Source organism: Wenzhouxiangella sp. AB-CW3 (genome assembly GCF_014725735.1).
In the GTDB taxonomy this organism is placed as follows: Bacteria; Pseudomonadota; Gammaproteobacteria; order Xanthomonadales; family Wenzhouxiangellaceae; genus Wenzhouxiangella.
This window is the reverse complement of record NZ_CP061368.1, coordinates 1,296,123-1,353,793: the sequence shown is the minus strand read 5'-3', so window position 1 is coordinate 1,353,793 and position 57,671 is coordinate 1,296,123. Positions and strand designations below refer to the sequence as shown.

The 57,671-nt window shown below is 61.6% G+C and carries 51 protein-coding genes (2 of these 51 cut by a window edge); 23 read left to right on the top strand and 28 right to left on the bottom strand.

Features of this window, described 5'->3' with window-relative positions; all coding sequences use genetic code 11:
• Together IC757_RS05865 and IC757_RS05860 are read right to left on the bottom strand one after the other, a co-directional pair.
• Window positions 1-1,420, bottom strand: the start of a protein-coding gene (locus tag IC757_RS05865) for a hypothetical protein (RefSeq protein ID WP_190976435.1). It extends 1,799 nt beyond the left edge of the window; the window shows 1,420 of its 3,219 coding nt (coding positions 1-1,420); it begins with the start codon at window positions 1,418-1,420; its stop codon lies off the left edge, out of view.
• A 29-nt stretch (window positions 1,421-1,449) separates the two neighbouring features.
• Entirely contained in the window at window positions 1,450-2,997 is a 1,548-nt protein-coding gene (locus IC757_RS05860; protein ID WP_190976434.1) for a tail fiber domain-containing protein, read from the bottom strand.
• Between the two features lie 355 nt (window positions 2,998-3,352).
• Between IC757_RS05860 and IC757_RS05855 the strand changes: the two genes are divergently transcribed.
• On the top strand, window positions 3,353-5,698 hold the full coding sequence (locus IC757_RS05855; RefSeq protein WP_190976433.1) for a winged helix-turn-helix domain-containing protein: 2,346 nt from the start codon (window positions 3,353-3,355) through the stop codon (window positions 5,696-5,698).
• A gap of 91 nt (window positions 5,699-5,789) precedes the next feature.
• Here IC757_RS05855 and IC757_RS05850 read toward each other — a convergent pair whose 3' ends face one another.
• From IC757_RS05850 to sucC, 4 genes are all read right to left on the bottom strand, one after another.
• Entirely contained in the window at window positions 5,790-7,433 is a 1,644-nt protein-coding gene (locus tag IC757_RS05850) for an NAD+ synthase (protein WP_190976432.1), read from the bottom strand.
• Window positions 7,434-7,509: 76 nt separating this feature from the next.
• Window positions 7,510-7,887 carry a four helix bundle protein gene (locus tag IC757_RS05845; RefSeq protein WP_190976431.1) on the bottom strand — a complete coding sequence of 126 codons (378 nt, stop codon included), beginning with the start codon at window positions 7,885-7,887 and terminating at the stop codon, window positions 7,510-7,512.
• 27 nt (window positions 7,888-7,914) lie between these two features.
• Window positions 7,915-8,787 (bottom strand): succinate--CoA ligase subunit alpha, encoded by an 873-nt coding sequence (gene sucD / locus IC757_RS05840; RefSeq protein WP_190976430.1) that lies wholly within the window; start codon window positions 8,785-8,787, stop codon window positions 7,915-7,917.
• Between the two features lie 11 nt (window positions 8,788-8,798).
• Window positions 8,799-9,962: an ADP-forming succinate--CoA ligase subunit beta gene (sucC, locus tag IC757_RS05835; protein ID WP_190976429.1), complete on the bottom strand. Its 1,164-nt coding sequence runs from the start codon at window positions 9,960-9,962 to the stop codon at window positions 8,799-8,801.
• A gap of 212 nt (window positions 9,963-10,174) precedes the next feature.
• Here sucC and IC757_RS05830 point away from each other — a divergent pair, with 212 nt between their 5' ends.
• From IC757_RS05830 to IC757_RS05815, 4 genes are read left to right on the top strand one after another with little or no spacing between them, the layout of a single operon-like run.
• Entirely contained in the window at window positions 10,175-11,827 is a 1,653-nt protein-coding gene (locus tag IC757_RS05830) for a two-component system sensor histidine kinase NtrB (RefSeq protein ID WP_190976428.1), read from the top strand.
• 56 nt (window positions 11,828-11,883) lie between these two features.
• Window positions 11,884-13,299, top strand: coding sequence for a sigma-54-dependent transcriptional regulator (locus IC757_RS05825; RefSeq protein WP_190976427.1), 1,416 nt, complete (start codon window positions 11,884-11,886; stop codon window positions 13,297-13,299).
• A gap of 41 nt (window positions 13,300-13,340) precedes the next feature.
• On the top strand, window positions 13,341-14,660 hold the full coding sequence (locus IC757_RS05820) for a hypothetical protein (RefSeq protein ID WP_223846270.1): 1,320 nt from the start codon (window positions 13,341-13,343) through the stop codon (window positions 14,658-14,660).
• Between the two features lie 5 nt (window positions 14,661-14,665).
• Window positions 14,666-16,039: an aromatic amino acid lyase gene (locus tag IC757_RS05815; protein ID WP_190976425.1), complete on the top strand. Its 1,374-nt coding sequence runs from the start codon at window positions 14,666-14,668 to the stop codon at window positions 16,037-16,039.
• Between the two features lie 22 nt (window positions 16,040-16,061).
• Here the strand turns inward: IC757_RS05815 and IC757_RS05810 are convergent, their stop codons facing one another.
• The 5 genes from IC757_RS05810 to IC757_RS05790 form a co-directional block, all read right to left on the bottom strand.
• Complete coding sequence (locus IC757_RS05810; RefSeq protein ID WP_190976424.1) at window positions 16,062-17,246, bottom strand: heme biosynthesis protein HemY; 1,185 nt, start codon at window positions 17,244-17,246, stop codon at window positions 16,062-16,064.
• Window positions 17,243-18,400: a uroporphyrinogen-III C-methyltransferase gene (locus IC757_RS05805; RefSeq protein ID WP_190976423.1), complete on the bottom strand. Its 1,158-nt coding sequence runs from the start codon at window positions 18,398-18,400 to the stop codon at window positions 17,243-17,245. Before IC757_RS05805 ends, IC757_RS05810 begins: the two co-directional genes overlap by 4 nt.
• Window positions 18,401-18,445: 45 nt before the next feature.
• Entirely contained in the window at window positions 18,446-19,210 is a 765-nt protein-coding gene (locus tag IC757_RS05800) for a uroporphyrinogen-III synthase (protein ID WP_190976422.1), read from the bottom strand.
• Between the two features lie 290 nt (window positions 19,211-19,500).
• Complete coding sequence (gene hemC / locus IC757_RS05795; RefSeq protein ID WP_190976421.1) at window positions 19,501-20,412, bottom strand: hydroxymethylbilane synthase; 912 nt, start codon at window positions 20,410-20,412, stop codon at window positions 19,501-19,503.
• A gap of 59 nt (window positions 20,413-20,471) precedes the next feature.
• Window positions 20,472-21,152: an alpha/beta hydrolase gene (locus IC757_RS05790; protein ID WP_190976420.1), complete on the bottom strand. Its 681-nt coding sequence runs from the start codon at window positions 21,150-21,152 to the stop codon at window positions 20,472-20,474.
• Here IC757_RS05790 and lptM point away from each other — a divergent pair.
• The 5 genes from lptM to xerC are packed head-to-tail and all read left to right on the top strand — an operon-like array spanning window position 21,151 to window position 24,356.
• On the top strand, window positions 21,151-21,297 hold the full coding sequence (lptM, locus tag IC757_RS05785) for an LPS translocon maturation chaperone LptM (protein ID WP_190976419.1): 147 nt from the start codon (window positions 21,151-21,153) through the stop codon (window positions 21,295-21,297). The genes IC757_RS05790 and lptM overlap by 2 nt on opposite strands.
• A complete protein-coding gene (locus IC757_RS05780) occupies window positions 21,281-21,943 on the top strand; it encodes a class I SAM-dependent methyltransferase (RefSeq protein ID WP_190976418.1) in 663 nt (220 codons plus the stop codon). Before lptM ends, IC757_RS05780 begins: the two co-directional genes overlap by 17 nt.
• Complete coding sequence (gene dapF / locus IC757_RS05775; protein WP_190976417.1) at window positions 21,940-22,785, top strand: diaminopimelate epimerase; 846 nt, start codon at window positions 21,940-21,942, stop codon at window positions 22,783-22,785. The genes IC757_RS05780 and dapF overlap by 4 nt, the downstream gene beginning before the upstream one ends.
• Window positions 22,773-23,453 carry a DUF484 family protein gene (locus tag IC757_RS05770; protein WP_190976416.1) on the top strand — a complete coding sequence of 227 codons (681 nt, stop codon included), beginning with the start codon at window positions 22,773-22,775 and terminating at the stop codon, window positions 23,451-23,453. The genes dapF and IC757_RS05770 overlap by 13 nt, the downstream gene beginning before the upstream one ends.
• Window positions 23,454-23,459: 6 nt before the next feature.
• Window positions 23,460-24,356, top strand: coding sequence for a tyrosine recombinase XerC (gene xerC, locus IC757_RS05765; protein ID WP_190976415.1), 897 nt, complete (start codon window positions 23,460-23,462; stop codon window positions 24,354-24,356).
• Window positions 24,357-24,621: 265 nt separating this feature from the next.
• Here the strand turns inward: xerC and IC757_RS05760 are convergent, their stop codons facing one another.
• Window positions 24,622-25,785, bottom strand: a complete 1,164-nt coding sequence (locus tag IC757_RS05760; RefSeq protein WP_190976414.1) for an IS4 family transposase — start codon at window positions 25,783-25,785, stop codon at window positions 24,622-24,624.
• 218 nt (window positions 25,786-26,003) lie between these two features.
• Between IC757_RS05760 and IC757_RS05755 the strand changes: the two genes are divergently transcribed.
• The gene (locus IC757_RS05755; protein WP_190976413.1) at window positions 26,004-26,867 is read left to right on the top strand and encodes an undecaprenyl-diphosphate phosphatase; all 864 of its coding nucleotides are present in this window, start codon (window positions 26,004-26,006) and stop codon (window positions 26,865-26,867) included.
• Window positions 26,868-26,891: 24 nt separating this feature from the next.
• Here the strand turns inward: IC757_RS05755 and IC757_RS05750 are convergent, their stop codons facing one another.
• The 3 genes from IC757_RS05750 to IC757_RS05740 form a co-directional block, all read right to left on the bottom strand.
• Complete coding sequence (locus IC757_RS05750; protein WP_190976412.1) at window positions 26,892-28,163, bottom strand: hypothetical protein; 1,272 nt, start codon at window positions 28,161-28,163, stop codon at window positions 26,892-26,894.
• 98 nt (window positions 28,164-28,261) lie between these two features.
• Window positions 28,262-30,838, bottom strand: a complete 2,577-nt coding sequence (locus IC757_RS05745) for a protein kinase domain-containing protein (RefSeq protein ID WP_190976411.1) — start codon at window positions 30,836-30,838, stop codon at window positions 28,262-28,264.
• 5 nt (window positions 30,839-30,843) lie between these two features.
• The gene (locus IC757_RS05740) at window positions 30,844-31,587 is read right to left on the bottom strand and encodes a hypothetical protein (protein WP_190976410.1); all 744 of its coding nucleotides are present in this window, start codon (window positions 31,585-31,587) and stop codon (window positions 30,844-30,846) included.
• Between the two features lie 155 nt (window positions 31,588-31,742).
• Between IC757_RS05740 and hslV the strand changes: the two genes are divergently transcribed.
• From hslV to IC757_RS05720, 4 genes are all read left to right on the top strand, one after another.
• Window positions 31,743-32,300 (top strand): ATP-dependent protease subunit HslV, encoded by a 558-nt coding sequence (gene hslV, locus IC757_RS05735; RefSeq protein ID WP_190976409.1) that lies wholly within the window; start codon window positions 31,743-31,745, stop codon window positions 32,298-32,300.
• 11 nt (window positions 32,301-32,311) lie between these two features.
• On the top strand, window positions 32,312-33,652 hold the full coding sequence (hslU, locus tag IC757_RS05730; protein WP_190976408.1) for an ATP-dependent protease ATPase subunit HslU: 1,341 nt from the start codon (window positions 32,312-32,314) through the stop codon (window positions 33,650-33,652).
• 84 nt (window positions 33,653-33,736) lie between these two features.
• A complete protein-coding gene (locus IC757_RS05725) occupies window positions 33,737-34,507 on the top strand; it encodes an SDR family NAD(P)-dependent oxidoreductase (protein ID WP_190976407.1) in 771 nt (256 codons plus the stop codon).
• A 256-nt stretch (window positions 34,508-34,763) separates the two neighbouring features.
• Entirely contained in the window at window positions 34,764-35,603 is an 840-nt protein-coding gene (locus IC757_RS05720) for a mechanosensitive ion channel family protein (RefSeq protein WP_190976406.1), read from the top strand.
• A gap of 181 nt (window positions 35,604-35,784) precedes the next feature.
• Here IC757_RS05720 and IC757_RS05715 read toward each other — a convergent pair whose 3' ends face one another.
• Window positions 35,785-36,591: an NYN domain-containing protein gene (locus IC757_RS05715; RefSeq protein ID WP_190976405.1), complete on the bottom strand. Its 807-nt coding sequence runs from the start codon at window positions 36,589-36,591 to the stop codon at window positions 35,785-35,787.
• Window positions 36,592-36,711: 120 nt separating this feature from the next.
• Between IC757_RS05715 and IC757_RS05710 the strand changes: the two genes are divergently transcribed.
• The 3 genes from IC757_RS05710 to IC757_RS05700 all read left to right on the top strand — a co-directional run bounded on the left by IC757_RS05710 (window position 36,712) and on the right by IC757_RS05700 (window position 39,256).
• Window positions 36,712-37,236: an alpha/beta fold hydrolase gene (locus IC757_RS05710; protein WP_190976404.1), complete on the top strand. Its 525-nt coding sequence runs from the start codon at window positions 36,712-36,714 to the stop codon at window positions 37,234-37,236.
• Between the two features lie 141 nt (window positions 37,237-37,377).
• Entirely contained in the window at window positions 37,378-38,118 is a 741-nt protein-coding gene (locus IC757_RS05705) for a putative porin (protein ID WP_190976403.1), read from the top strand.
• A 22-nt stretch (window positions 38,119-38,140) separates the two neighbouring features.
• Window positions 38,141-39,256 carry a YbaY family lipoprotein gene (locus tag IC757_RS05700; protein ID WP_190976402.1) on the top strand — a complete coding sequence of 372 codons (1,116 nt, stop codon included), beginning with the start codon at window positions 38,141-38,143 and terminating at the stop codon, window positions 39,254-39,256.
• Between the two features lie 104 nt (window positions 39,257-39,360).
• Here the strand turns inward: IC757_RS05700 and ychF are convergent, their stop codons facing one another.
• From ychF to IC757_RS05680, 4 genes are all read right to left on the bottom strand, one after another.
• Window positions 39,361-40,452 (bottom strand): redox-regulated ATPase YchF, encoded by a 1,092-nt coding sequence (ychF, locus tag IC757_RS05695; protein WP_190976401.1) that lies wholly within the window; start codon window positions 40,450-40,452, stop codon window positions 39,361-39,363.
• 157 nt (window positions 40,453-40,609) lie between these two features.
• Window positions 40,610-41,227 (bottom strand): aminoacyl-tRNA hydrolase, encoded by a 618-nt coding sequence (gene pth, locus IC757_RS05690; RefSeq protein ID WP_190976400.1) that lies wholly within the window; start codon window positions 41,225-41,227, stop codon window positions 40,610-40,612.
• Between the two features lie 8 nt (window positions 41,228-41,235).
• Window positions 41,236-41,982 carry a 50S ribosomal protein L25/general stress protein Ctc gene (locus IC757_RS05685; RefSeq protein ID WP_190976399.1) on the bottom strand — a complete coding sequence of 249 codons (747 nt, stop codon included), beginning with the start codon at window positions 41,980-41,982 and terminating at the stop codon, window positions 41,236-41,238.
• A 112-nt stretch (window positions 41,983-42,094) separates the two neighbouring features.
• Window positions 42,095-43,219 (bottom strand): PLP-dependent cysteine synthase family protein, encoded by a 1,125-nt coding sequence (locus tag IC757_RS05680; RefSeq protein ID WP_190976398.1) that lies wholly within the window; start codon window positions 43,217-43,219, stop codon window positions 42,095-42,097.
• Between the two features lie 97 nt (window positions 43,220-43,316).
• Here IC757_RS05680 and IC757_RS05675 point away from each other — a divergent pair, with 97 nt between their 5' ends.
• The gene (locus tag IC757_RS05675) at window positions 43,317-44,003 is read left to right on the top strand and encodes a Bax inhibitor-1/YccA family protein (protein ID WP_190976397.1); all 687 of its coding nucleotides are present in this window, start codon (window positions 43,317-43,319) and stop codon (window positions 44,001-44,003) included.
• Between the two features lie 41 nt (window positions 44,004-44,044).
• Here the strand turns inward: IC757_RS05675 and lspA are convergent, their stop codons facing one another.
• From lspA to IC757_RS05660, 3 genes are read right to left on the bottom strand one after another with little or no spacing between them, the layout of a single operon-like run.
• The gene (lspA, locus tag IC757_RS05670) at window positions 44,045-44,530 is read right to left on the bottom strand and encodes a signal peptidase II (protein ID WP_411913470.1); all 486 of its coding nucleotides are present in this window, start codon (window positions 44,528-44,530) and stop codon (window positions 44,045-44,047) included.
• Window positions 44,531-44,535: 5 nt separating this feature from the next.
• Complete coding sequence (gene ileS / locus IC757_RS05665) at window positions 44,536-47,340, bottom strand: isoleucine--tRNA ligase (RefSeq protein WP_190976396.1); 2,805 nt, start codon at window positions 47,338-47,340, stop codon at window positions 44,536-44,538.
• A gap of 59 nt (window positions 47,341-47,399) precedes the next feature.
• Complete coding sequence (locus IC757_RS05660) at window positions 47,400-48,326, bottom strand: bifunctional riboflavin kinase/FAD synthetase (RefSeq protein WP_190976395.1); 927 nt, start codon at window positions 48,324-48,326, stop codon at window positions 47,400-47,402.
• A gap of 206 nt (window positions 48,327-48,532) precedes the next feature.
• Here IC757_RS05660 and IC757_RS05655 point away from each other — a divergent pair, with 206 nt between their 5' ends.
• Genes IC757_RS05655 through IC757_RS05645 form a run of 3 tightly spaced genes read left to right on the top strand, consistent with a single transcriptional unit; the run spans window position 48,533 to window position 51,383 of the window.
• Window positions 48,533-50,203: a carbon starvation protein A gene (locus IC757_RS05655; RefSeq protein WP_190976394.1), complete on the top strand. Its 1,671-nt coding sequence runs from the start codon at window positions 48,533-48,535 to the stop codon at window positions 50,201-50,203.
• Window positions 50,200-50,457 carry a cory-CC-star protein gene (locus IC757_RS05650; protein WP_190976393.1) on the top strand — a complete coding sequence of 86 codons (258 nt, stop codon included), beginning with the start codon at window positions 50,200-50,202 and terminating at the stop codon, window positions 50,455-50,457. Before IC757_RS05655 ends, IC757_RS05650 begins: the two co-directional genes overlap by 4 nt.
• Window positions 50,448-51,383: an ArsA family ATPase gene (locus IC757_RS05645; protein WP_190976392.1), complete on the top strand. Its 936-nt coding sequence runs from the start codon at window positions 50,448-50,450 to the stop codon at window positions 51,381-51,383. Before IC757_RS05650 ends, IC757_RS05645 begins: the two co-directional genes overlap by 10 nt.
• Window positions 51,384-51,467: 84 nt before the next feature.
• Here the strand turns inward: IC757_RS05645 and murJ are convergent, their stop codons facing one another.
• The gene (gene murJ / locus IC757_RS05640) at window positions 51,468-53,066 is read right to left on the bottom strand and encodes a murein biosynthesis integral membrane protein MurJ (protein ID WP_190976391.1); all 1,599 of its coding nucleotides are present in this window, start codon (window positions 53,064-53,066) and stop codon (window positions 51,468-51,470) included.
• A gap of 364 nt (window positions 53,067-53,430) precedes the next feature.
• On the opposite strand from murJ, the gene rpsT reads away from it, so the two are divergent.
• On the top strand, window positions 53,431-53,694 hold the full coding sequence (gene rpsT / locus IC757_RS05635) for a 30S ribosomal protein S20 (protein ID WP_190976390.1): 264 nt from the start codon (window positions 53,431-53,433) through the stop codon (window positions 53,692-53,694).
• Window positions 53,695-53,759: 65 nt separating this feature from the next.
• Here rpsT and cgtA read toward each other — a convergent pair whose 3' ends face one another.
• From cgtA to IC757_RS05615, 4 genes are all read right to left on the bottom strand, one after another.
• Complete coding sequence (cgtA, locus tag IC757_RS05630; RefSeq protein WP_190976389.1) at window positions 53,760-54,797, bottom strand: Obg family GTPase CgtA; 1,038 nt, start codon at window positions 54,795-54,797, stop codon at window positions 53,760-53,762.
• A gap of 250 nt (window positions 54,798-55,047) precedes the next feature.
• On the bottom strand, window positions 55,048-55,308 hold the full coding sequence (gene rpmA, locus IC757_RS05625) for a 50S ribosomal protein L27 (protein WP_190976388.1): 261 nt from the start codon (window positions 55,306-55,308) through the stop codon (window positions 55,048-55,050).
• Window positions 55,309-55,312: 4 nt separating this feature from the next.
• Complete coding sequence (gene rplU / locus IC757_RS05620; protein WP_190976387.1) at window positions 55,313-55,624, bottom strand: 50S ribosomal protein L21; 312 nt, start codon at window positions 55,622-55,624, stop codon at window positions 55,313-55,315.
• 268 nt (window positions 55,625-55,892) lie between these two features.
• Window positions 55,893-57,671: the 3' portion of a DUF6351 family protein gene (locus tag IC757_RS05615; protein ID WP_190976386.1), read on the bottom strand. 561 nt of this gene lie beyond the right edge of the window; the window shows 1,779 of its 2,340 coding nt (coding positions 562-2,340); the start codon falls outside the window, past its right edge — the gene reads right to left on this strand; it ends in the stop codon at window positions 55,893-55,895.

The window sequence follows — 57,671 nt, the reverse complement described above, 5'->3', positions numbered from 1 at the left end:
GCGTGCTGTCGGCCGCAAGTTCGATCCCGATCGCGGCATGGCCAACCACGTTGCCCCAGGCTTCCTGCGAACCGCCGATGTTGTTGCCATTGCCTTGCCCGGCATCGCGAATGGCACTGAACATGACGGGCAAGGCATCACCGTCGGCATTGACGCCGACAAAGTTGGAACGCACGAAATTGTTGACCGTGTTGACGCCCAGCCCGATGCCCGTCAGCGCGAAGCCCACCGTATTGTGGAGGATCTCATTGCCTTCACCATCCAGCACGAAGATACCGGTTTGGTCGGTCCCCAGATCGTCGCCATCCGGATTGGTGCCGACGAAGTTGTACTCGACCGTGTTGAAGTTGGCCGACTCGGGAAACTGGCCGTCTCGACCGATGGCCACCTGCCCGGCAATACGATTGGCGCAGCCTTGCTGGCCAATGGTGTGGCCATTGCCCACAACCTCTATGGCCGGCTCAGGTCCCGGGGACAGCAGGCCATCACCCGCCGCATTGGTGCCGATGAAGGAGCAGCGAATGAGAGTCTGGCTGGCCGACTGCAGAATCAGCACATCACCACCACCATTCGCGGCAATCACGCTGCGTCCCTGCGGGTGGCCAATCTCGTTGCCCTGACCTCCTAGAATCGATACCCCCACCGCACCGTTGGGCGTGGGCTGATCACCGATCGGACTGACACCAATGTGATTACGACCCAGGCGATTATTGTCGCCGGCAATCTCTATCCCACTGGCTGTATTGCCGGAGATCACGTTGCGCCAGGGGCCGATCGGTGGAGCGAACTGGCTGGTGCCACCAATCTGGTTATTGTTGCCATTGAGTATCCGAATTCCCCAGTTGTTGGGTGCAGGCACATTCGATCCGAGAAACTGGCCGATCTGCGACTGACCCACCAGTACGTTGTCGGCATTGGTCATCTGAATCCCCGCGCCACTGGAAAAGCGGATGATATTCAGTGAAATGATTTCGGAGAACGAGCCATCGGCCGTGATTCGCAGACCATGCGCGCTTTCAGTCAGCGAGTTGCCGTCGAGAATGACCCGCGGAAACCCATCCTGCGGATCGTAGTTGGGATGGCTGGTGCCATCGATGCGGATCGGCGTTTCGATATCCGGCAATGCGGTCGCCGGGGTGAATACTGTATTGCCCCCGCTGGTCGGAATGTGGCTGGCAAAGCTGATGATCGCCAGGGATCCGGAATCGACCAGGTTGGCAGTCTGAATTGCGGCCCGCAGCGTGCACTCGGGCTCGAAGCCGGCGCCGGGCGCCGGCACCACGTTGCCAGTATCGCAGTCACCTGCCGCAGCCGAAGGCGACCGCGGTGCGTCAGTGTTGGAGTTGACCACGTAGTTGGCATGCACCACAGCGGAAGTCAACAGAAGTGAAAATCCCAGAACGAATCTGATCCTGGCCATTACGTTACTCCCAGCTAATGCTTGTCTCTTCAAGGTGATTGAACCGAGGCGATCTCGCCGCCCAACAGCAGCGCTTCCAGCACGGCAAGGCGCTCGGACATCGCATCCCGCTCGGCCTGCAGCGCAAAAATCTGCTGCTGTGTGGACTCGGCGGCCGCCAGGCGCTCGCTCAGCTCGTGGACGCGCTCATCCCGTGCCGCAACTTCAGCCCTGAAGCCTTCCTCAGCCTGCCGGACGGCAAGGCGCTGTTCTTCCCGAAGCTCGCGCAGCGCCTGGGCGACGATGGCGGTGAATCCCTGCTCGGAGATCTCCAGATAGCCTTGGTTGTTCTCGTAAACCCATTGCGAGAACAGCATTTCGACTTCCTGGGCCATAAAGCCGATGTATTCTCCGGGATGACCCAGCCCCTGCTCGATGGCATCGCGCAGATAGGTGTAGCGGTAGGAATTGAGGCTGGTGAGTCGATCCAGCATGCCGGTTTCCAGCAGCTCGACCTCATCCTTCAGACGCTCGTCAGAAAAAGTGGACCAAAGCCCGCCACCCGGTTTGCGCGCCCTTCCATGGACGTGCAGTTCAATTTCACGTGGATAGGTCCACGGCATGCCTTGAAGGATGAGTGGGTCCAGCCACCCACCGAGTGCGACCTGGTCTACCCGATCATCCTCATCGCCAAACGATCGAAACGTCGCCATTGGCGCCTGGCGATCGGGATGGAACAACAGCAGGGTGCTACGGGCATAAACACCTTCGGCGGGGTTATTCCAGGCGATGAAGTGTGGCGCAACAACTTCGTCATCGAACCAATCCGGAAACCAGTAGTAGCCATCAAGCTCCGGATCCGTTGTAACGGTGAGCGAAGTGGCTGAAAGCCCTCCACCAAAGTCTCCATCTCCATGCACCCGCAAACCCCGTTCCGGCACCCCGGAACTGTTGTAGTTGGCGCCAACGCCCACCCCGGAATTCCCGTAGACGCGAAACGCAGTGCGACCCCCAGTCTGCACACGCAATGCGTTCTGGCCACTGGGGGCGCGTACATGCAGGCTGTCGGAGATGGACTCGGTGCCAATACCGACCCGATTGCCGAAATAGGATCGACCACCGGTAAAGTATCCCGACCACGCGCTCTCATCGCTGCTGACGCGTATGCCGTAGCCATCCGGTGAACGCGAAGTGGCGAACAAGCCAACTGCCGGTCCGGACTGCGCCTGCGCATCTGCATGGAGACCATAACCGCCTTGGGCGCTCAGGTTGACGAACCGGCCTGCGGCACTGGTGATATCCCCCTGCGCCCTGCCATAGATTGCAAAGGTTTCGCGACCACCGACTGCCTCGGATAGCAAGCCGGTCGACTTCTCCAGATGGGATTGGTTGCGGACAAAGACCGCTGCGTTCTCGTCCAGTGCGCCGTCTTCATGCATGACCACATGCAGCGGCGCCAGCATCTGTTCCGTGCCAATACCCACCGAACCCAGATCGAAGTAGATTCCCGCATCACCTTCCTTCCAGAGTTCCGACGCCTGAGCCTGGCACCACGTCAGTGCCAGAGCCGCCAAGAACATCCACTTGAAACCCTTCATCTTCCTTACCTCACTGTCCAAGGTTGATCAAACGAGCCACACAGCCCGTGAAATGCAACGCCATTGCAGCAGCAGAAGGGTCGGTTCGCATGATGAAGCGATGATGATTCGATGATTTCGACAACCGGCCATAACGGTCAGTCCGGAAAGCCATAGCCCGACTGCAAACAGCAGCATGCTGCGTGGGTTCGTCACCGAATCGTCACGCAATCATCAAGCCGCACCCAGTGTTGGTGCGGACACTGCAGCATGGCGCCAAATGACGCTGTTCGATCAGGGTCCCCGCTGGCAGACTGATGGCCAAATGGTATAAATTGAGCGGGCAAACCAACTGCCTGAACTGCCCGACCCCATTGTGAACGACAGCAAACAGATATTCGGCGCCTTTGAGCTGAACTGGAACACGCGAGAATTGTTCCGCGAGGGAGCACCCGTGGCGGTTGAACCAAAGGCGCTGGAGTTGATTCATTACCTGCTGTTGCACCGTGACCGGGCAGTCGGCAAGGACGAGCTGGCCGAAGCGCTATGGCCCAATCGTGTCATATCCGACACGGTCATCAGCCAGACCGTTCGCAAGGCCCGCGCTGCCGTGGAGGATGACGGCGAGCGCCAGGAAGTGATCGCCACCGTGCGCGGCTTCGGCTACCGGTTCGTGGCGGCCGTCACGACTGAAGATCGCAACGATGGGGTTGCCGAGGCCATGCCCGCTGCTGCTGCGAGTCACGCTCGACGATCCCCGGCCGCAGGCTGGCTGGCCCTGGCCGGCCTACTACTGACCGGAGCGATTCTGCTATGGCTGTGGCCCGCACCCACCGTGGCGCCGGAGTCTCTCACCGTGGCCATTGCACCGACTGTTCAACAGATCGAGACGGAAGACGCACCGGACTGGCTCGAACTCGGCCTGCCACGCCTGATGGGATACGCACTGGCGGGCGTTCCCGGACTGATGGTGCTGGGCGATGCCATCCAGGGCGCCGCTGAAGAAGGGGCGGAGATCGACTGGATTCGTGATGCCTTGCGAGCCGACGAGATCATTCAACCGATAGCGGCTTTCAGCGACGGACACTGGTATCTGGGCGCGGAAATCCTGACTCGCGAGGGAGAGCTGAAGGACCTACTGGAGTTCAGTCACGAGCAGCTCGCCGTTGCGCTCAGCGAGCTGACCCATCAACTCAATGTGCGCTACCGCCCCGTCACCGCCCGAACTGGCAGCCACATCCTCTCTCCCGACCCCTGGGTCAACGAAAGCCTGGCGCGCACCATCCAGGCATTGGAAACCGGCGCACCATCACTGGCCAGGGATACGGCCGGACTCATACTTTCATACCAGCCCGATCACCTCTGGGCGCACTATTTCGTGGCCGTGGCGCGGCGCCAGGCCGGCGAGAATCACGAAGCACGGGAGGCGCTTGAAGTCCTGCTCGCCGATCCCGCCCTGGACCAGGCAGACGGGCTGGCCATCGAAGTCCACAATTCGCTGGGAGTGGTTCTGCATCAGCTCGGCGAGGCCGAACAGGCGCTGATTCATTTCGAGACCGCGGCCGAACTGGCCGAGCAGGCCAATCACCTGCGCCATCATGCACAGGCGCTGGTTTCCCAGGGGGTCATGCTCAGCGCGTTGGACGAAAACCAGCTGGCCAGGGATCGAAACGAGACCGCCATGCGGCTGTTCACCCGTATTGGCTATCAACCCGGCCGCGCCCTGGTCGCCAACTCGCTGGGCGCGCGCGCCTGGCGTGCCGGCGATGTGGAACTTTCTGCAAACTGGCATCGCGAGGCGCTGGAGATTCGCCGCCAGTACGGTCGCCGCAGCGAGATTGCTCAGAGCCTGCTCAACCTGTCAACGACCACATCGGCGCGCATGCAATTCGATGAAACCCGGCGCCTGATCGAAGAAGCCATCCTGCTGACCGAGGCCCAGAGACTGGCCGACATGCATACCTGGGCGGTAGTGCAACTGGGGCACCTGCAGGCTCGCACCGGTGAGCCGGCACGGGCGCGCCAGACGCTGGAACGCGGCCTGGCCAAAGCCGAAGACATGGGTTATGCCCAGGCTCGGGCCAGTGCGTTGGGGGGGCTGGGACGCCTGGCCGCCACGGAACAGGACTACGACCTCGGTCGCGAGCTGCTGCTGGAAACACTGGCGGCCTTCGAAGAGATGTCGCACGTGCGCACGCGCGTGCTTGATGCCCGGCTGGACCTGGCCGAGCTTGCCCTGAATCATGGGGATCACGAGGAAGCCGCCTTGTGGCTCGATGAGGTCAAAACTGATTTCACGGAACACGGCATGCCCGATCTGCAGGCAGCCACCTGGCACCACCTGCGTGCCCGCCTGGCGTTCAAACAGGCCGATGCCGTGCAGGCCGTGGACCTGCTTGAACAAGGCCTGCAGCATGCGCGAAGAGTCAATCAGCTTGAACCACGAGTTGCGCTGATCGCGGACCTGGTCCAGTTCGCACTGAGCATTGATGACCGGGAACGGGCACAAGCAGCCATGAAGGACATACCCTCGGAACTGGCGGATCAGTGGCGAGTACTGGTGATGCAGGCGGAACTGGCCAGAGCGGAAGGCGATATCGTCGGGAGTCTCAAGCTGATGGAGCAGGCGCGAGTCCAGGCCGGCGTGCGCTGGCCGCCACGTTTCCAGGCCCGGCTCGACTCCCTCACAGCCGCACAGAGTTCCAGCGAGACCTCCATCTGACGGGCTATTATTACTAATGAGGTCGTACTATTAACCCGGCACGAATGTAGATCGCATTCAGCCGCAGTGTGCGCTTCGGCCCACTGCAAGGTCAGACACCAATTCCGCTATCGCGCCAACCCGAGGTGATGGGATAGCGCCGGTCACGGCCAAAGGCCTTGCGGGTGATACGCGGACCCGGCGCTCCTTGCCGGCGCTTGTACTCGGCCGCCAGCACCATGCCTGCGACGCGCCGCGCAATCGTCTCCTCGATACCCGCTTCCACCATGTCGTGGATGGACTGGTCCTGCTCGACATAGCGAGTGATGATGTCATCGAGCACTTCGTAAGACGGCAGCTTGTCCTGATCGAACTGGTTGGGCGCCAGCTCGGCCGAGGGCGGACGGTCAATTACGCCCTGCGGTATCGCATTCGAGAGGGTGTTGCGCCAGTCGGACAGTTCGTAAACCAGCGTCTTGAGCACATCCTTGATCGGACTATAGCCCCCGCACATATCCCCGTAGATTGTCGAATAACCGGTTGCGAGTTCGCTTTTGTTGCTGGTGGCCAGGGGCAGATGACCGAACTTGTTCGACAGCGCCATCACGACACTGCCTCGAGCACGGGCCTGCAGGTTTTCCTCGGTGAAGTTCTCGCGCGTATCGCCAAAGACTTCGGCCAACTGCTTGAGCTGCGCCTGGTAGATGGGTTCGATCGAGATATTCTCGTGCCGCAGGCCGAGTTCGGCAATCTGCTCGCTGGCCAGTATCAGCGACAACTCGGAGGTGTGGCGCGAGGGCATCATCACCGCAAGCACCTTGTCAGGCCCCAGGGCGTCGGCGGCAATCGCGGCCGTCAAGGCCGAATCAATGCCTCCGGATAATCCGAAAACCACCGATTCAAAGCCGTTCTTGAGCACGTAGTCGCGCAACCCGCGCTTGAGCACCTCATAAATTACCGGCAAACGCTCGGCCTGTCCGGCGGGCCAGTGATCGTAGTGCAACTTCCCGCCAGACGGGTCGAAGGTCACTTCCAGAAGCGCTTCCTGGCACAGCGGACCCGGCTCCCCGACCTGGCCATTGGCATCGATAGCCAGTGAGTGCCCGTCGAAGACCAGTTCATCCTGTCCGCCAACGCAATTGAGGTAAATGACCGGCAAGCCGGTCTCGGCCTGGCGCTCTCGCAGGATATGCGCGCGCTCCACGTGCTTGTTTTCGAAATACGGTGACGCATTGGCCGACACGATGATCTGTGCACCCGCTTCCCTGGCCGCTGCCGCGGCACCCGGGGTCCAGGTGTCCTCACAGACAATCGCCCCCACTTTCACGCCCTTCAAATCGACGACCAGTGGCGAATCGCCCGGCACAAAGTATCGACGCTCGTCAAAGACTGCGTAGTTGGGCAGGTCCCACTTGTCATAGCTGCCGATGACCTTGCCATCGCGCAACCAGGAAAGGGAGTTGTAGCGCCTGTCACCCTCGGCACGCGGATGACCGACGAGTACATCGATCCCCTGCGCGGCGTCCTGCACCTCGGCAAGGGCCTGTTCGGTACGGCGCATGAAACCGGGCCGCAGCAACAGATCCTCGGGCGGATAACCCGTCAACGCCAGTTCAGGGAAAACGACCAGGTCGGCACCGACCCGATCGCGCGCCTCGGCAATTCTTGAAATGATGCGATCCTGATTGCCGGTTATATGACCGACCAGGTAGTCGTCCTGCGCGAGAGCAATGGTGAGGCGGCCCTTGCCTGTCATGGCGTTGCGTCAGATCCTGCGATTTCCTTCCAGCCGCTGGACGGTTGCAAGTTGTCAGTTGTCAGTTGCAAATCCATTAGACAACTTGCGAGTCGGATTTTAGCCGATTGGACAATCCTGCCAGGAGTCGGCCGACTTCTGCAATCAATTTCTCAGAAGGCTCCACTTGACCTTCAGCAATGGAGTCGAGACTGTGTGCAGCCAGAATCAGTGTATGCAATTCAGCAAGGCTGCCTCGGGCGATCGCCAAGAATTGCAAAAAATCCTTGGGGTGCTGCCGGGCCTGGCCTTCAGCAATGTTCGCGGGCACCGAAATGACGCACCGGCGGATCTGATCCGCCAGTGCGTAGCGTTCAACACCGGGCAGTGCTCTGGCAATCTCGTAGGCGGCCGGAACCAACTCCATGGCCTTTTGCCATGCGAGAAGGTCCCGAAAATAGCGCTTGCGACCCACCTACAACTTACAACTGACAACTTGCAACTAGGCCAGTCGTCCGGCGATGGCCTCGCCCAGCTCCACCGGCGAGCGCACGGTGGTCACACCGGCATCTTCCAGCGCTTCGTACTTGGCATCGGCCGTGCCTTTGCCACCGGCAATGATGGCACCGGCATGGCCCATGCGCTTGCCCGGAGGTGCGGTGACGCCGGCGATGTAGGCAACGACCGGCTTGCTCACGCGATCGGCGATGAACTCGGCCGCTTCTTCCTCGGCCGAACCACCAATCTCACCGACCATGATGATGCCCTGCGTGTCCTCGTCGGACTCGAACAGATCCAGGCAGTCAACGAAGCTCATGCCATGGATAGGATCGCCGCCAATGCCGATGCAGGTCGACTGACCCAGGCCGGCCTGGGTGGTCTGGTAGACCGCCTCGTAGGTCAGCGTTCCCGAACGCGAGACGATGCCGACCTTGCCCTTCTTGTGAATGGCGCCGGGCATGATGCCGATCTTGCACTCGTCGGGCGTGATGATGCCGGGGCAGTTGGGTCCGATCAGCGTGACGTCATCGTAGTTGCCCAAGGCAGCCTTGACGCGCAGCATGTCGAGTACCGGAATGCCCTCGGTAATGGTGACGATCACGCGGACGCCGGCGTCGGCCGCTTCAAGAATGGCATCGGCGGCAAAAGGCGGCGGCACAAAAATCATCGATGCATCGGCGCCTGTTTCGTCGACGGCTTCCTCAACGGTGTTGAACACCGGCAGATCCAGATGCTTGTTGCCACCCTTGCCGGGCGTCACGCCACCGACCAGTTGCGTGCCGTAAGCAAGCGCCTGCTCGGAGTGAAAAGTGCCATGAGCTCCGGTGAAGCCCTGACAGATGACCTTGGTATCCTTGTTGACTAGTACACTCATTGCTGATTCCTTCAGGCGGCAGCCGCTTCGACGGCCTTCTTCGCGCCATCGTTGAGATCTTCGGCAGGGATGATGTCGAAACCGCTGTCAGCCAGCAGCTTCTTGCCCTGATCCACGTTGGTGCCTTCCAGGCGCACCACGACCGGAACATTGACGTCCACATCCTTGACGGCGTTGATGATGCCTTCGGCGATCAGGTCGCAGCGCACGATACCGCCGAAAATATTGACCAGGATGGCCTTGACGTTTTCGCCGGCCAGAATCAGCTTGAAGGCCTCCTTGACGCGCTCGGCATTGGTGCCGCCGCCCACATCGAGGAAGTTGGCCGGCTCGCCGCCAGAGAGCTTGACGACATCCATGGTAGCCATGGCCAGACCGGCACCATTGACCATGCAGGCGATATTGCCATCCAGGGTGACGTAGTTCAGATCATGCTTGCTGGCTTCCAGCTCGGTGGGATCTTCCTGCGACTCGTCACGCATTTCCGCCAGATCCTTGTGGCGGAACAGTGCGTTCTCGTCGGCATTGACCTTGGCATCCAGAGCGCTGAGGTCGCCATTGCCGTCGATGATCAACGGGTTGACCTCGATCAGGCCGATGTCCTTTTCCATGAACAGTCGGTACAACCCGTCCATGATCTTGACCAGCTGGCCGACCTGCTTGGCGTTGAGACCCATGCGGAAGCCGATCTGGCGTGCCTGGTAGGGCATGAAGCCGGCGGCCGGGTCTACCACCGTGGTGATGATCTGCTCCGGGGTTTCTTCGGCAACCTGCTCGATATCGACGCCACCGGCGGCCGAACCCATGAACACCACCGACTTGTGGGCGCGGTCAACCAGGGCGCCCAGGTACAGCTCCTGCTCAATGTCGGTGGCTTCTGCCACCAGCACCGAATTGACTGGCAGGGCACGCCCGCCCGTCTGGTAGGTCTCGATGGCCATGCCCAGCATGCGCTCGGCTTCGCTGCGCACCTCGTCCAGGCTGGACACGAGCTTGACGCCACCTGCCTTGCCGCGACCACCGGCATGCACCTGGGCCTTGATGACCCACTGGCCGCCACCGAGCTTCTCGGCAGCTGCTACGGCTTCGTCGCCATTGGTCGCCACGTGACCGCGCGGTACGGGAACCCCGTACTGCTCGAACAGCTCCTTGGCCTGATACTCATGAAAGTTCATGCTTGAAAGTCCTGAAATTGATGGATTGGAAATCGAATTCGGGAATCCGCAACGCGCTGCCGCTGCGAGCGCGCCGGAACCGGCGTATTCTGGATCAAGTCGGCTAGTTTATCAAACCAGCGGATGGCTTATACTGAAGTCGAGCCATTGAAGGGCAGGCCTGGCCGGCAGCCAGAAAGCTGCATTCATCATGCAAACATGAGGACAAGCGCTTGAAAGCACTGGGCAATCTGGTCGCTGACGAGAAGCTCGTACGCCGGGCCATGCATTATCTGAATGCATTCAGGATCGTGGTGGCGGTCTCGGCCCTGTTCGTGGCTTTCAGCCCACTCAGTGACGGACTGACGGCAACCTACCGCGTGCTCGGCCAGGCCGCGGCGCTGATGTACGCCGCGGCAGCCCTTGTGTTTGTCGTCGCCAATCTCCGGAAACGTAAGCAGGTGGCGCGGCTGGCGTCTTTTTCCCTGGCCACCGACATCATCCTTCTGGGCATCATTCTGCATGCATTCGGCAGCATGGCCACGGCCCTGGTCATCCTGCTGCTGTTTACCGTCGGCATCTCCGCCCTGGTGCTGGACGTCAGAACCGCGCTGCTGTTCGCTTCCATGGTCGCCCTGGGGGTGCTGGCCGATTCCTGGATCACCGCCGCCGAGACCCCGGAACCGGCCAGCCTGCTGCAGGCCGCACTCTACGGCGTGGCAGCATTCGGAATCGCACTCGGTGCCGCCCTGCTGGGGCGCTGGGGGCGGGAATACCAGCTGCTTGCCGAACGTCGCAGCCTGGATCTGGCCAATCTCGGACAGGTCAACGAACTCATCATCCACCGGATGCGCTCGGGCGTGCTCGTGGTCGATGCCAACAACGAGATCCGCCAGATGAACGAAGCGGCCTGGTACCTGCTGGGCAACCCGCCATTCGGAAAACGCAACCTCAAGCAGGTGTCACCGGCTCTGGCCGAGCGCCTGCAGCGCTGGCGCAAGACCGGCAAGTCCGAAGACGAAGGGCTGCTGCTGCAGGCGACCCAGGCCGCCGTGGTGCCGCGCATGCTCGATACCCCGGGCCAGCATGGCACCGAAGCAACCCTGATCTTCCTGGAAGACACCTCCGTGGTAAGCCGGCGAGCACGGGACCTGGCACAATCCTCGCTGGCACGGCTATCGGCCAGCATTGCCCATGAAATACGCAACCCCCTGGGAGCACTCAGCCACGCCGCCCAACTGCTCGGCGAATCCGAAGACCTGAACAAGGCAGACCGCAAGCTGGTCAACATGATTCTCAATCATTCCGCACGCATGAACGATATTGTCGAGAATGTACTCAAGCTATCTCGCAGGGAACGTGCACAAATCGAACCGGTCAATCTGGTTACATGGATTCGAAAACTGGGGAGCGACTTCCAGCGGTATCACAAGCTCGATGGCGACCAGGTCAAGCTCGAAATTCCTTCGGCATCCATCATGGTCCTGATCGATGCCAGCCAACTGACCCAGGCCGTCTGGAACCTGATGGAGAACGCCCTCAGGCACGGCGCGGTCGAGGAGCGCAAGCCCAGGATCATTCTGCGGGTCAGCCCGATCCGCGGGCATCGCGAGATCGCACTCGACATCATCGACAATGGCCCCGGTATTCCCCTGGAGAAACGATCGCAGATCTTCGAACCGTTTTTCACCACCCACAAGCAGGGTTCGGGGCTGGGCTTGTACCTTGCCCGACAGCTCTGTGATGCCAACCAGGCACCCCTGGAGTACGTTCAGGTGCCCAATGCAGGCGCCTGTTTCCGAATTCTGCTGCGACGCCCGGAACACGGCACCCAAGGCAATGTCGGTGCCGGACAAAAGCGGGCTGCGGCCCGAACAAGCCGTTGAAGCAACCCTGAACACGCTATGATCTGCCTGTTAACTGTCCCGAAAAGGCGAGGCCCATGACTGAAATGCGAGCACTGGTTGTTGACGACGAACCCGATCTTCGGGAGTTGCTCGACATTACCCTGAGCCGCATGGGCCTGGAAGTCGATACCGCCGAGAACCTGGCCGAGGCCCGACACTATCTGTCGGCCAATGCCGACTATGCCCTGTGCCTGACCGACATGCGACTGCCCGATGGCAACGGGCTGACCCTGATCAAGGAGATCAATCGCGATCACGATCAGCTGCCGGTGGCCATGATCACCGCCTACGGCAAGGTCGAGGATGCCGTCACGGCCCTGAAATACGGGGCTTTCGATTTCGTGTCCAAGCCCGTGGACCTCGAAGTTCTGCGCAACATGGTGCGTACGGCCCTGAAGCTGCGACGCGAGGACCTGGAGGCCCCGTCACGACCCAAGGCGGCACGGGAAGACGCGGACAAGGACGCAGTCGACAAGACCGCATCAAGCTCGGCGCAAAACGAACTCATGAGCAAGCTCGTGGGCCGTTCGCAGGCCATGGAGCGGGTCAGGCAGACCATCCGCAAGCTGGCCCGCAGCCAGGCCCCGGTACTGATCAGTGGCGAGTCCGGCACAGGCAAGGAGCTGGCCGCCCGGCTCATCCACGACCTGGGCCCCAGGGCCGAAGAACCTTTCCTTGCCGTCAACTGCGGCGCCATTCCCTCGGAGTTGATGGAAAGCGAGTTCTTCGGCCATATCAAGGGCAGCTTCACCGGCGCCGATGCCGACAAGCAGGGCCTTTTCCAGGCTGCCGACGGCGGCACGCTGTTTCTCGACGAAGTAGCTGATCTGCCGCTGGCCATGCAGGTCAAGCTGCTGCGGGTCATCCAGGAAAAGAGCGTTCGGCCGGTAGGCGGTCGTGAAGAGAAGAAGATCGACGTACGAATCCTCTCGGCCTCGCACAAGCCGCTCAAGCCACTGGTCGAGAACGGCGAGTTCCGCAACGATCTGTACTATCGGCTCAATGTCATCGAACTGCCCATGCCCAGTCTGCGTGACCGTCGCGGGGATATCCGCCTGCTGGCCGAACACTTTCTCCAATCTATCGGAGAACAATGGGGAGAACCCCCTCGCCAGCTCAGCCGGGATGCCATGGATGCACTGCAGCAGCACCGCTTCTCCGGCAATGTCCGGGAACTGGTCAACATTCTCCAGCGCGCCGTCACCCTGTGCGAGGGCGACGAAATCAGTGTCGAGGATCTGGACCTGGATAAATCCGTGCTGCCCGAGGACGGCATCGACGTCAAGCCACCCGAGGACCGCAGCCTGGACGACTACATCGAGGATATCGAACGCCGTATCCTCGAAAACGCCCTGCGCGAAGCCAAGTACAACAAGACCGAGGCAGCGCGCCAGCTCGGCATCTCTTTTCGCTCTCTTCGCTACAAACTGAAGAAGTACGACATAGACTGATAGCAAACACAAGAGCCGCAACCAACAGCCACTTGATAGCCATGCGACTTTTCCTCTGCGCACCATTCCGCACGAACCTGAATCTGTACAGCTCGCGAACACTTACAGATCCGCGCTTGCTGCACAATTTGCTGAAAGCTGCGCAACAAGAGCTCAACCTTTCTATGGACGGCTACCATGTAGCCCCAGGCCGATCTCATGGAAAAGAAACTGAACTGCATTATCAGAGCCTGACCGAGGACGACATACCACTGTTCTCACAACCAGTATTTGTACTCAAGGCTGACCCGGGGATCATCGAAACCTTTCAGGACACGATTCCATGCCCACATGGAGCCGGAAGATACAAGATCTGCACAGCCACAGCACATTTGTTCGACAACACAATTGGCCAACTTCTGCTGGAGGTCCGGATAGATGACATCACTCACCCTGACACTCTTTTGGATCATCTGGACAACTGGACAACCACGGCATGCTCACAGATCATTGACATTCTGAGCCCAACCGAAACGCGGCTCAATACCGTGCTTCACCGACAGACACGAAGACTACGACAACAACCACTTCTACGCACACCCTCCCGCTCTGGAACTTTCTACGACATCCAGGAAGTTCCGCATGGTCCGAGAAGACTACTCTGGGTTACCAGAATCCTTAACTCAAGCCAACTACGTTCCAGCCAGATTGACTCTTGGACTCAGAGAAAGTCAGATAATCCGTCATTTCGGACTGATAGCACGTCATACTTCATCCATGCAGGAAACAGCGTCATTGAAGGTCAGATATCAGATGCAGAGGTAGATCAGCTCCTATCGGCGCTGACCATTTGCATGTACCATTATTGCATCCAGGAAATCTGTAATCGTAACCTGGGAAGATTGATCCTGGAGACATCGGACAACCCGGCGCTAAGTACTTCACAAGCCTCAAAAATCAACAGCGCGAGTGCCCGCTTGAACCTTTTCAAGAGTCAACTGCATGACACCCGGCTTGGACTTCAGGGTATAAGAAAATCTCTATCTCATGCCTTTTTCAGCGCCTGGAACTTTGGTGAGCTGACATCCTCAGTCGCCCACAAGATGGAGGTTCTTGACCACTCTGTCGAGGTGTCCAATCAGCTCCATCAACGCAAGTACAACCGGATTGTTGAGGCAATACTGTCAGTGATCGGCGGCACCAGCCTGATCGGTGTTTTTGTTTCGATATCCAAGTTCACACACAACCCAGAGCGCCCCGAAGACTCCATATGGGGTTTAACTGACATCGTCGAGAAGCTGTCGGTAAACGGGACCCTGTACGCTCTTATCGCAGTCCTGGCAATCACTATGTACTTGGTTCTTAAAAAGAATGGCAGCTGATCGCCATGAGTGAATCGCACAACATCATCATGCTAGCCAACAGACTAGCACCATCACCGAGATGGGCAAGTGCAGCGCTTCAGATCAAGGCCGAGCATGACCACGCCATCAACATGGTCAGGTCCAACAATACAGCGGTGTATGGCAGTAACACCCTAACCGGCCACCTTGATGACAACAAGCTTAACCCCAATCAAGCCTGGATCACACACGAAAACATCCTGAGAGAACACGCCATAGGGGGCTCTACCTTCATGAGTAGGTCTCAGGCTCGACTTGTCGGCTTTGCTCGCATGCACACTTGGTCAAATGGAGGATCCGGGATTTCGCCATACCTATTCGAGCTTGCAGAGAAAGGAGTTACTAATCGGCACTTCAGCCCGGCAGTCCCTCTTGATTCAAGCTATTCCTGCGGCGACGTCATCCCCGCCGCCCACTGGAGTCTGGATCTGCTTGACACAATTCGTAAAGACCATCAAGTGGAACTCTCACCTCCAGACCTAATGGGGCTGATCAACGGCGCATTTATTTCTATAGGCTTCTCCTTGTCCCTGCTTCCAAGAATAGAAAACTGCTACCAGCAGATTCTGATGGCATCTAGGCTGATGGGCTCAATCTCAGGTTTTGACTTCTCATCCATTGGCGCGATTAGAAAACAGCAGGATACCGGGGATCTATGGCAATCTATGGAACCACTAATTAAGCCCTACCAGCCCATCATTAAGCCCAACCAGTCTCAGCACCCCGTTTCCTTTAGAGCGCTTCCACAAGCACTGAGCTCCTTCGCACGATGCCACAGGGAGTTGCAATGCGAACTGGATCTATTACTGTCTCAACCTTCCTGCAATCCATACTTCGACTTGAGCCGGGATGAAGCCGTATCTCAGGCAAGCTTCCTAACACCATCACTGACACTGAAACTCGGGTCATGCATAGAATCAGCATTAATGATGGGTTGGCTGCTTGTGAACAGGTGCAACCACCTGCTAAGTGGTAAGGTTCCCAGCATCCCTCGCGACATGAGAGTTTCAGACGCCTCCATCGGCATGATTCAGTACCCCAAACTCATGATGGCGAAACTAGAAGAAGCCAGACTGATTTCTGGCCGCAGGACATTTGCTTCCGGTGGAGATACCTCATACGGGGTAGAGGATCTATGGACCAATTCGCTCAACTCGGCTCGCCAGCTCGACTCCATGCTGGATGCGCTGACTTGGATCTCGGCCATTGAATTGCGCATCCTGATTAAGATTATTGACAACCTTGAGCACGCCAATCCACTCAGGCAATACCTCCCGGAGGCGCTCAAATGCGACCCGGATGTGCATGAGATTCAGTCCTATTTCGAATGTTCTGACCACGCTGGAGTAAAACCATAGCATGACTTTTGCGGCTGGCTTACTAAGGCGGTGGCAGGGGTTCGGCGCCGCGGCCGGTCTTTAGACGCAGGGCATTGCGGTAGCACTGGGCGGCAGCCTCCAGGTTGCCGGCATGATCGAGCACCCGGCCCAGGGCCGCATAGGCCTCGCTGCCTGGCTGGCGGCGCACGGATTGTTCCAGGCAGGCTTTCGCCTTGTCGTACTGGCGGTCGTCTAGGTAGAGCAGGCCCAGCGCCAGCAGCAGGCCGGCGTGGTCGGGGTCGAGCTTCTGCCAGTCTTCGAGCCGGGCAATGCGCTCGGCGCGTCCGGCTTCGCCGACATCGGCATAGGCACGTAGCAACTCGTCATCAAGTGAATGGCGAAGATAGTTCGACAGTGCACGGCCGGCCTGACCGGCATGATCCAACTCGGCGCATCGTCGTGCATAGGCCAGCACGATGCCGCGATGCTCCCGAAGCTTTCGGCCCAGTTCCTTCCAGCACTGGTCCAGCTGCTCGACATCCGGCGCGGATTCCAGTTCGCGGCCGCCCGCCACGGCAGCCAGTTCGGCGCCACGCTCACGGTCAACCACTCCGGCGCGGCGCAGCGCCGGGCTCAGCAGCCGCATATCCCGCCAGCGGCCAAGATCCTGGTAGCATTCCAGCAAAAGCCGCAACACCCCGGTGTGGCGCGGCTTGCGCAGGTGTAGTGACTCCAGCACCGGCACCGCTTCTTCGACCCGGCCTTCCCCGATCAGCAGGCGCGCGCGGGCCAGATCGGTCACGAAATGGCGACGCCCGAAGCGGGTATCGGCCAGCGCCAGCATGCGGTCGCGGCCGCGACGATCCCCCTGCCCTTGTGCCGCTCGTGCCGCCGCCAGGTAACCCGCGGTGGAGCGCTGGTGCTTCAAGGCCTTTTGCAACGAGCGTTCGGCCCGGTTCCAGTCTCCTTCGGTCAGGGCCAGAAAGCCGTTTTCCAGGTGACGACGGGAGCGGACTTCCCGTGCCCGCCGCACCGCACGGGTCGGCAACCTCAGCAACAGGCTCAACAGCGAGAAAGCCATCCAGGCCAGCAGCATGCCGCCCACGAGCACCAGCAGCGACATTTCGACTCGCCACTGGCCGATGTCAATAACGACGTGACCGGGATCTTCGAGCAGTATCGGAGCCAACAGGGCAGCCGCAACCAGCCCCACGACCACTAGTACGATCAGCAGCAGGCGCTTCACGATTCGTCCAGCAGGCGGTTGATCTCGGTCAGGGCCGAACCGAGCGCCGGTACTTCGGCTGCTTCGGCCGAGCGCAGCTCATCAATCAGCGAACGGCCCCGTTCAACCCCGGAATCACGCGGGTCAAACCCCTGCTCCATGAGGTCGATGACATGATCGAGTTGGCGACCCAGCCCCTCCAGGTCCCGCTGTGCCAGCGCCAGGTCGGCCGCCGCAAGCCTGATTTGAACCTGGCCGCGAATGGCATCGAGCACTTCCTCGGTCATAGGCACGGCATCTCGTGGCTGCACACGCACCAGGCCGGTCAGGGTCGAGCCGAAGCGCGACCAGAAGCCCAGCTCCGCCTCCTCGCCCCGAGCATCGTCCTCCTGCGCGCCCGGCAGCTCTTGCCCGGGGCGCGCCGGCCACTCTGCCGCCATGGCCTGCAGCCGGTCGACCTTGGCATGCAAGGCCATCCAGTCCGGCTCCTCGACCGCCTCCAGGGCCTCCAGCTCGCGGGCGACTTCGCCACGCGCCCGATTGATGCGGGGATCGTCGAGCGAGCGCAGCAGGCGATAGGCTCGCCGAAAGGCATTCCGGGCCGCAGCAAAGTCCTCGGCCAGCTCCAGGCGCTGCTGGCCGGTTCGAAGCATGGCGGCCGCCTCCATCAAATGCAGTCGCCGGGCCATCTCCCGATCGACCTCGCGCCGGTCACCCGCCGCCTCGTCCAGGCGCCTGATCGCATCCGACAGCTCGGACTCCAGGCTGCCGAACTGCTCCGAGAGCCGCTCGAAATCATCGGCCTGTTCACGCAGCGACTGGCGCAAGTCGCCCCTGGCACCGTCCAGGTCGGACAGGTCATCCTCGAAACCGGCTTGCTGTTCGGCCAGCTGATCGACGCGCTCGGAAAGCGTTTGCGCCTGCTCGGCCACCGCCTCCAGCGCCTCAACCGACGCCGCCGTTGGCTGTTCTTCCTCGGGTTCGGTTTCGAGGGTCTGCTGCCAAATCAGCCAGCCAACCCCCGCCGAGGCTGCCAGGGCAACCAGCAATGCCACAACAGCCAGCCATCGGCCTGAACCGGCAGTCTGCCGCTGGTCTGCTGATGATGGTTGCTCGGCCTCCGACCTGGTACTCGATTCGCCATCAAGCTCGTTGGCGCCGTGCTCTTCACTCATTGCGTCTCGTTCCCGATCGCCAGCATTTGCTTCGAAGCTGCAAGATTAACGCAATTCGGACCGCCGGGTCAGTCGATGCAATTCGGACAGCATTGCATGATCATCGGCACCGCCGGCGACCCTGCAGCGCTCGAAACCGATGGCCGCAGATCGATCGGCCACGCGCTGGGACGGTGCCACGAGTACGCCGGACTGGATCTGGCGACGCAGTTCGTCATCCAGCGCCTCACACAGACCGGACACCGCCTCCCAGCTTGCCGCCAGCGTGACCACCAGGTCAGCTTCATCGATTCGCCCGCCGAGGTCCTCGGGCATGGCCTGACGAACACGCCGATAGACGTGAATGCGATCGACCACCGCACCCCGCTCCTCCAGCGTACGCCCCATCAGGCCACGCCCACCCTCGGCGGCCAGGATAAGGATGCTCAGGCCATCGACTTCACGCAGTTCTGGCAGTGCCAGCATGGCCTCGCTGGTTCCGTGCCGCGACGGGTAGATGACATTGGCAAAGCCCAGTTCGCGGGCCAGCTGCGCCGTGCCTTCGCCCGGCACGACGACCAGCGCGCGCGCGAAACGCTCCGCACCCACCAGCTCGGCACTGCGTCGAACGCCCTCCTGGCTGGTAATGATGACCAGGTCGGCCGGCAGCAGCGCATCAAGCTGTGCGGCCACCTCGTCGGGCTGTTCAGGTGCCTTGAGTGCAAACGGCGCGCAGTGCAGCGCGGACAGCCCCTGGGATTCGACCTTTTCGGCCAGCGCCTTGCCAGCCTGCTCGGTTCGGGTGACCAGAACCAGTGGATTGACGCTCATGCGATGCTCCCTTCTTGGATGAACCCGTCCCCGGGAAACAAAAAAGGCCTGCCACGAGGGCAGGCCTTTTTCGAGAATGGAATCCGGGCGTCTGGCACAACCTGCCAAAGTGCTGGGGGCTTGCGTGTTGGCGTTGGCAGTAGGGGGACGCACCTCAACAGACAGTGCCGTGGGTGACGCCCGGAAAGCAAATCGTTTGAAACACCCCTTTTGCATTGATCGTTGGATTTACTGTCGCATAACTGAAAAGAAATGTCCAGACCGATTTTCCAGTAATTTTCCGACATGGTTCAATCCAGCGCCGCCAGAATCTCCCGGCCACCGCGATCGAGCAGATGATGTGCAGCTTCCCGGCCCAGCCGGTCAGCATCGGCCACCGCACCCTCGCCGCTTGCATCAATGACCTGGCGCCCATCGGGACTGGCCAGTCTCGCCTGCAGGCGAATTGACGAGCCATTCACTTCCGCGAGTGCGGCCAGTGGCATTCTGCAATCCCCTCCCAGTTCATGAACAACCGCCCGTTCGGCACGAACGCGAGCCGCCGTTACCTGACAGTTCAGGGGTTCAATCAGGCGGCGAACACGTTCGTCGCCACGCCGGCACTGCACCACGATCACGCCCTGCCCCGGTGCCGGCAGGAAAGCCGGGGGCTTGAGCAACTGCCAGTGTTCACGTTCAATCTCCAGCCGCCGCAATCCGGCTGCGGCCAGTATCAGTGCATCGACATCGCCACGGTCCAGCTTGTCAAGCCGGGTCTGCACGTTGCCGCGCACCGGTACGATTTCCAGATCTGGATGGGCGGCCAGCAACTGGCTCTGCCGACGCAGACTGGACGTGCCCACCCGGCTGCCGGGCGGCAGGTCGGCCGGCGCGGCACCATTGCAGGTAATCCACCAGTCGCCCCAGTCGCCGCCCGGGAGCGAGGCCACCAGTTCGAACTCCGGCGGAGATTCGGCCGGCACATCCTTGAGCGAATGCACGGCAATATCGGCTTCGTCATCAAGCATGGCGCGCTCGAGTTCCTTGAGAAACACCCCCTTTCCACCGATCTCCGACAGTGAGCGGTCCAGCACTTCATCGCCCCGGGTACTCAGTGGCACCAGCTCCACATCGAGATCGGGATGGTGCTGACGCAACAGGCCCGCGGCATGCTCGCTCTGCCAGAGAGCCAGCAGGGACTTGCGGGTGGCAATTCTCATCATGGGGTCTGCGTTCTCCTTGTGTGGTTCACGGTCGGGCAGCAATGGTGCGCGCCTGACCGTCAGTTCCAGGTCGAGGTGAGCCAATGATCAATGGCCGCGATTTCTTCCTGGCACACGGCATGCTGCATCGGCCAGGTCTGCCAGGTCACATCGAAGCCGGCACTCTTCAGGCGCTCGGCGCTGGACTGGCCCAGTGCAACCGGTACGATCGGATCCTGGGTGCCATGCCCCATGAACACCGGAACCTGACGCGCCGCCTCGCCCAGCCACTCATCCAGCGAGTCTTCACCGAGCAGGTAGGTCGACAGACCGATCACACCGCCCAGGGGCTCGGTGCGCGCCAGCCCGCATCGCAGTGCGATGGCCCCGCCCTGGGAAAAACCGGCCAGTATCAGGCGTTCCGGGCTGATGCCGGCCTGCAGCTGGCTATCGATCAGGCGGTTGGTTGCCGCCACCGAGCGCAGAATGCCGTCGCCATCCTGGTTGCGGTCGATATCCACGCCCAGAATGTCATACCAGGCGCGCATGGCCATGCCACCATTGATGGTGACCGGCATGACGGGTGCGTGCGGAAAGACGAAGCGCACCGGACGCGACGAGGCGACCGACAGGTGCGGTACAATCGGTTCGAAATCATGCCCGTCGGCACCCAGCCCGTGCAACCAGATCACGGCATGCTTCGGATCCGGCCCGGTGTCGCGGACCACGCATTCGAGTTGTTCAGCGGCGATGTCGTTCATGCGATCAAGTTTAACCTGTCTGTTACTGAGCCTGGCCCTGCTGACCGGCTGTGGCCTGAAGGGTGATCTCTACCTGCCCCCGGACGATCCGGTCGAGACCGAAACCGACACCAGCGAGGAAGAAACCGATGAAACGGGTGCCTGAACCCGAACTGATGGATGCACCGGCACAGGCCCGTGCCTATGCCGAAGCCGACTTCAGCGAGCCCAACAATCTGTTTGTCGAGCTGGCATTATCGCATCTGGACACCAGGGCCGGGGGCCGACTCCTTGATCTGGGCTGTGGCCCGGGTGATATCTGCCTGCGTTTTGCGCGTGCCCTGCCACGGTGGAACATAGCCGGCCTGGATGCCGGCCCCAACATGCTGGCCCTGGCCCGGCAGGCGCTGCGATCTTCCGGACTGGAGCAGCGTGTCGAGTTCGTGCAGTCCCGTTTGCCCGACCATCCATTCTCCGGGCAGTTCGATGCGGTGGTCTCCAACAGCCTGCTGCACCATCTGCCCGATCCCATGAGCCTGTGGCAATCGATTGCACGACTGACCCGCCCCGGTGGCTTTGTCCAGGTCATGGACCTGCACCGGCCCGCCGATCGCAAGACCGCAAGCGAGCTGGTCGAAGTCCATGCCGCCGGCGAGCCCGAAGTGCTGCAAAAGGATTTTCACAACAGCCTGCTGGCCGCATGGACCGGGGAGGAGGTTGCACTTCAGCTCAGGCAGGCGGGCCTGGACAGCCTTGAGCTGACCCGCCCCAGCGACCGGCACTGGCTGGTCCAGGGGCACCTGCCGCAATGAGTCGCCGCAGTCGGATTGCGTTCACGAAGCTCGAAGCCCTGGGCAACGACTTCGTACTGATCGATGCGCGCAGCACCTCGATCCGGATGGAACCGTCCCGTATCGAGGCCATGTCCGATCGCCGGCGCGGGATCGGTTTCGACCAATTGCTGCTTCTGCGTCCACCGGCAGACCCCGAGTGCATGTGTCATGTCGAGATCTACAACAGCGATGGCAGCAGTGCCGAGCAGTGTGGCAATGGCATGCGCGCCGTCGCGCTCTGGCTGCACCGACTTGGCGAGTTCGATTCCAGCGCCCGCATCGAAACCCTGGCCGGGCCGGTGACACTGACCTGGCAGGGGGCCGATCGCATCACGGCCACCTTGCCGCCGCCAGACTTCAGCCCCCGATCCTGTGGTCTGGACGACGATGGAGAGTTTCCGGTCACCCTGCAGCTCGACAACCAGCGCTTCGAGGTGCTCGGCGCCGCCATGGGCAACCCGCACCTGGTCATGCCGTGCAGGGAAATGCCCGATGCCTCAGAAGTCGAGCAGCTCGGTTCCAGGCTGGGCTCGCACCCCGCGCTGGCCCGGGGCGCCAACGTCGGATTTGCCCTTGTCAGCGACCCGCATCGTCTCCACCTGCAGGTTCACGAGCGTGGTGCCGGGCTTACGCCGGCCTGTGGCAGCGGCGCCTGTGCCGCCGCCACGGCTCTGATCCGCACTGGCGCCCTGACCTCGCCGGTCGAAGTCGTGCAGCCTGGCGGAACGCTTGTGATAGATTGGTCTGCAGAGGGAGACCCGGTCGCCATGACTGGGCCCGCCAGCAAGGTTTTCGAAGGAGTCATTGCATGGGCGACATGAATTCACCGGAGGAACGCGACATTCTGGAGTGGCTGAGCGACCATCCGGACCTGTTCCGCCGCCATCCGGAACTACTCGATCGCATGACCCTGCCCCACGATGCCGGTGCCGATTCGCTGATCGAGTTACAGGTGCGGCGGCTGCGCGAGGACAACCGCCAACTCCGGGCCCAGCTGCACACCCTGGCCGGCATTGCCGGCGAGAACGAGCGGCTCATGCAACGCCTGCACCAACTCACCCTTGAAGTCATGACAACGGCCGACCCGCGCGAGTTCTTCGAGCGGCTGATGGCCCGATTGGGAGAGGACTTCAAGGCCGCCAGTGTCCGCCTGCACCTGCTGTCTCAGCAACCCGGACTGGATGGCACCGAGGCGATCATCATTCATGAACAGGCTCCACCGGCCTGGTTTGGCGAAGTACTCGAACGCGGCAAGATCGTCTTTGGTCGGCTGACCCGTGCCAAGCTGCAGGTGCTGTTCCCGGATTGTGATTCCACCGTCGCCTCGGCGGCCCTGGTTCCGATCAAACACAACGGCCTGCTGGCCATCGGTGCCGACTCTCCTGGTCGCTTCGACCCGGACATGGGCACCCTGTTCCTGGAGCTGCTCGGCACGACGATCCGTCATCGCCTGGAACAGATCGGGACTGACCAGCGCAAACGCGCCTGAACCAGCATGCAGTTGCAGGCGGCCATCTCCGCCTTTCTTCAGCACGCGGCCCATGAAGCCGGGCTGGGCAACGCCACGCTCGATGCCTACCGCCGCGACCTCGCGCGCTTCGGCCAGTGGTGCGATGGGCAGAAGAAGAGCAACCCGGCCGCAATCGATGTCCACGACATCAGGGCATTTGCCGCCAGTGAGCACCGGCGCGGCCTGAGCCCGCGCAGCATTCAGCGCCGCCTCTCGGCGCTTCGGCGTTTCTTCCGATTTCTCAGGCGGGAAAGTGTCATCAGCGACGATCCGACGCGCGGCGTCCGCGCGCCCAAGGCCCGGCGCCGGCTACCCGAAGTGCTGGATGTCGACCAGGTTCTGGCCCTGCTGGATATCCCGGGCGACGATGATCTGGCCCAACGGGATCGCGCCATGCTGGAACTGTTTTATGCCTCGGGGCTGAGAGTCAGCGAACTCGCCACCCTGACCTGGGATCGGCTGGACATGAACGAGGGCCTGGTCCGCGTACTCGGCAAGGGGCAACGCGAGCGCATGGTGCCGGTCGGTCGCCATGCCCTAAAGGCACTCAAGCAATGGCGCAACACCCACGCCGCCGTGGCGGGCATCGAACAGCCGCGGATCTTCACCAGTCTCAAGGGCCGCCCGCTGGGTGTACGCGCCATCCAGAAACGCGTCGCCTACTGGTCCGACCGCCAGGGCCTGGACCAGCGCGTCCACCCGCACCAGCTCCGGCACTCCTTCGCATCCCACATCCTCGAATCCTCCGGCGACCTGCGCGCAGTCCAGGAACTGCTCGGCCACGCCAACCTCTCCACCACCCAGATCTACACCCACCTGGACTTCCAGCACCTGGCAAAAGTCTACGACCAAACCCACCCCCGGGCGAAGAAGAAGGGGTGAGAGTTTGGAGGGTTAAGGTTTAAGTGTTAAGTGTGAAGTGTGAAGGGCGGGTATCTTGGGTCGTGGTGGGGCCGGGAGGCTTCAGTCTTCGGGGTGGTTTGGGGGTTAGGTGTTAGGTGTTAGGTGTTAGGCGGGACTACAACCTACTGAAATTCTTTACTCTTTAAGCCTGTCCCGAAAGCAACCACCCCAGATTCTCGCAACCCAAACACCACGCCCCTCCCCTAACACTTAACACTTAACACTCACTAGTGTCCGACACATTTCATAATAGTTTCAATTGCTTGGCGGCACAGGCGTCTTCTTCCGCCAGCCCCGGATCCATAAGCAGCTGATTTAATGGAATATTTTCGAATGGCGTTATGCTCAGAATCTGCAGCATCGAGTGCAGAGAAAGCGGAATACCGAACTGTTTCCTGGCGATCACAACCAGCAGATAGGTGGCCACGGCGATCCAGATCTGACACTTCACGGCATTCTCCGAGCGCCCGAAGAATTGGTTGATGCGCAAATGCTGCTTGATCCATTTGAAAAACAGTTCGACTTGCCAGCGGCTCCGATAGAGATCGCAGACTGTCTGCGCCGTGATCTCGAAGTTGTTGGTCAGAAAGATCAGTGTCTTGCCAGTCTCTGGGTCTTTCAGGCGCACCCTCCGAAGAAGCTTGGGGTAAGCCTTTCTGGAGTAGTAGACGGTCAACCTGATTTGTTGATCGCAGATCAAGCCGGTCGATTTGTCGACGGGCTGAGAGCTGACACTTTTGAACTTCAGGGGCTTCTTTGCGCGAGTGACAAAGAAGGCGCCGGCCTGATTGATGGTGAACAAACGCTCGAAATCGACGTAGGCACGATCCATGACGTAGAACGCAGCGCGTTCTGGGCTGAACAGGTCGAGGATGTTGACATCGTGCAGCAGACCGTCGGAAACCAGCATGAATGCTGGGATGGCGCCCCGGAGGTCGAGCAGCGTATGAATTTTGACGGCGGCCTTGGTCTCTCGATAGTCGGCCCACGGAAACAGCGAAAGGCACAATCTGATGGTGGTGGAGTCGAGGGCATAGACCGTTCCCGCGAGATCCAGTTCGAGATCCTCGTCGGCATAAAGTCGGCGGGCGGTGCTGATCAGGGATTGGGCGAACTCTGCGTAGATGCGCCAGTCGCGGCTTTCGTTGGCATCGGCCAGATTGGAACGAGAAATACGGCCGCGGATACCCATGTGGTAGAGCTTGGAGGGCTGGGCCAGCAAGCAGCCTTCGATGTCGCGCAGGCTTCGCCGATAGGTCAGCTGAGCGAAAGCCATGCACAGAAACTGATCCCGACAACGGAATGTGCGGGCATTGAAGTCGCCCTTGTACTTGCTGACCAGTCTTCGAAAGGTATGCCATGGCGCCAGGTCCATCAATTGAGAAAACACGAACTTTCCGGCGTACATCGGCTTCCCTCGGGCAAATCCGGGAAGCCTGAACCGGTTCAATGATCGAGTTCAAGTCGGTGACACCCTAGAATGTATGATAAAACGCGCCATATCAGTCAGTTATCGCCCCTTGGGCTGAAATGTGTCGGACACTAGTGACTTAACACTTAACACTTAACACTTCACACTTAACCCTTCACACTTTACACTTTCCCACCCCCACCATCCGCGCTGCCATGGCCATCTGGATTGCCGCTCTGCTCGGTGTCATACAAGGCGTCTTCATGTTTCTGCCGGTTTCTTCGACTGCGCACATGGTGCTGGTCGAACACTGGCTGCTGGGGCGCGGCCATACGGTGCCGGATCCGGCCAGTCCCGAGATGATTCTGTTCAATCTGGTGGTGCATGTCGGTACGCTGGTGTCGATTGCCGTCGTGTTCTGGCCGTCGCTGAGCCGGTTCAGCGTCAACTGCGCGCTCGATGCCCGCAACTGGGCGGCCGCCGGCGGGCGAGAGAAACCAGCCGTTTTTCTGCGCCTGTTCCTGCTCGGTCTGTTCACCGTGCTGTGCACGGGCCTGGTCGGACTGGGACTGAAAGCCACCTTCCAGTGGGTTTTCGCCAACCCGCAGGTCATCGCCCTGACACTGGTCGGGACTGGCATCCTGCTCTACTGGACCGACAAACTCAAACCGCGCACTCGCGGGCTCAAGAATACGGGCTGGGGCACGGCGGCCATCATTGGCATCGCCCAGGGATTCTCGCTGGCGCCAGGCCTGTCGCGCAGTGCGATGACCATCGTTTTCGGGCTATTTGCCGGCCTGAAGCGACGCTGGGCAGCCGAATACAGCTTTTTCGTGGCCATCCCCACCATTCTTGCGGCCACCCTGGTGCAAAGCAGGGAGGTGTTCACGACCAGCGGCTTGGGCGAGATCAGCATCGGCGCACTGGCGATCGGATTCGTGGTGTCCGCCGGGGTCGGCATCGTGTCACTCAAGATCGTCATCTGGAGCCTTTACCGGGCCCAGCTCAAGATCTTCGCCTTCTACGTGTGGATTCTGGCAGCGCTGATCCTGCTGGGCGTTATCGACCTTGCGATCTGAGGCAAAGCCACCGACCTTGCCGGGTCAATGAAACTTGATTCGCCATTCGGCCAGCAGGCTGAGACCATCGGTGTCGGCCGGGAAACCGGACTGGGCAGCAACGCTGCGGTCGCTTTCCAGCCACAGGAGTTCAACGCCGAAGCGGCTGCGATCGGCGATATCCCGGATCCAGGCCAGGGTCAGGGCCCGGCCGCGATCATTGAACAGCCCCCAGGCAGGGTTTGCCAATCGGTCGTCGACATGGAAGCGGTCGTGGCGCAGCGACCAGCGCCCTGTGGTCGTGGCCACGGAGGCCATCAGGTAAGCGGCGCGGAAATCGGCATCAACCCAGGGCGAGCCTGGAAAACGGATACGGGTGTTGCCGTGGGTGAACTCGCCCATCAGCTCCACGCTGTCACTCACCTGCCAATGGCCGCCGGCATGCGCGAAACGGGTCGCCCAGGCCCACTCGTCGCCGTGCAGCCTGCGATCACCCCGATTGTCCACCCAGGCGACCTGACCACTGAATGCCTGGCCGCGGTCGAAGCGGGCGCGCGCCGCCCAGCCTGGACGGCCATCGAGATCACTGCCGAAGGCCGTGGTGGAAAAGTGTCTCTGGGCACCAAAGTAGCGGCCATCTTCCAGCGAAAAGACAGGCGGCAGGGGGAGCTTCTCATCGAACCCGCCAAGACGGTCATGCATGGCCCACCCGCGCCAGGCCAGGAGTGTGCCCATGGTGTCGTTGCCACCGAAAACAGTGGCCCCCAGCGACCAGATATCGCCTTGCCCGGTATACGATTGCCACTCGGCGTCCAGGCCCAGTGGCCGGAACTCCTCGGCAAACCAGCTATTGATTGCCGAGTAGGTCAGCGTATAGGGAGAGGCCCACAGGGGGTCGATGTTTTCCTGCGAAGTGGGAAAGAAGAACAGGCCGCCCGTCAGCGCCAGCTCGCCACGGTGACCCACGGCACGCTGATAGCGGGCCCAGGCTTCGGTCAGTCCGACCGCATCGCCCTGGTTGTCGGCCGTCGATGCGCGGGCCACGGCGTGAAGCTTGCCCCGCCAGCTCACCGACGGCTCGAAGCGAAGGCCGAGCTGGGTTTCGCCGCGAACCCACAACTCCCTGTCGCCGGGCGCGTCACCCCCGGCAGCCAGGCGACCGAAGCCGCCCTCGATCCAGCCGGGCTGACCTTCCACCCAGCCCGCGCGAACCGCGGCAAAGCCTAGCCATTCGACCACCGGTTCATTTTCGGCCAGGACGGCAGGGGAACAGGGCAACAGCACCAGGACTGCGGCGACAGCAATCAAACGATGCATGGCAATCTCCCTCAAGGCGAACGCCGGTCTGGCGGGCCGTTGGATGCTGATTCGATTCTAGGGCAGGCGGAAAACAGGTGCAAACAACCGCGCGCCGATCACCCCGCTTCGCGGCGTACTTTCAAGAGCTGCTCCAGCAGCACTCGTGCGCTGGCGGGCCGCTGTTCGGGTTTCTTGGCCATGCAGTCGAGAATGATGGTTTCGAGCATGGTGGGAATCTCTGGCCAGTACTCCGATGGCGGCGCCGGATCTTTCTGAACATGGGCCATGCAGACCTCCATCGAGGTCTTGCCGGAAAACGGAAGCCGACCGGTGAACAGCTGGTGCATCATCACGCCGGTCGAGTAGATGTCGCTGCGCACATCGGCGATTTCTCCGAGCAAGACTTCCGGTGCCATGTAGTTTGCGGTGCCGACGATAGCACCGGCCTGCGTCAGATCCTTGCCTTCATCGACCGCCTGGCGGGCAATACCAAAGTCCATCAGGCGGGCATTGCCGCGGGGGTCGAGGATGATGTTGCCAGGCTTGATGTCACGGTGCAGCACCCCGGCATCATGGGCAGCCTGCAGCCCCTTGAGCACCTGGGCGCTGACTCGCAATCCCGCAGCCAGGCTGAGACGGCCGGAACGTTCAAGCAACTGGTCCAGGGTGACACCCCGGACATACTCCATTGAGATGACGGGCAGGCCGTCGAGCTCGAAGAAGTCGTGGGTGCGCAACACGTTGGAATGGGTGATACGGCGCGCCAGCCGGATCTCGCTTTTCATGCGCTCCAGGTACTCAGGGTCCTCGCCCAGTGACGGCTTGAGCAACTTGAGCGCGACCACGTCATCGAGCTTGTGATCGCGCGCCCGGTAAACGCTGCCCATGGCACCCTCTCCCAGCGCCTCGAGTATCTCGAAGCGCTCTCCCAGCACATGCCCTTCGGCCAGCACTGTTCGCGGCCGGGTGATGGGGGCAACATCCGCCGTGGTCGTGGCGTCGGGATCGTCACTCGCGGCGACTGCGAGCACCTGGTGGAAGCGCCGGCGGCCCGAGCGGCCGTCAACGATGGCCGTTTCGACGCGATCGGCTTCTATCAGCGGCTTGAGCTGCTTGCTCGCGGCCGGCGACACCAGCATGCGACCCGGACCGGCCTCATGCAGCAAAACCTCGATGTGCGTCACCGCTTTGCCGGACAGTATCGGGTAGCAGGCCGAGCCAAGTTCGAGTCTGGCGCTGTCAACATTGCCGTAGGCCAGGGCAAGACCAGGCTGGTCGTCCTGGTGAGCAGTCAGCCCGAGCAGGTCGGAAAGCAGCCCGGTCAAGCGGTCGGTACGATCAGACTCTATGACCAGCAGCACCCGGGCGGCACCACCGGGTACAAGGCTGGCCTGGTGCCGGGAGGCCATGCCGACCAGGTCGGGCAGACTGGCTTCCCACCCGCCTGCATCATTCGGCCATTCGATGCCGGCCAGCCAGGCCGGGCCCGACCCGACCTCGCCGGCTGGGTCCGGAATGGTTCTTTCAGACGACGGAGCGCTGTGTTCTTCCAGCTGGCGCGATAGATCAGTGACGTAGCCGGCAATCTCTTGCTGCTCGCGCAGGTCGGCGAGCAGGCGATTGATGGCGCGGGCCAGGGTGCCGACTTCGTCCCTGCGCCGGATGTCGATGGATTGCTCGTAATCACCCTGGGCGGCCTGGTCGGCGACAGCCGCAAGCTGACCCACCGGACGGGCAATACGGCGGGCAACCAGCAACGACAGGGCCAGCGCGACCAGAATGGCCAGCGCCCCGCCACTGATCAAGGCGGTCTGGAGCGTGCGGAAACCGGCCAGGCGGGCATCGAGGGAATCGATGGCGATCGCCGCACCCAGCACTTCGCCGCCAGGCGCAGAAATCGGTTCGAGTCGGGCCACCCAGGCCTCGCCACCGAGATCGATGTCCAGCCGGCTTACGGGCTGTCCGGCCCGCAGAAGGGCCAGCGTGTCGCCGGAATCGGCCAATTGCCCAAAGAGCTGTTCACCCTGGCGCATGTCGAGCGTGCTTGCTCCGAGTTGCTCACGCTCCTCTTCCAGAGAGACAAAGGCAACATCGATGCCGGTCACCCGCTTGATATCGGCGGCCACATCATCGTCGATGGCCAGCCCGGTGACCAGGTAGCCGATGACCTCGAAGGCCGTGGCCAGCGGCACCACGGCCACGTTGAACAGGCGACTCCCCTCGCGCCAGGGGCCGTAGTCCGGAATCAGATCATCCATGACTGTGGCCACCATCGGGTGGTCTCCAAGCATTCTGCCACCGGCGTCGGGACGGTCGGTGTGCACCAGCACCTGTCCGTTGGCATCGAGCATCATGGCGAAATCAAAGCCCATCTCCCGCCGCCGGTCGTCGACGAGGTCAAGTATGGAGCGCAGATCGATCTCTTCGTCATCGTCGAACTGCCCCCTGGTGGCTTCAACCAGGTACGCGGTGTCATGCGGGTCGGCGGCCAGCAGGTCGGTGGTGAGCGCCAGCTCACGCGCCCGCGAGGTTTGCAGATACCGCTGCATGGCCTGGGTTGCTTCCAGCGAATCGCTGACCGCCTCCGAGGCAATGCGCTGGCTCATCAGCCAGGTTGCGCCAATCGCGATGGTCACGGCCAGGCTGACCAGAACAACCGTGACGATGGCGATTCTCGCGGCGAGTGAGTTCATGACACTCAATACCTTCCGCGACGACGCATGCGCCGGGGGGGAGACTCGGCTTCGCGTACGGTCAGCTCCAGCCAGGCATCGTGCACATGCTCGTCGCCGGCTTCCAGGTCGATGTCGATGCGCTCGGCGCTGGAGCGCTCATGCCAGATGGTGAGCCGGCCGGGACCGACGGGCAGGTCTTCAAGCACGAAACGACCGTCGCGATCGGGCTTGGTGAAATAGGGCCCGTCAACGACCACGATGTGGGCGGACATGCGCGAGTGGACGTTGCAGAACACCCGCACCAGGCCGGGATGCTCGAAACGATGGGTCTCGCCGGAGCCTTCACCGTACACACCCAGGTCGAATCGGTTGTCACCGGAAGTGGAGAACACGTTGTGCAGGATGGGATCCTCGTTCGGAAACCGAACTTCGGTGCCGGCTGCAACCGCCAGTACTCGGGGCACGAACTCTCGCCGCCGCGTGGTCATCTCGACCATTGCGTCATGCTCTGCAACAGCCGGCGATTCATCAGGCTCGAAGTAGACCACCGCATTGGCGAACTCGTGGCGCTTCCGTACTGGCTCGCCATCTTCGGACACCAGCTCAAGACGACCAGTGACCCGGGCGGTGGACTGCTCGGCAGACTCGCCGGGCGAGGTTCGCGACCCTTCGGTCTCCGGCTCCGGGGCAGTGGTTGACCAGGCAGTGCCCGCCAGCCACAGCGTGGCGGCCAACGCAAGGCCTGTAGACAGAATGACTCGGCGCAAAACAGCAACCATGAACGTGAGGATACACTGTCGGACCGGACGATGACATGCACATCGGCCCGCCCGGAAACTCCGGGGCAACGGCGAGAGATGATTGTCCTGCGCCGCCACCGTCCCCATGTTGCACATTCAACCCGCAACAGGCAGCCACAATCATGGAACAGTATCGGGGAACAACGATCGTGTCGGTGCGGCGCGCCAACCAGGTGGTGATTGCCGGCGACGGTCAGGTTTCGCTCGGCAACACCGTCATGAAATCCAACGCACGCAAGGTGCGCCGACTCTACAAGAACCGCGTACTGGCCGGTTTTGCCGGCGCCACCGCCGATGCATTCACGCTGTTCGAACGTTTCGAGTCGAAGCTGGAGATGCACTCCGGACATCTCACGCGGGCTGCGGTGGAGCTGGCCAAGGACTGGCGCACCGACCGCCTGCTGCGACGCCTGGAAGCCCTGCTGGCCGTGGCCGACCAGGAAGCATCCCTGATCATTTCGGGCAACGGCGATGTCATCGAGCCTGAAGAGGGCCTCATCGCCATCGGCTCCGGCGGCCCGTTTGCCCAGTCGGCAGCACGGGCACTGCAGCGCCACACCGATCTCGATGCCGAGAGCATCTGCCGCGAGGCGCTGACCATCGCCGGCGAGATCTGCATCTACACCAACCACAATTTCACTGTCGAGACGCTGGATATCGAATCCGGCACGTTGGACTGAAGGATCTTCAAATGTCGCAGATGACCCCACGCGAGATTGTCCAGGAACTGGACCGCCACATCATTGGACAGGCGGCCGCCAAGCGCGCCGTCGCCATCGCACTCAGAAACCGCTGGCGCCGCCTGCAGGTGGACGAGAAGTTGCGCAAGGAGATTACGCCCAAGAACATCCTGATGATCGGCCCCACCGGGGTCGGCAAGACCGAGATCGCACGACGCCTGGCACGCCTGGCCCGCGCACCCTTCGTGAAGGTCGAGGCCACCAAATTTACCGAAGTCGGCTATGTCGGCAAGGATGTCGAGGCCATCGTGCGCGACCTGGTCGAAGCGGCCGTCAAGATGGCCCGCGACGAAGCCATGGACAAGGTTCGTTCACGCGCCGAAGATGCCGCGGTCGAGCGGGTGGTCGATATCATGCTGCCAAAGCGGCAGGCCACCGGGTTCGCCAACTCTCCCGAGGAGCCGGAGGACAACCAGTCCGAAACCCGGCGCAAGATGTTCACCCGCCTGCTCAATGGCGACTTCAATGAACGCGAGATCGAAATCGATGTGGACATGAACATCGGAGTCGAGATCATGGCGCCACCCGGCATGGAAGAAATGACCAGCCAGTTGCAGCAGATGTTTTCCAACATGTCCGGGCAACGCAAGCAGAAGCGCCGCATGAAGGTCAAGGACGCCATTCCCCTGCTCATCGAGCAGGAAGCCGCGCGCATGATCAACGACGAGGAAGTCAAGCAGCAGGCGCTGGCCATGGCCGAGGAGAACGGCATCGTCTTCATCGACGAAATCGACAAGGTCGCCCGCCGGGCGGAAGGCGGTTCTTCCGGCGAGGTCTCGCGCGAAGGTGTTCAGCGCGACCTGCTCCCGCTGGTCGAAGGCTCGACCGTCAACACCCGTTACGGACCGATCAACACCGATCACATGCTGTTCATCGCTTCCGGCGCCTTCCATGTCGCCAAGCCCTCGGACCTGGTGCCAGAACTGCAGGGGCGACTGCCCATTCGCGTCGAACTCAGGGCCCTGACGGCCGACGACTTCAAGCGCATCCTGACCGAGACCGATGCATCGCTGACCGAACAGTACACGGCCCTGCTGGCCACCGAAGGCGTGGATGTCGAGTTCACCGACGATGCCATCCACCGTCTGGCCGAGATCAGCTATTCGGTCAACGAGTCGACCGAGAACATCGGCGCCCGGCGCCTGCATACCGTCATGGAACGGCTGCTGGAGGACATTTCTTATGCAGCCCCGGACCGGTCGGGTGAGAAACTGTCCATCGATGCAGCTTACGTCGACCAGTACCTGGAAGACCTTGCCGGCAACGAGGACCTCAGTCGCTACATCCTCTGATCACTCAGATAACAGACATTCGAACTGAATCACGTCTGCGCGACATGGCGTGATCGCACCTGAAAAAACACGAAGGAGTCGAACATGAAGACCAGTGACATTCGTGCCGTCATCACCGGCGGTGTTTCCGGCCTGGGACTGGCCGTGGCCGAGCACTTCGCTTCGCTGGGCGGCAAGATTGCCCTGCTTGATGTCAACGATGAAAAGGCCACCGAGGCCGTCGGTCAGCTCGGCGAGGGCAAGGCGAAGTTCTTCCGCGTCGACGTCACCAGCGAGGCCGACGTGGAAAAGGTGCTTGGCGAAGCCAGCGACTGGCTGGGCGGACTCAACGTGGCCGTCAACTGTGCCGGCATCCTCGGCGCCGGGCGCGTGCTCGGGCGTGAAGCACCGATGCCTCTGGAAACCTTCTCGAAAACCGTCATGGTCAACCTGGTAGGCAGCTTCAACGTGGCCAAGGCCGCGGCCAACCTGATGCAGCACAACGAGGCCAATGACGACAACGAGCGCGGTGTAATCATCAATACCGCATCCGTGGCCGCCTACGAAGGGCAGATCGGCCAGGCCGCTTATTCGGCTTCCAAAGGTGGCGTGGTCGGCATGACCCTGCCCATGGCGCGCGAATTCACCCGCTTCGGCGTTCGGGTCATGACCATCGCACCAGGTGTGTTCCACACTCCCATGATCGACATCATGCCCGAAAAGGTGCAACAGGCCCTGGCTGAGTCCATCCCCTTCCCCAAGCGCCTGGGCAAACCCGAGGAGTTCGCCCGCCTGGCTGCCCATATCGTCGAGAACGCCTACCTCAACGGCAGCACCCTGCGGCTTGACGGTGCGGTGCGACTGGAACCGAAATAATGTGACGGGTGACGGGTGACGGGTTACGGGTGACAGGTGAAACGGGGGCGCTTGGGGCTGATGAAAAAATCAGGCCGAAGTCTGCAATCCCACCGCTTGTCGCCGCTGCTATCTCAAGTCCGGGCAACCTGTCACCCGTCACCGGTCACCTGCAACGAAATTGATGTAATGTCGACACCGTTCCTGCACACTGACCGCTTGCCGATAGCACACCGCGTGTGCAGACAGGAATAATCCACCGGCTCAGGAGGACCTCATGGACAAAATCATCGAGTGGTTCGAGCAACTGAACTACATGGAAGCGCTGGTGAACATCATCGGCGCCATTCTGATCTTTATCGTCGGTCGCTGGATTGTGCGAGCGATTGTCGCCTTCATGCGACGCCAGCTCGTCAAGCGCGAGATCGACGCCATGCTGGTCAGCTTCCTGGGTAATATCGTCGGCGCCGTGCTGACCGTGGCCGTGGTACTAGCCGCCATCGGCTACCTCGGGGTACCCATCACGCCGTTGATCGCCATACTTGGTGGCGCCGCACTGGCCGTAGGACTGGCCCTGCAGAGCTCCCTGAGCAACTTTGCCTCGGGCATCATGCTGGTTGGATTCCGCCCTTTCACCCGGGACAACTTCGTTGAAGCCGGAGGTGTCGCCGGAACGGTCATGCGCGTGGGCATTGTCAACACTGAACTGAAAACACCGGACAACCGCTACGTGGTCGTGCCCAACAGCGCCATCACCTCCAGCCCCATCACCAACTACTCGGCCTATGACACGCGCCGGATCGACCTGATCATCGGCGTGCACTACGACGACGACCTGAAGGTTGCCCGAGACACCATCGCGCGTGTTCTGGCCAAGCACGAGCAAGTCCTTGATGATCCAGAGCCAACCATCATGCTCATGGATCTCGGCGATTCGAGCGTCGATTTCGCCGTCAGGCCATGGGTCAATACGGCTGACTTCTGGCCCGTCCGGGGCGAACTTCTGGAACAGCTCAAGACCGAGCTGGAAGCCGCAGGTTGCTCGATTCCGTTTCCGCAGCGTGATGTGCATGTGTACGAGGAGAGTAAAGCTAACGCGGTGAAAGGTGAAAGGTGAAAGGTGAAAGGAATAAACACAAGACGGGGGTAATGACGTCCGTGTAATCATGGCCGGGGTGGCCAATGGCATGAGCCTGGCCTTTGGCCACCTCCCTTCACCGAAGCCCCGACGCCCCTCCTTTTACCTCTTACCTTTCACCTTTTGCCTTATACCTTTCACAGCGCGCGATCGCGCGCCTTCAATCCTCCGCCCTGAACCCCCGAATAATGTAGCCACCTGATTTCTCGTCGTGCTGCAGTTCGAGCAGGCCCTGCTTCTCGGCTTCCTTGAGCAGTTCGGAGAAGTTGCGGAAGCCATGGTAGCTTTCGCTGAAACCCGGTTTGCGGCGCTTCAGCGCCTGTTTGATCATTGACCCCCACACTTTCTCCTCGGCGTCGCGATCGGAAAACAGCGCCTCGGTGGTTTCCAGCAACAGATCGAATGCTTCCTGCTGGCGATCGTCTTCTGCCCGGGCGCCGGTTTTCTTCTTTTTCTTCTTGGTGGCTTTCTTCCTGGCCGTCTTGGAGGGAGAGGTGCGGATCAGGTCATCGTAGAAGATGAATTCGTCGCAGTTGGACATCAGCAGGTCGGAGGTTGAACTCTTGACCCCCACGCCAATGACGGTCTTGTTGTTTTCGCGCAGCTTCGACACCAGCGGCGAGAAGTCCGAATCGCCACTGATGACCACAAAGGTATCGACATGCTCCTTGGTGTAGCACAGATCCAGTGCGTCGACCACCATGCGAATATCGGCCGAATTCTTTCCGGACTGTCGCACATGCGGGATGTCGATCAACTCAAACGCTGCCTCGTGCATGGGCGGCTTGAAGTCCCGGTAGCGGCCCCAGTCGCAGTAGGCCTTCTTGACCACGATATTGCCCTTGAGCAGCAGTCTTTCCAGGACTTTCTGAATATCGAACGCCTCGTATCGGGCATCGCGTACGCCCAGGGCAATATTCTCGAAGTCGCAGAACAGTGCGAGATTGCGGGTAGGATTGGTTGACATGGTGTCCTGACGTATCGTTGAGAAAGCCCCAAAGGTATCTGCCCGGGCTGCAAATGTAAATTCCAGACTACCGCGCGAAGCATCCGAAACCCGAACCAGTGACACTCTACAATAGCTAGCATGAAAGAGATCACCGTCATTTTCAGCCACGGCCACCTGTCCAGCCCCGAGAGCAACAAGATCGTCCAGCTGGCACCCATAGCCCGGGCCCGGGGCTTTCGCACCGAAGCGATCGATTACCGGGATCTGCGTGATGATCCGGTAGGACGTGCAAGGCGACTGGTGGCACGTCTGCAGGAGCTCGACCGACCGGCCGTTCTGGTGGGGTCGTCCATGGGTGGCTATGTCTCCATGGCGGCAGCCGAACAACAAGCCGTAAGCGGGTTGTTCCTGATGGCTCCGGCGCTGTTTCTCGAGCATTACGTCGAAGGGGGAATTGCACCGGATACCTATCGGCCCAGAACGCAACATACCTGCATCGTGCACGGCTGGCGCGACGAAATCATCCCGTGGCGCAACAGCCTGAGGCATGCACGGCAGTCACAGGCCCGGTTGCATCTGCTTGATGCCGATCATGCCCTTCATGAGTGCCTGCCGTCGATTGCGGCCCTCCTGGACGACTTCCTGCAATCGCTGCCAGCCTGAACCGTTCCTGAATTGCGGCTTGTGCTGCCTGAACTTCGGGCTGGCCATACAGTCCCATGCCTGCCACCACGGAATCGTGGTGGTTGCTTGCCGGCCAACATCCGGCGCGGGGAACCCATGGGATCAACCAAGGATGCAAAAATGAAGAAAATATCACGGCTGTTCGTCGGGGCCGCAGTTCTCGGCGTTTCCTCTTTCTCCCTTGCCACCGATTTCAATTTTGAAGCCGGTGGCTCATGGTTCGACCTTGAACAGGGTTCGGCATGGGGTGGCGATTTCACCTGGCACTTCGATCCCGTACGCTCGGGACGAGGCCCTTATGACCAGGCCACTTTTCTCAATCGATCGAGCAATCTGCAACTGGACTACCTGCGTGAAAGCAGTGGCGATTTCGACGCCATCGGCGGCATGCTCGAGCTGTATCTCGAGGGCTTTTTTGCCGGCTTCGGCGCCTCTCGTTTCTCCAACGGTTTCGATGTCGACAGCTACACCCTGCGCGGCGGCTGGATGACCGGCCCGAGCACCCGTGTCACGGGCAACTGGGACCGGATCGAAATGCCATACGGCAGCAACATCGATATCCTGACGATGGGCATCAAGCATGTGCAGGAGCTTGGCGGCGGCGTGGCCTTTCATGTTGATGCCGAGGTGGGCGGAGCAAGCAACGGCAGCACGGAACTGGCCCACGCGCTGCGCGCCGACTACTACCCCATGCCGCATTTCGGTTTCGGACTGCGCAGCAGCGGCATCGGCTCGGACCGCGACTACGGCTTCGGTACACGCTACTTCTTCACCCCGCAGATCAGTGGCGAGTTCGAGTGGTTGCGCAACGACGATACCAGCGACGACACCATCCAGATTCGGGTAGGTGCCCGCTTCTGAGCATTCTCGGGGTCGCCGGCGGATGTCCGCCGGCGACCTGCTGTGGTATAACGGCGCCATGAATGCTCGCTACTTTGCTTTCGCGGCGCTGGCCACCCTGGTCGCCTGCCAGCCAGCCGAAGACCCCCCGCCAGAGGACGAAGGTGCCGCGGGCACCCTGGCCGGCAGTGCCTTCTACTTCGAGCGCATTGCCATGCCGGAAGACGCCTCGCTTGAAGTCATTCTGATCGACGCCTCCGGCCGCGATGACCGCATCCTCGCGCGCCGCATGATCGATGATGTGGGCAGTCCGCCCTACCCCTTCCAGATCGACTACGATCCGTCCGGCGTCGACCCGAACGATGCCCACGAACTGTGGCTCACGTTGTACCTGCCCGATGGCAATCCACGATTCAGCGCTGAAACGGCCGTCGACCTGAGTCAGCCGGAGATCCGGCAGATCAGGCTGCTGGCAGTGGAGCCGGAAAGCGAGACCGTCATCGAGGAGGAGGCCGAGCCTGCTGCGGCAGAGCCAGCCATCGACGAGCCCGCTGACGAGGATGCGGACGAAGCGCAGGATATCGATACTGATCGGCATGCCGACCTGGAGGCGATCAGCGACTGGCAGTGCGGCGATATTCGCCTTGAGGTCGCGGTGGACGGAAGCGATGCCGCTCTTACCCTGCCCTGGGAGGACGTGGTTCTGCGTCAACAGGAAGCGGAAGCCGGGATTCGCCTTGCGGGCAACGGTGTTTCGTTCTCGTCACAGGAAGCCGAGTCCGCCAGCCTGGATCTGCCGCAAGAAGCCGCCATCAACTGCCAACCGAGTTCGCTGCCCTCGCCCTGGGCGATGGCGCGTGATGCCGGCGCCTACTTTCGCGCCACCGGCCAGGAACCTGGCTGGGTACTGGAGCTGTACGACCGGGAGGATCCGGTCTTGCGCCTGGAGCTGGACGGCGGTGCGCATGAACTGCTGTTCGATACGGTCATCGAGGACCCGGATGGTGACGGCTATATCGCCGAATCTCCCGGCAACCAGGCCGGCATTATCCTGATCCGCGAACCCTGCCGCGACAGCATGGTGGGCTGGGAATTTCCCTATCGTGTCGAAATGCTGCTCAACGACCGCGAGCTCAGTGCCTGCGGTCGCTATCTCTAAGAGAGCGGTGGGGCGCAACGGGTGGCATCCGGGCACTCACGGCCTGAGCGCCCGAATGCCACCCGTTCTGACGTGTGAGAGCAAGGTAAAGAAACCAGAGACCCTCAGACGTTGAAGCGGAAATGCATCACGTCGCCTTCCTGGACGATGTAATCCTTGCCTTCCAGGCGCAGCTTGCCGGCGGCCTTGGCGCCGGACTCGCCGTTACAGGCGACATAGTCCTCGTAGGCGGTCACCTCGGCACGGATGAAGCCCTTCTCGAAATCGGTATGGATACGGCCGGCGGCCTGGGGCGCGGTGGATCCTGACTTTACCGTCCAGGCGCGGACTTCCTTGGGCCCGGCGGTGAAGAAGGTCAGCAGTCCCAGCAGCGAGTAGCCGGCGCGAATCAGTCGATGCAGCCCGGGCTCGTCCTGGCCCAGCTCGGCCAGGAACTCGGCCTGGTCCTCCTCGTCCAGCTCGGCCAGCTCCGCTTCCATCGCCGCGCACAGCACCACCACCTCGGCGCCCTCCCCGGCCGCGTGGCCACGCACGGCGGTGACATATTGGTTGTCTTCGGCGGCGCGATCATCGACATTGGCAACGTAGAGCACCGGCTTGGCGGTGATGAACTGCCAGGTTTTGAGCGTCTTGCGCTCTTCTTCCTCGACTTGAAGGGTTCGCAGCGGATTGCCTTCTCCAAGATGGGCAACGACCCGTTCAAGCAATTCAGCCTGGCGCCGGGCTTCCTTGTCACCCGACTTGGTCTGGCGAGCCACCTTGTCGAGTGCCTTTTCTGCCACGTCCAGGTCGGCCATCACCAGCTCGGTATCGATGGTCTCGATATCGGAAAGCGGATCGACGCGTCCGGAAACATGCGTCACGTCGTCATCGACGAAGCAGCGCACGATGTGGGCAATGGCGTCGGTCTCCCGGATATGGGCGAGAAACTGGTTGCCCAGCCCTTCGCCCTTCGAGGCCCCGGCGACCAGCCCGGCGATATCGACAAACTGCATCATCGTCGGAATAACCTTCTCGGGCGTGACGATACCTGCCAGCTCGTCGAGCCGCGGGTCGGGCACCGGCACCATGCCGACATTGGGCTCGATGGTGCAGAACGGATAGTTCTCGGCCTGAATGCCGGCCTTGGTCAGACAGTTGAAAAGGGTCGACTTACCCACGTTGGGGAGACCGACGATGCCGCATTTGAAGCCCATTGGGGGTGTACTCCTTACAGTGTTTCGGTATTGATGAGGCCGGCTGCCCCATGCAACCTGATCTTGCCTTGCTTGAGCGGGGAAACGAGAGACAGGAGACGGAAGACGGAACAGAGATGATCGGAGATGGTTCGCGCTGTCCTGCCAATCGACCTGCTTACGACTCCTTCCTGCCCGCTTGTTCGCTACTCACGCGCTCAGGCCGGGTATGCAGTCGTTGCATGGCCTTGTCCGGGCGCCCGGCCAGCAGATCGGGCAATGCATCGGCGGCACGATCGATGGCCTCCACGATGGCCTTCTCATCCTCGACGGTGGCGCGGCCCAGCACCCACGGGGTGACGGCCTCGCGGATTCCAGGGTGACCGATGCCGATGCGTACGCGCCAGAAACTCTTGCTGCCCAGGTGGCTGAAAGTGCTTCTCAGGCCATTGTGCCCGCCATGACCGCCGCCCTGCTTGAGTCTGACCGTGCCCGGGGGCAGGTCCAGATCATCGTAGGCAATGACCACGCGCTCGGGGCCCACATCGAAGTAGTCGGCCGCCGCCCTCACCGCCTGACCGGAATGGTTCATGAACGTATCCGGCCTGAGAAACACGCAATCGGCGCCAGAAAACGACAGCTTGGCCGCTTCTCCATGCAGCTTGCGATTGGGTTTCAGACTTAGCGTCTGGCGACGATCCAGGGCATCCAGAAACCAGAACCCGGCATTGTGCCGGGTTCTTTCGTACTTTTGGCCCGGGTTGCCCAGGCCGACTATCAGCCAGCGATCGCTCACTGGCTGACTCAGTCTTCCTTCTTCTCTTCGGCTGCAGCCTCGTCGCCGTCTTCCTCGCCTTCTTCAGCCTCGGGTTCTTCGGCTGCTTCGGCGTCACCAACGGTCTCGACTTCGGCGGCTTCACCCATGGCGGCATCGGCTTCGGCGGCCAGCTCGCCCGTGCCCTGTCCGGCTCGAATGAAGATAGCCGTGACAATGGCGTAATCATCACTCTCGTCGCCGTATTCGAGGGCCGGGATGGTCACCCCCTTGGGCAGCGGAATCTGGCTGAGCATGACACTTTCGCCGGGCTGAAGGTTGGCCAGATCGACTTCCAGGTATTCCGGAAGATCGCCGGGCAGCGCCTCGATCTCGACTTCGACCACCTGGTGCGAGACCACCACGCCAGCCTTCTTGCCGGCCGGTGAGCCCTCTTCGTTGACAAAGTGGATCGGCACACTGATGCGTAGCGACTCCTTCTCGGAGATGCGCTGGAAATCAGCATGCGTCAGCAGAGGCTTGAACGGATGACGCTGAAGGTCACGCAGCACGACCTGCTGCTTCTTCTTGCCGACATTGATCTCGAGCACCGAGGCGTGAAACGCCTCTTCCTCTGCAGCGTGCAACAGAAGATCATGGTCAATGGTAATGCTGGCAGGCTCACGGTCTCCGCCGTAGATCACGGCGGGGATCCGACCGGCACGGCGCAGGCGGCGGCTCGCACCTTTCCCCACGTCCGTACGCATTTCTGCCGGAATCTGGTAGTTTTTCGACATGACTTAAAGTCTCTTGGCAATGGTTGAACAACCGGCAACCCGCGACCAGGCCACCGGAGCAAGCCGACCATTATAAACTCTTGATCGACCCGAAGGAAGCCCCGGGATGGGCTCATTTCGCAGAGCCCGGCTCGTCCCACACGCCCCTCTCTGCCCATTGCTCCAGCGCCGCCAGCCAGGGCTTGATATCCAGCTGCTGGGCGGCCAACCAGTCATCGTCGAAGTAGCTTTCACGGTAGCGCTGGCCATCGTCGCACAGCAGGGTCACCACGCTGCCCCGCTCTCCCTGCTCGCGCATTTCCGAGAGCAGGCGCACGCTGCCGATCAGGTTGGTACCGGTCGAGCCGCCACACTTGCGGCCCAGCCAGTTCTCCAGGAAACGGATCGCGGCCATGCTGGCGGCATCGGGCACCGTCATCATCCGATCGACGACAGACGGAATGAAACTCGGCTCCACCCGCGGCCTGCCAATGCCCTCGATTCGGGAGGCCGCCGAGATGACCAGGTCCGCGTCGCCGGTCTTGTAGTAGTCGTGAAACACCGAGTTTTCTGGATCGACCACGCACAGGTCGGTCGGACAGCCGGCAAAACAGCGAATGCGCATGTAGCGCCCGATAGTGGCCGCCGTACCCCCGGTACCGGCCGAGACCACCACCCAGCGTGGATGTGGGTGCGACTCGAGAGCCATTTGAGAAAATAGGCTCTCGGCGATGTTGTTGTTGCCGCGCCAGTCGGTGGCCCGCTCGGCGTAGGTGAACTGGTCCATGAAGTGTCCGCCCAGCTCGCGCGCCAGGCGGTCGGACTCGTCGTAGATGGAGCAGGCCTCGACCAGTCGGCATTCCCCGCCATAAAACTCGATCTGGGCAATCTTCTCCGGCGAGGTGCCATCCGGCATCACGGCAATGAAGCGCAGGCCGAGCAATCGGGCGAAGTAGGCTTCCGATACCGCGGTCGAACCGGAACTGGCCTCGATGATCGGCGTGTCCGGACCGATCCAGCCGTTGCACAGACCATAGAGAAACAGCGAACGGGCCAGGCGGTGCTTGAGGCTGCCGGTGGGGTGGATGGATTCGTCCTTTAGGTAGAGCTGCCAGCCCGACCACGCCTCGGGCATGTCCATGCGAATCAGGTGAGTGTCGGCCGAGCGATTGAAGTCGGCTTCAATGGCACGAATGGCCTCGGCGGTCCAGCGGCAGTCGCCACCATCGGTGGCCGGAGAGGGGTGTGATCTGTCCATGGCAGGCATGATACCGGGCCTGGAAACCTTCCTGCTAGAATAGTGGTCGATATCTGCAGTTCACTTTTTCGACAACAAGCGAGGAACGACGCCAACCATGAGCGAGAACTTCCGCACCACTTCCATCCCGCGCCCTCAGCAAGGCGTGGAGATAGACGAAAGCGCACGCAAGGTACTGCGCAACACCTGGAACCTGCTGTCGCTGACCTTGCTGTTCAGCGCCGGCATGGCGCTGCTGTCGATGGCCAACAACTGGCCCTATCCGGGCGTGGTCATTACGCTGCTGGGCTATTTCGGCCTGCTGTTTCTGACCATGTACCTGCGCAACTCGGCCTGGGGCCTGCTGAGCGTATTCGCCCTGACCGGATTCATGGGGCTGACCCTGGGGCCGATCGTCAATGCCTACCTGGGCATGTTCAGCAACGGTCATCAACTGGTCATCACCGCCATGGGTGCCACCGGCGTTGCCTTTGTCGGCCTGTCGGGTTTCGCCATGGTCACGAAGAAGGACTTCAGCTTCATGGGGCCCTTCCTGTTCGTCGGCATCCTGGTCGCTTTCGTGGCCGGGCTGATCTCGATCTTCTTCAGCATGCCGGCCCTGGGCCTGGCGGTGAGCGCCATGTTCGCCCTGCTGATGTGCGGCCTGATCATTTACCAGACCCAGCAGATCGTGCGCGGCGGCGAACGCAACTACATCATGGCCACGGTGACGCTGTTCGTGTCCATCTACAACCTGTTCACCAGCCTGCTGCACCTGCTCGGGTTTTTCTTCGGAGAAGACTGAGCCGGGTGGCGACGCAAAACGCCGCGCACCAGCGCGGCGCCCTACCTCCGCCGCGGAATAAAACTCTCCAGCAACAACAACCCCACCCCGATCACGATGATGGTGTCGGCCAGGTTGAAGGCCGGCCAGTGCCAGCCGGAATAGTGCACGTCAATGAAATCGACCACGTAGCCAAAGCGCACCCGGTCGATCAGGTTACCGATGGCCCCGCCGAGAATCAGCACCAAGGCGGTGGGCAGCATGCGCGCTCGATGCGGCAGTCGCCACAACCACACCAGCAGCACGATGCAGATGATGACAGCCACGCCGGAGAGAAACCAGCGTTGCCAGCCACCGGCACCGGCCAGGAAGCTGAAGGCCGCGCCGGTGTTGTGCGCCAGGGTGAGGTTCAGCCAGGAAAACACCTCGCGCGGGCGGTAAAGCTCGAGTGCCTGGGTGGCCAGGAACTTGGTCCACTGGTCGAGCAGGACCAGCAGCACGACCAGGCCGAGCCACAGGAAATACTTCGACGGGCGCATCGGCAACATGTCGGTCAGCCCCAGGTTCGTGTTTCTGCCGGACCCTCGACGTTACCCACGCAACGTTCACAGATCTCGGGATGGTCCGGGTTGGAGCCTACGTCGGCGCGATGGTGCCAGCAGCGGATGCACTTGGCATGATTGGTGGCACGCACGGCGACCTTGAGCGTGTCGCCTTCGATCTCGGCCGACTCCATGACCTCGGTGACCTCGGCCAGGTGCACATCGGAGGAAATGAACAGAAAGCGGAGTTCGTCACCGATGGCCGCCAGTTCTTCGCCCAGGCGACCCGAGGCCTCGAGCGTGATTTCGGCAGCCAGCGAAGAGCCGATGGCCTTGTCGCGTCGGAGCTGTTCCAGTTTCGGCCCGACCACCTCGCGCACCGCCCGCAGGCGACGCCAGGTCTCACGCGTGGCCTGATCGGTGGGCTCCAGACCCTCGTACCAGGTCGCCAGCATCACCGACTCCGAGCGATCGCCCGGCATCCCCTTCCAGATCTCCTCGGCGGTGAAGCAGCATACCGGCGCCAGCCAGCGCACCAGCGCTTCGAGGATATGGTGCATGACCGTCTGTGCCGAGCGGCGGGCCGGATGGTCTTCAGGCAGGGTATAGAGGCGGTCTTTGATAATGTCGAGATAGAACGCGCCCATGTCCACCGAGCAGAAATGGTGCAGGCGCTGATAGATATTGAGAAAGCGGTAGTTTGAGTAGGACTCGGCAATTTCGTCACCCAGCTGGCGGGCCAGATCGAGCGCATAACGATCCAGCGGCAGCAACTTATCGACCGACAGCCGGTGCGATTCCGGATCAAAACCATGCAGGTTGCCAAGCAGGAAGCGCGAGGTGTTGCGGATGCGCCGGTAGGCGTCGGCGACGCGCTTGAGAATCTCGTCGGAAACACTCATTTCCTGGCGGTAGTCGGCCGCAGCCACCCACAGCCTGAGAATATCGGCGCCCAGGGTCTTCATGACCTGCTGTGGGGCGACGACATTGCCCATGGACTTCGACATCTTCTTGCCTTCGGCATCGACGGTGAAGCCGTGGGTGAGCACCTGTCGATAGGGGGCTTCGCCATGCATGGCCACCGAGGTCAGCAGCGAGGACTGAAACCAGCCACGATGCTGGTCGGAACCTTCCAGGTAGATATCGGCCGGCCGGGTCAGTTCGTCGCGCTGATCAAGCACGCAGTAGTGGGTCACGCCGGAGTCGAACCAGACATCGAGAATGTCGGGCACCGGCTCATAGCGCTCGCCGTCCACGCCCAGGCGCTCGGCAACATCGTCGGCATACCAGGCATCGACGCCTTCCTCGGCGACGATGTCGGCCAGTTTCTTCAGGATCTCCGGGGTGTCCGGATGCGGTTGCTGGCTTTCGCGGTCGCAGAAAAAGCCCAGCGGCACGCCCCAGGTGCGCTGACGCGAGATGCACCAGTCCGGGCGGGTCTCGATCATTCCGCGAATGCGCGCCTGGCCCCAGTCGGGCACCCAGCGCACCTGGTCGATGGCCTTGAGCGCCTGTTCGCGCAGTCCGGCCTGGTCCATGGCAATGAACCACTGCGGGGTGGTACGAAATGCCGTTGGCGTCTTGTGGCGCCAGCAGTGCGGATAGCTGTGGCCGAAATCCTCGGCGGCCAGCAGATGGCCGCTGACCTGCATGTGCTCGACCAGCTGACTGTTGGCCTTCCAGACATGCTCGCCGCCCACCACGGCCGTGTCATCGACGAAAATACCGCGTCCGTCGATGGGGTTGACCACGGGCAGGTCGTAGATCTTGCCGATATCGAAGTCTTCCTGGCCGTGACCGGGGGCGGTGTGGACTGCACCGGTACCGGCATCGGTCGTGACATGCTCGCCGAGAATGACCGGCACCTGGTAGTCGTTGAACGGGTGATTGAGCTTGAGATGTTCGAGGGTTTTGCCCTTTACCGAACCGATGACCTCGACGTTGTCCAGCCCGATGCGCTCGCACACGGAGTCACGCAATTCGCTGGCAATGACCAGCTCACGCACAACGCCTTCGCGCTGACCGCGCACCAACTCGTAGTCGAGATCGGCATTCAGGCACACTGCCTGGTTGGCCGGCAGCGTCCACGGCGTGGTCGTCCAGATGACGACGCCGGCATCGTCCGAAAGGGAGTCCTGGCCGAAAAGCCGCCCCAGCTCGGCCGGATCGGCAGCCGGAAACAGCACGTCGACGGCAATCGAGGTCTTGTCCTGGTATTCGATCTCGGCCTCGGCCAGCGCCGAGCCACAGTCGAAACACCAGTGAACGGGCTTGACGCCGCGCTTGAGGTGTCCGCGCTCGACGATTTTCGCCAACGCCCGGAGCATATTGGCCTCGTAGGAAAAATCGCGCGTGGCATAGGGATTGGACCAGTCACCGAGACCACCCAGACGCTTGAAGTCCTCGCGCTGGTTGTCGATCTGCCGATCGGCGTACTCGCGGCACTTCTGTCGGAACGTGGCCGCGTCGACCTTGTGGCCGACCTTGCCGACCTTTTTTTCCACCTGCAGCTCAATGGGCAGCCCGTGACAGTCCCAGCCCGGGATATAGGGAGCGCGGTAACCGGCCATCAGCGCCGAGCGCACGACGATATCCTTGAGCACCTTGTTGACCGCATGGCCGATGTGAATATCGCCATTGGCATAGGGGGGGCCGTCATGCAGCACGAAAGCGGGCCGATTGGCAGTGGCCGCCTGGATCCGACCGTACAGGTCAAGGTCGTACCATTGCTTGAGCATCTGCGGCTCGCGATTGGCCAGCGATGCCTTCATCGGAAACGCCGTCTTCGGCAAATTGATGGTGTCTTTGTAGTCCATGGTTTCGCTAACTGTCTTGTCGCTGCGGCCTGGTAATGCTGCCCGCGCGCCCGAAGGGATCACGAACGAGCCGGGTCCAGGGTCTCCCTTGCCTTCTCGGCATCCTTGATCATCTGTCGCTTCATTGCATCCACATCTTCGAACTTGCGCTCGGCGCGAATGAATTCAACGAACTCCACTCTCACATGACGCCCGTACAGGTCGCCATCGTAATCGAACAGGTGGGCTTCGAGCAGCCAGTCGCGTCCATCCACCGTCGGTCGCAGACCGATACTCGCCACCCCCGGGTGGTGGTCCAGTCCCGCGCCACTGACCCGGACCGAATACACCCCATGCAGCGCCGGCGGGATGGGTGGGCGCAGATTGACCGTGGCAAAACCCAGCTGCCGCCCCAGCTCGTTGCCGCGCAACACTCGCCCCGAGATGGCATACGGCCGTCCCAGCAGACCGGCGGCAACATCCAGTTTGCCCACGGCCAGTGCCTCGCGAACGCGCGAGGAGGAAATCCGCTCATCGCCGTCATCGACGGCATCGACGCACACCAGCTCGAAATCATAGCGCCGCGCCAGCTTCATAAGCATTGTCACATCGCCGGCTGCGCGCGATCCAAACCGGAAATCGTGCCCCACCACCACGCGCCTGGCATTGGCGCCGCGCACCAACACATCGCGCACAAACCGCTCCGGGCTTTGCCGGGCGAAACCGACGTTGAAACGCAACATGAACATCAGGTCCAGCCCGTAGTCCCGCGCCAGACCAACCCGGTCGCGCAGGTTCAGCAACCGCGGCACGGGCGCCTGCGGCCTGAAAAACGTGGCCGGCAACGGCTCGAAACACATCATGGCCGTGGCCAGCTTGCCGCCACCGGCGCACGCCGCATCAAGCAGCGCCTGATGGCCACGGTGCAGTCCATCGAAGTTGCCAACCGCCACCGAACAGGCAGGCCGGTCATCAAGCTCCGGGTTGAGGTATCTGATGAGTCGCATGGGCAGTCGGGCGATTTTACAGGTTTTGGAGAAGAAGGAAAAAAGGTAAAAGGTGAAAGGTGAAAGGTGAAAGGCGAAAGGTGAAAGGCGAAAGGAGCCGGGGCACCCTCCTTTCACCTTTCACCTCTTACCTTTTACCTCCCTCCATTTGACACCCGCCCCACAATCCACAATCCTTGCCCCATGCCAACCCAACCGCCATGCACATGAACGCCATCGCCCTGATGCTGTTCGGTCTGAGCGCATTTGCGCTGGGCTACCTGGTCTATTCGCGTTTTATCGCCAAGCGGATCTATCGGCTCGACCCGCAGTTCCGAACGCCGGCGCATGAGCTGCGAGACGAGATCGACTATGTCCCCACCAATCGCTTCGTGCTGTGGGGGCACCACTTCACTTCGGTGGCCGGTGCCGCCCCCATTGTCGGGCCGGCCATCGCGGTCATCTGGGGCTGGGGGCCGGCTTTTGCGTGGGTGATCGTCGGCACGGTCTTCATTGCCGGCGTGCATGACCTGGGGGCCATCTGGGCCAGCGTGCGGCATCGCGCACGTTCCATCGGAACGCTCACCGGCATCCTGGTCAGCGAACGGGCGCGGGCTCTGTTCATGATCGTGATCTTCCTGTTGCTGCTGATGGTCAATGCGGTCTTCGCCGTGGTCATCGCACGACTGTTTACTGGCTTCCCGGAAAGCGTGGTACCGGCCTGGGCCGCCATAGGCGTTGCCCTGATTCTGGGGCAGCTGATCTACCGTCGCGTCATCGGCCTGGCCTGGCTGTCGGTTTTCGGCGTCATCGCGCTCTACGGCGCCATCTGGCTCGGTCAGTACCTGCCCGTCACATTGCCGGACGAATTCGTCGGCCTGGGCGCCAATGCCCAGTGGATCATCATCCTGTTCAGCTATGCCGCGATTGCCTCGCTGCTGCCGGTATGGGTGCTGCTGCAGCCCCGCGACTACATCAATGGCCTGCAGCTTTTCATCGGCTTGGGCCTGATCTTCCTGGCCGTGGCGCTGGCCAACCCGACGGTGGTCGCGCCGCTCTACAACACCAACCTGCCCGATGGTGTTCCCCCGCTCATCCCGCTGCTGTTCGTGACCATTGCCTGTGGCGCGATCTCGGGCTTCCACGGCCTGGTCGCATCGGGCACCACCTCCAAGCAGCTCGACCGCGAACCCGACGCCCGCTTCGTCGGCTACTTCGGCGCCGTGGGCGAAGGCTGCCTGGCGCTGGCCGCGATCATCGCCTGCACGGCCGGATTCGCGACCCTGGGCGAGTGGGAAGCCCTGTACTCCGGTTTTGCCGCCGGCGGGCTGGATGCCTTCGTCGAGGGTGGCGCGGCCATCATGCACAACGGCTATGGCCTGCCCCTGGCCGTGGGAACCACGCTGCTGGCGGTCATGGCCGTGCTGTTTGCGGCCACCACCATGGATACCGGCATTCGCCTGCAACGCTACATCGTCCAGGAATGGGGCAACATCTACGGCATTGACTGGCTGACGCGCCGCGCCCCGGCCACGATCCTGGCCGTCGGCTGCTGCCTGGCGCTGGCCTTCGGAGCCGGCGGTACGGAAGGAACCGGCGGGCTGGCCATCTGGCCGCTGTTCGGCACCACCAATCAGTTGCTCGCCGCACTCACCCTGCTGGTGATCAGCCTGCTGGTGGTCAGACTGGGCCGTCCACCATGGTACACCCTGGTTCCGATGATCGGCCTGATCCTGATGACGCTGGCTGCCCTGCTCTATCAACTGCTGGATTTCTACCGGCAGGAAAACTGGTTCCTGCTGGGCCTGGACGCCCTGATCCTGGTTGCCGCGGTCATGGTGGCGCTGGAAACCGCAGCCGCCCTGGTGCGCGCCCGCAGAGAGCATTCCGGCTCATGAAGCGCGCTTGGCAACGCCTGAACCGGCTGCTCGAAGAGTTATACGGAACACGCCATCGCCGTGCCCTGCTGGCCGACCAGAGACGACACAACGATGCGATGATGCTGATGGTCTATGCCGATGCACTGGGCATCGACAACCCCATGGCCCACCATGTACTGGAACTGAAGGTGCTCCTGGCCGACGATTTCCATGACTGGCATCGACGTGCCGGCCTGGAGCATTCGGTACTCGACTGCACACGATGCTGCTGAACCACCGGGGCGTGGTCGTCGTGGCCGGCAAGGGGGGAGTCGGCAAGACCACCATGGCGACGGCCCTGGCCGCCGCAACGGCCGCGCGCGACCAGCGCACTCTGCTGGTCTCGACCGACCCGGCACATTCGCTCTCAGACGTACTGCAGCAACCCTGCCAACAGGCGCCAACCCGTATCACGGCCAATCTCGAGGCAATCGAGATCGATGCCGATGCCCTGGCCGCACGGCATGTTGCCGAAGTGACCCGGGCCATGAAGCAGTTTGCCCACCCCGACACCTGGCCCGACATCGACCGTCAGCTCAGGGCCTCGGCCACCGCTCCGGGCACTGCCGAGGCCGCCCTCATCGAACATCTGGCCGAACTGCTGGCGCGATCCATGCACCGCTACGATCGCATCGTGCTCGACACGGCCCCGACCGGGCATACACTGCGCATGCTGTCGCTGCCAGACCAGCTTGGCGACTGGGCCGATGCACTGACCCATCAGCGTCAACAGCACGACCGGCTATCCCGGCAACTCGGCAATGAAGCTTCCGTGGCGCAACAGCGGGTCGCCCAACGACTGCAGGCCAGACGCGACCGGCTGAAGACGGCGCACGACATCCTCACCGATCCCGGGCGAAGCTGCGCGCTGGTGGTTCTCATCCCCGAGCGCCTGCCGATCCTGGAAAGCGAACGCCTGCTCGATGGCCTGACCGGGATCGGCCTGTCCGTCGCCGGACTGATTGTCAACGGCCTGCTGCCCGCCGGTTCCACCGACCCCTTTCTGCGACGCCGCCGCGAACAGCAGGATGCCAGGCTGGCCGAGATCGACCGCACTTTCTCCACCTGGCCGCGCCAACGTGTCGAACTCAGTGCCGAACCACCCGCCGGACTAGCTGAATTGCGGTCACTGGGGCGAGGGATTCTGGAATCGTTGTAATCTCCCTGGAGTCGGCCTTCAATGATGTGAAGAATCAACCGGCAGCCCGCTGCTTTCCCCATCTCCCACCCGCCGCCCCAATTCTTACGTGGCCATCGGACGCGCGAGATGTCGCGGACGGAGACCGGCAAGTAGCAGCACAAGCCCATAAGCCGCGGCACCGGTTCCTATCACCACTATCAGCCAGCCGATCCGCCAGGCCACGCCGGCCTCCAGCCACGCCGAAATATCGGGTTGCACGGCCAGCACGGAGGTCGCCATAACCAGGCAGGCCAACGCCACCTGCCCGATCCGCTTGATCGGCAGTGCGGGCGACAAGCCGGGCTTTCTCAGGTTGCGCCACAGCAGGCCGAAGTTTAGCCAGGCCGAGGCGCTGGAAGCCAGCGCCAGGCCGGCATGCGCACCCGGGTGGGCAGCCAGGGTGGCGAACAGGCCATCGCCGAAATCACCGCCGGACAAATGCCAGATGATCACCACCACGAAAACCACATTGAGCAGCATGTTGAGCGCCAGGGCGGTCACCGCGATCCTGACCGGCGTTTTTGTATCCTGGCGCGAGAAATAGGCCGGCGCCAGGATCTTCACGCCGATAAACGCCGGCAGACCGATGCAGTAGGCCATCAGGGCCAGTGCCGCCATCTGCACATCATGCGCCGTAAAAGCGCCGTACTGGAACAGCGTGACCACCAGCGGCTCGGCCACCACGGCCAGCCCCACGGCCGAGGGCACACCAATGACAAGTCCGAGCAGCATGGCCCATTCCAGCGTTGCCCGAAACTCGGTGCGGTCATTGCGCGCATGTAGCGAGGACAAGGTGGGCAGAATCACCACCGAAAGGGCGACGCCGAACAGGCCCAGCGGAAACTCCATCAGGCGGTCGCCGTAGTACAGCCAGGAGATACTGGCCTCGATCAGCAGCGAGGCAATCAGCACATCGAGCAACAGACTGATCTGCGCCACGGAAGAGCCGAACAGGGTCGGCACCATCAGTTTCATGATGCGCCGGACCCCGGGATGGCTGAAGTTCGGTCGCGGCACGGGCAAAACGCCGTGGCGTGCCAGCGAAGGCAACTGCACGGCCAGTTGCAGAATACCGGCCACCAGCACACCCCAGGCCAGCGACTTGACCGGCACTTCGAACCAGGCGCTGAAAGCCACCGCCGCCGTGATCAGCGAAATATTGAGCAGGGCCGGCGTCAGTGCAGGCAGGGCGAATCGGCCCAGGGTATTGAGAATGCCGCCGGAAAGTGCCGTCAGGGCGATGAACAGCAGGTAGGGAAAGGTTATCCGCAACATGTCCGATGCCAGGGCATGCTGCTCGGGATTGTCATGGAAGCCCGGCGCGAAAATACTGATGAACACCGGGGCGGCCAGCACCCCGATGCCGGTCATGACCAGCAGCACGGCCAGCAGGCTGCCGGCCGTGGCGTCGATCAGCGATTTCATGGCCGCGGTGTCGCCCTTTTCCCGGTACTCGGCGAGCACGGGCACGAAGGCCAGCGAGAAGGAACCTTCGGCAAACAGGCGGCGCAGAAAGTTCGGAATCTTGAACGCCACGAAAAAGGCATCGGTGGCCGCGGTGGCCCCGAACCAGCGCGCCAGCACCACATCGCGGACAAAGCCGAGAATACGCGATACCAGCGTCATGGCACCGAAGTTGAAGGTGTTGCGCAGGAGGCTCATTGGGTTGGGGGCTGGATCCGGGGCTGGAGTGACTGGTGCGACTCGGAAAGGTGTCGGGACTCGGGACTCGGGACTCGGGACTCGCTACTGAGGGGGATGTGGCGATTGGTTGCGTGTCGGCTTCGATTGATGTTGGCAAAACATTTCTCGACAATCGCCGCGCCGATCAAGGCATCAAGCCTTGAAGGGGTTCTTTCGGCCTTGGTCCAAAGTCGCGAACCTTGGTCTTTTCCCGAGTCCCGAGTCCCGAGTCCCGAGTCCCGGCCTTTATCCGAGCCCCGAATACTCCCTTGACTCACACCGCCTTTCATCCGATAATTCCCTGCTTGATTTTATTCACGAAGTTTTCTCAGGAGATTCAACCGTGGCCAACAGCGTATCTGCCCGCAAGCGTGCCCGCCAGGCCGAGCGGCACCGCCAGCAAAACGCTTCCCAGCGTTCGCACGTTCGCACCAAGATCAAGAGGGTGCTGCGCGCCATCGATGCCGGCGACAAGGCTGCCGCCGAGGAAGCCTACAAGGCTGCGGTTCCGGCAATCGACCGTTCCGTGTCCAAGGGCATTATGCACGCCAACAAGGCAGCCCGGCACAAGTCGCGCCTGAACCAGCACGTTCGCAGCATGGGCTGACCGGCCAGATCGATCGGCACCACTGCATGAAAGAGGCCGCGTTGATCGCGGCCTTTTTTGTGCCCTCACTCCACGCTCTGGACATCGTCGTTACGCGCAGATGTCTCGATGTGGGTCATGATCTCTCCGACCAGGCGGTTCAGCCCCACCCGCGCCACAGAAGAGATGGCAAACCAGGGCGACTCCCACCCCAGCCGCTCAATGATATCCCGGCTTCGCTGATCGATCTCTTCAGAGTCGAGCTGATCGGTCTTGGTCAATAGCAGCCAGCGCTCACGTCCGGCCAGTTCGGCATCGTAGCGTTCCAGCTCGCGCTCCAGCGCTCGCACCTGCTCGACCGGATCGGCACCATCCACAGGCGCGATATCGACCAGGTGCAGAAGCAGCCGGGTGCGTTGTAAATGCTTCAGAAACTGAATACCCAGTCCGGCACCCTCGGCCGCGCCCTCGATCAGGCCCGGAATATCGGCGATCACGAAAGACCGGCCGGGCTCGAGACTGACCACGCCCAGGTTCGGATACAGCGTCGTGAACGGATAATCGGCCACCTTGGGTCGCGCTGCCGAGACCGCACTGATCAGCGTCGACTTGCCCGCGTTGGGAAACCCCAGCAGACCAACATCGGCCAGAACCTTCAGCTCCAGGTGCAGCTCGCGCTGCTCACCGGGGGTTCCGGGCGTAGACTGGCGCGGCGTGCGATTGGTCGAGGACTTGAAATGCACATTGCCCTTGCCACCGACACCGCCTTTGGCCACCAGCATGCGCTGACCGTGTTCGGTCACTTCCCCGATGGTCTCATCGGTTTCGGTGGCCTTGACGATAGTACCCAGGGGAACCCGGATGGTCACGTCATCGGCACCGCGGCCATACCGCTGCCGACCCTGACCCGGCTGGCCGTTCTTCGCCTTGAAGTGGCGGGCATGACGGAAGTCGGCCAGGGTGTTGAGACCGGAATCGCCTTCCAGATAAACACTGCCGCCGTCGCCGCCGTCACCACCGTCCGGACCCCCCTTGGGGATGTACTTCTCGCGCCGGAAACTGACACAACCGGCCCCGCCCTTGCCGGCCTGGACCATGATCCTGGCTTCATCTACAAACTTCATAGTCAGATATCCTGTTGCCAGCTGTGGCTTGTCGCTTCTGCGCCGCCCGCATAAGCAACTTGGGAAACTCACCACAGAGACACAGAGATCACAGAGATAAAACATTGAAATTAATTGTTTTATGTGTTCTTTCTCTGTGTCCTCTGTGCCTCTGTGGTGAACGCTTTTTGTTCTTACTCGGAAAGCGAAACCCAGATACGAAAAACCCCGCACGCGGCGGGGTCTTGCGTCGCCTCGTTGGCGTAATGCCTTACTCGGCCGGCTCGATCGAGATGAACTTGCGCACGGGCTTGCCGCGCTGTTCGAACTTGACCTTGCCGTCGGACAGGGCGAACAGGGTGTGATCTCGGCCCACGCCGACGTTGGCGCCGGCATGGAAGCGGGTGCCACGCTGGCGAACCAGGATGTTGCCGGCGTTGACCTGCTCGCCGCCGTAGCGCTTCACGCCCAGGTATTTCGGATTGGAGTCGCGGCCGTTGCGAGTCGAGCCGCCTGCCTTTTTATGTGCCATTGCTTCAGCCTTCGATTCCGGTGATCTTGATGTCGGTGTAGTACTGGCGATGCCCCATCTGCTTCATGTGGTGCTTGCGCCGCTTGAACTTGATGATCCGGACCTTGTCGCCACGACCGTGGTCGACGACCTCGGCGGTCACCTTGCCACCGTCGACGGTCGGAGTGCCGATGCGAACATCGTCGCCTTCGCCAACCATCAGGACCTGGTCGATTTCGACCTTGGCGCCCTTCTCGGCCTCGAGCTTCTCGACCCGCAGGACGTCGCCTTCGGATGCCTTGTATTGCTTGCCGCCGGTGGTAAATACCGCGTACATGGATCTGCTCCGCAAAAACTAGCCAGTAAAGAGCGGGAATTCTACCGGACCGGGCCCGGGCAGTCAACGTCAGTTGACCCCTGGCGGCAGGTCATCATGACCGCCGCCAGGGGGATTTATTAAACCGGCAACGAAATACCTACGGCATTCGTTGCGCGGCATTTGCGGCACATGTCCGAAAATGCCTTCGCTTCGCGGCCCCGGCCGTTCCGGCCTGGCATTAACCCAGCAACCTGTTTGGTTGCAGGGTTAATAATTGTCGGGCTTCTTAAAGCCCGGCCGGACGCCCAAGATCGGGAAGGCTGTAGTCACAGACTCCCTGGGGGAAAATCTGCTGCAATCGGGTCACCTGTTCGGCGCTGAACTCGCGATCGCCATAGGTGCCGTCAGCCAAAGCCTCATCGACGGACTTGAGCTGACACTTGAACACATCACCGGTGATCGGCCCTCCCGCCTCGATGCGCGAGGTGGTAAACACCGGAAAGGCCTGCGTGCAGGGCCCGGGGTCATTGTCATCCAGAATTCCGTCCCAGACGCCCTCTCCTGCCGCAAGCACACTGCCATCGTCTTCAAAGCAGGCGTCGACGGCATCATCGGGACGAACGGTGGCGACATCGGCATCCGGTTCTGCCTGAATATTGGCCATCCAGTCATCCATGACGCGCAGGGCCATTTCCTCGATATCAGCCTCACCGATATTGAACGGCGGCTCGTCGCCAATCCCGGCAAACCAGATCAGATGGTGGTCGGCCGTGTCCATTTCATTGAGGATGCGCTGACGAGCGGCAAAGCTCTGGTGCGCATTGTGCATGTCAAGCACCGGCTCCAGCCAGTCGCGGATATCGATGACCGGAATATCGATCTGCCCGCGAAAGATCATGCCGCTCTCATACAGACCGGCGATGGCATCGAGATGGCCCTCATGGCGCGGAGCTGGCGAGTCACCATCGCTGAGCATGATGTTGCGCTGGCTCCAGGGGTCGAAGTTGTCGGGCGTGGGGTCACCTATGAACGGGTAGCCTTCCTGAGCCATTTCGGCCGAGGGCTTCCAGCCACCCACTTCGGAATTGACCTTGAGGAACTGCTCGGCATCGATCACGCCATCGACAAAGGCTCGCAGGCCGTACTGCACACCCACATTGTCCACCGCGCGCCGGGCGAAGCCGTCCTCGGCAATGCCGTAGATATGGCGCAGGTCATCCATGTGGGTCCACTCGATTTCATGGATGTCGGAAAGCGGCTCCCAGTGTTCGGCGTTGCGCACCGAACCGAAGTGTGGGTTGAGTGACAGGGGTGACAGCCCGCGCCAGGCTGGAACACACTCGGTCATGCCGGGAGCTGCCGCGAAGCCAAGCGCTTCCTGCGGTTCGGCAAATGGATTGCCCAGCAGGTCGGTCGCATTCAGTCCAACCAGCCAGCTTCGGTTGTCCGTCGTCTGCCAGAACGAATTGTCACGGTCGGTCACATCCATGTAGTGCTCGAGCAATTCGCAATCTCCGACATGAATGGTCTGCGTCACCATGTCGGGATAGGAGCGTTCGGGTATGGCGGCATCGATCAGGCCGGGGTGGTTCTGTCCGTAGACGTATTGCTGAATCGCCCCGCCGGACGCGCCAAGGCCGACCGTGTAGCTGGGCTCGCCATAACGCTTGACGAAGTGCTCTTTGGTCATCAGCGCGGTTTCGCCCCCGACCTGCAGATTGTAGTGATCGCCGGTGCGATTACCGGTGGAATAGGCAATGGCATGACCCATGCCGAGCACATCGGCTTTCATGGCGCGGCTGTCAGCCCAGCGACCCTGGGTGTGACCGATGCCGACACCTCCCTGAAAGTGATAGGCCAGACGACCGTTCCAGCGACTGGTATCGGGATTGCGTCCTTCGCGCCCGATTGCCGCCGGGTCGACCAGCATGGCAAAGCTGTAAATGAAGCGGTTGATCGTGCCGAACTCCACCCGAACGACAAAATCCAGCTCGTCACCGTCCAGCGTGACCGTGGTTGCGAGATCCTCAGGCGTGCTGCCGTCTTCAGGCCAATCCGCCCAGTT

Bases quoted from the DNA above. Each gene is read 5' to 3' on its own strand.
- IC757_RS05860 (WP_190976434.1), bottom strand. From the start codon at position 2,997: ATGAAGGGTTTCAAGTGGATGTTCTTGGCGGCTCTGGCACTGACGTGG.
- IC757_RS05850 (WP_190976432.1), bottom strand. From the start codon at position 7,433: ATGACAGGCAAGGGCCGCCTCACCATTGCTCTCGCGCAGGACGACTAC.
- sucD (WP_190976430.1), bottom strand. From the start codon at position 8,787: ATGAGTGTACTAGTCAACAAGGATACCAAGGTCATCTGTCAGGGCTTC.
- sucC (WP_190976429.1), bottom strand. From the start codon at position 9,962: ATGAACTTTCATGAGTATCAGGCCAAGGAGCTGTTCGAGCAGTACGGG.
- IC757_RS05825 (WP_190976427.1), top strand. From the start codon at position 11,884: ATGACTGAAATGCGAGCACTGGTTGTTGACGACGAACCCGATCTTCGG.
- IC757_RS05820 (WP_223846270.1), top strand. From the start codon at position 13,341: ATGCGACTTTTCCTCTGCGCACCATTCCGCACGAACCTGAATCTGTAC.
- IC757_RS05815 (WP_190976425.1), top strand. From the start codon at position 14,666: ATGAGTGAATCGCACAACATCATCATGCTAGCCAACAGACTAGCACCA.
- IC757_RS05805 (WP_190976423.1), bottom strand. From the start codon at position 18,400: ATGAGTGAAGAGCACGGCGCCAACGAGCTTGATGGCGAATCGAGTACC.
- IC757_RS05800 (WP_190976422.1), bottom strand. From the start codon at position 19,210: ATGAGCGTCAATCCACTGGTTCTGGTCACCCGAACCGAGCAGGCTGGC.
- hemC (WP_190976421.1), bottom strand. From the start codon at position 20,412: ATGATGAGAATTGCCACCCGCAAGTCCCTGCTGGCTCTCTGGCAGAGC.
- lptM (WP_190976419.1), top strand. From the start codon at position 21,151: ATGCGATCAAGTTTAACCTGTCTGTTACTGAGCCTGGCCCTGCTGACC.
- IC757_RS05790 (WP_190976420.1), bottom strand. From the start codon at position 21,152: ATGAACGACATCGCCGCTGAACAACTCGAATGCGTGGTCCGCGACACC.
- IC757_RS05780 (WP_190976418.1), top strand. From the start codon at position 21,281: ATGAAACGGGTGCCTGAACCCGAACTGATGGATGCACCGGCACAGGCC.
- dapF (WP_190976417.1), top strand. From the start codon at position 21,940: ATGAGTCGCCGCAGTCGGATTGCGTTCACGAAGCTCGAAGCCCTGGGC.
- IC757_RS05770 (WP_190976416.1), top strand. From the start codon at position 22,773: ATGGGCGACATGAATTCACCGGAGGAACGCGACATTCTGGAGTGGCTG.
- xerC (WP_190976415.1), top strand. From the start codon at position 23,460: ATGCAGTTGCAGGCGGCCATCTCCGCCTTTCTTCAGCACGCGGCCCAT.
- IC757_RS05760 (WP_190976414.1), bottom strand. From the start codon at position 25,785: ATGTACGCCGGAAAGTTCGTGTTTTCTCAATTGATGGACCTGGCGCCA.
- IC757_RS05755 (WP_190976413.1), top strand. From the start codon at position 26,004: ATGGCCATCTGGATTGCCGCTCTGCTCGGTGTCATACAAGGCGTCTTC.
- IC757_RS05750 (WP_190976412.1), bottom strand. From the start codon at position 28,163: ATGCATCGTTTGATTGCTGTCGCCGCAGTCCTGGTGCTGTTGCCCTGT.
- IC757_RS05745 (WP_190976411.1), bottom strand. From the start codon at position 30,838: ATGAACTCACTCGCCGCGAGAATCGCCATCGTCACGGTTGTTCTGGTC.
- hslV (WP_190976409.1), top strand. From the start codon at position 31,743: ATGGAACAGTATCGGGGAACAACGATCGTGTCGGTGCGGCGCGCCAAC.
- hslU (WP_190976408.1), top strand. From the start codon at position 32,312: ATGTCGCAGATGACCCCACGCGAGATTGTCCAGGAACTGGACCGCCAC.
- IC757_RS05725 (WP_190976407.1), top strand. From the start codon at position 33,737: ATGAAGACCAGTGACATTCGTGCCGTCATCACCGGCGGTGTTTCCGGC.
- IC757_RS05720 (WP_190976406.1), top strand. From the start codon at position 34,764: ATGGACAAAATCATCGAGTGGTTCGAGCAACTGAACTACATGGAAGCG.
- IC757_RS05715 (WP_190976405.1), bottom strand. From the start codon at position 36,591: ATGTCAACCAATCCTACCCGCAATCTCGCACTGTTCTGCGACTTCGAG.
- IC757_RS05710 (WP_190976404.1), top strand. From the start codon at position 36,712: ATGAAAGAGATCACCGTCATTTTCAGCCACGGCCACCTGTCCAGCCCC.
- IC757_RS05705 (WP_190976403.1), top strand. From the start codon at position 37,378: ATGAAGAAAATATCACGGCTGTTCGTCGGGGCCGCAGTTCTCGGCGTT.
- IC757_RS05700 (WP_190976402.1), top strand. From the start codon at position 38,141: ATGTCCGCCGGCGACCTGCTGTGGTATAACGGCGCCATGAATGCTCGC.
- ychF (WP_190976401.1), bottom strand. From the start codon at position 40,452: ATGGGCTTCAAATGCGGCATCGTCGGTCTCCCCAACGTGGGTAAGTCG.
- IC757_RS05685 (WP_190976399.1), bottom strand. From the start codon at position 41,982: ATGTCGAAAAACTACCAGATTCCGGCAGAAATGCGTACGGACGTGGGG.
- IC757_RS05680 (WP_190976398.1), bottom strand. From the start codon at position 43,219: ATGGACAGATCACACCCCTCTCCGGCCACCGATGGTGGCGACTGCCGC.
- IC757_RS05675 (WP_190976397.1), top strand. From the start codon at position 43,317: ATGAGCGAGAACTTCCGCACCACTTCCATCCCGCGCCCTCAGCAAGGC.
- lspA (WP_411913470.1), bottom strand. From the start codon at position 44,530: ATGTTGCCGATGCGCCCGTCGAAGTATTTCCTGTGGCTCGGCCTGGTC.
- ileS (WP_190976396.1), bottom strand. From the start codon at position 47,340: ATGGACTACAAAGACACCATCAATTTGCCGAAGACGGCGTTTCCGATG.
- IC757_RS05660 (WP_190976395.1), bottom strand. From the start codon at position 48,326: ATGCGACTCATCAGATACCTCAACCCGGAGCTTGATGACCGGCCTGCC.
- IC757_RS05655 (WP_190976394.1), top strand. From the start codon at position 48,533: ATGAACGCCATCGCCCTGATGCTGTTCGGTCTGAGCGCATTTGCGCTG.
- IC757_RS05650 (WP_190976393.1), top strand. From the start codon at position 50,200: ATGAAGCGCGCTTGGCAACGCCTGAACCGGCTGCTCGAAGAGTTATAC.
- IC757_RS05645 (WP_190976392.1), top strand. From the start codon at position 50,448: ATGCTGCTGAACCACCGGGGCGTGGTCGTCGTGGCCGGCAAGGGGGGA.
- murJ (WP_190976391.1), bottom strand. From the start codon at position 53,066: ATGAGCCTCCTGCGCAACACCTTCAACTTCGGTGCCATGACGCTGGTA.
- cgtA (WP_190976389.1), bottom strand. From the start codon at position 54,797: ATGAAGTTTGTAGATGAAGCCAGGATCATGGTCCAGGCCGGCAAGGGC.
- rpmA (WP_190976388.1), bottom strand. From the start codon at position 55,308: ATGGCACATAAAAAGGCAGGCGGCTCGACTCGCAACGGCCGCGACTCC.
- rplU (WP_190976387.1), bottom strand. From the start codon at position 55,624: ATGTACGCGGTATTTACCACCGGCGGCAAGCAATACAAGGCATCCGAA.